This is a genomic window from Bordetella sp. 02P26C-1, assembly GCF_009763255.1.
Classification (GTDB): Bacteria; Pseudomonadota; Gammaproteobacteria; order Burkholderiales; family Burkholderiaceae_B; genus Bordetella_A.
Genome location: NZ_WSJB01000028.1, coordinates 57,672 through 112,848 on the forward strand (window position 1 = coordinate 57,672; position 55,177 = coordinate 112,848).

Annotated in this window: 58 protein-coding genes (2 of these 58 only partly in view); 21 read left to right on the plus strand and 37 right to left on the minus strand. The window is 61.4% G+C overall.

All coding sequences use genetic code 11. The features are described 5' to 3' along the window. The 6 genes from leuD to GOQ28_RS16105 form a co-directional block, all read right to left on the minus strand. On the minus strand, positions 1–23 hold the beginning of the coding sequence (gene leuD, locus GOQ28_RS16080; RefSeq protein ID WP_160349707.1) for a 3-isopropylmalate dehydratase small subunit. The gene continues 628 nt to the left of window position 1, outside the view; 23 of the gene's 651 nt are visible here — the first part of the coding sequence; the start codon lies at positions 21–23; the stop codon falls past the left edge of the window. 13 nt (positions 24–36) lie between these two features. Further along, complete coding sequence (leuC, locus tag GOQ28_RS16085) at positions 37–1,440, minus strand: 3-isopropylmalate dehydratase large subunit (RefSeq protein ID WP_160349708.1); 1,404 nt, start codon at positions 1,438–1,440, stop codon at positions 37–39. Between the two features lie 299 nt (positions 1,441–1,739). Next, positions 1,740–2,555 (minus strand): M48 family metallopeptidase, encoded by an 816-nt coding sequence (locus GOQ28_RS16090; protein ID WP_236844394.1) that lies wholly within the window; start codon positions 2,553–2,555, stop codon positions 1,740–1,742. Between the two features lie 84 nt (positions 2,556–2,639). Continuing rightward, on the minus strand, positions 2,640–3,701 hold the full coding sequence (gene aroC / locus GOQ28_RS16095; protein ID WP_160357176.1) for a chorismate synthase: 1,062 nt from the start codon (positions 3,699–3,701) through the stop codon (positions 2,640–2,642). A 128-nt stretch (positions 3,702–3,829) separates the two neighbouring features. Continuing rightward, entirely contained in the window at positions 3,830–5,362 is a 1,533-nt protein-coding gene (locus GOQ28_RS16100) for a protein adenylyltransferase SelO (protein ID WP_160357177.1), read from the minus strand. Between the two features lie 64 nt (positions 5,363–5,426). Beyond that, positions 5,427–5,804: a DUF2069 domain-containing protein gene (locus GOQ28_RS16105; RefSeq protein ID WP_160357178.1), complete on the minus strand. Its 378-nt coding sequence runs from the start codon at positions 5,802–5,804 to the stop codon at positions 5,427–5,429. 49 nt (positions 5,805–5,853) lie between these two features. Here GOQ28_RS16105 and GOQ28_RS16110 point away from each other — a divergent pair, with 49 nt between their 5' ends. Continuing rightward, positions 5,854–7,203 carry a YihY family inner membrane protein gene (locus tag GOQ28_RS16110; RefSeq protein WP_160357179.1) on the plus strand — a complete coding sequence of 450 codons (1,350 nt, stop codon included), beginning with the start codon at positions 5,854–5,856 and terminating at the stop codon, positions 7,201–7,203. Continuing rightward, the gene (locus GOQ28_RS16115; RefSeq protein ID WP_160349714.1) at positions 7,197–7,667 is read left to right on the plus strand and encodes a CBS domain-containing protein; all 471 of its coding nucleotides are present in this window, start codon (positions 7,197–7,199) and stop codon (positions 7,665–7,667) included. The genes GOQ28_RS16110 and GOQ28_RS16115 overlap by 7 nt, the downstream gene beginning before the upstream one ends. 12 nt (positions 7,668–7,679) lie before the next feature. Here GOQ28_RS16115 and dusA read toward each other — a convergent pair whose 3' ends face one another. After that, positions 7,680–8,669 (minus strand): tRNA dihydrouridine(20/20a) synthase DusA, encoded by a 990-nt coding sequence (gene dusA / locus GOQ28_RS16120; RefSeq protein ID WP_255448222.1) that lies wholly within the window; start codon positions 8,667–8,669, stop codon positions 7,680–7,682. Between the two features lie 159 nt (positions 8,670–8,828). Between dusA and GOQ28_RS16125 the strand changes: the two genes are divergently transcribed. Next, on the plus strand, positions 8,829–9,797 hold the full coding sequence (locus GOQ28_RS16125; RefSeq protein ID WP_160357180.1) for a homoserine kinase: 969 nt from the start codon (positions 8,829–8,831) through the stop codon (positions 9,795–9,797). 14 nt (positions 9,798–9,811) lie between these two features. Continuing rightward, positions 9,812–10,627 (plus strand): BPSS1780 family membrane protein, encoded by an 816-nt coding sequence (locus tag GOQ28_RS16130; protein ID WP_160349717.1) that lies wholly within the window; start codon positions 9,812–9,814, stop codon positions 10,625–10,627. A 60-nt stretch (positions 10,628–10,687) separates the two neighbouring features. On the opposite strand, the gene GOQ28_RS16135 is transcribed toward GOQ28_RS16130, so the two are convergent. The 10 genes from GOQ28_RS16135 to GOQ28_RS16180 form a co-directional block, all read right to left on the minus strand. Next, positions 10,688–12,061 (minus strand): replicative DNA helicase, encoded by a 1,374-nt coding sequence (locus GOQ28_RS16135; RefSeq protein ID WP_160349743.1) that lies wholly within the window; start codon positions 12,059–12,061, stop codon positions 10,688–10,690. A gap of 175 nt (positions 12,062–12,236) precedes the next feature. Next, complete coding sequence (locus tag GOQ28_RS16140) at positions 12,237–13,073, minus strand: hypothetical protein (protein ID WP_160357181.1); 837 nt, start codon at positions 13,071–13,073, stop codon at positions 12,237–12,239. A 72-nt stretch (positions 13,074–13,145) separates the two neighbouring features. Continuing rightward, positions 13,146–13,601: a 50S ribosomal protein L9 gene (gene rplI / locus GOQ28_RS16145; RefSeq protein WP_160357182.1), complete on the minus strand. Its 456-nt coding sequence runs from the start codon at positions 13,599–13,601 to the stop codon at positions 13,146–13,148. A gap of 15 nt (positions 13,602–13,616) precedes the next feature. After that, the gene (gene rpsR, locus GOQ28_RS16150) at positions 13,617–13,889 is read right to left on the minus strand and encodes a 30S ribosomal protein S18 (RefSeq protein ID WP_012249960.1); all 273 of its coding nucleotides are present in this window, start codon (positions 13,887–13,889) and stop codon (positions 13,617–13,619) included. Positions 13,890–13,964: 75 nt separating this feature from the next. Beyond that, on the minus strand, positions 13,965–14,288 hold the full coding sequence (priB, locus tag GOQ28_RS16155) for a primosomal replication protein N (RefSeq protein ID WP_160349720.1): 324 nt from the start codon (positions 14,286–14,288) through the stop codon (positions 13,965–13,967). Between the two features lie 36 nt (positions 14,289–14,324). Next, positions 14,325–14,702 (minus strand): 30S ribosomal protein S6, encoded by a 378-nt coding sequence (gene rpsF, locus GOQ28_RS16160; RefSeq protein ID WP_160349721.1) that lies wholly within the window; start codon positions 14,700–14,702, stop codon positions 14,325–14,327. 232 nt (positions 14,703–14,934) lie between these two features. Then, positions 14,935–15,729: a GTP cyclohydrolase FolE2 gene (gene folE2, locus GOQ28_RS16165; RefSeq protein WP_160357183.1), complete on the minus strand. Its 795-nt coding sequence runs from the start codon at positions 15,727–15,729 to the stop codon at positions 14,935–14,937. Positions 15,730–15,859: 130 nt separating this feature from the next. Then, positions 15,860–17,749 carry a 1-deoxy-D-xylulose-5-phosphate synthase gene (gene dxs, locus GOQ28_RS16170; RefSeq protein ID WP_160349723.1) on the minus strand — a complete coding sequence of 630 codons (1,890 nt, stop codon included), beginning with the start codon at positions 17,747–17,749 and terminating at the stop codon, positions 15,860–15,862. Positions 17,750–17,757: 8 nt separating this feature from the next. Next, complete coding sequence (locus tag GOQ28_RS16175; RefSeq protein ID WP_160349724.1) at positions 17,758–18,669, minus strand: polyprenyl synthetase family protein; 912 nt, start codon at positions 18,667–18,669, stop codon at positions 17,758–17,760. A gap of 6 nt (positions 18,670–18,675) precedes the next feature. Further along, the gene (locus GOQ28_RS16180; protein WP_160349725.1) at positions 18,676–18,942 is read right to left on the minus strand and encodes an exodeoxyribonuclease VII small subunit; all 267 of its coding nucleotides are present in this window, start codon (positions 18,940–18,942) and stop codon (positions 18,676–18,678) included. 274 nt (positions 18,943–19,216) lie between these two features. On the opposite strand from GOQ28_RS16180, the gene GOQ28_RS16185 reads away from it, so the two are divergent. Continuing rightward, positions 19,217–20,275, plus strand: a complete 1,059-nt coding sequence (locus tag GOQ28_RS16185; protein WP_160357184.1) for an acyltransferase — start codon at positions 19,217–19,219, stop codon at positions 20,273–20,275. Between the two features lie 188 nt (positions 20,276–20,463). Next, complete coding sequence (locus tag GOQ28_RS16190) at positions 20,464–21,615, plus strand: aromatic ring-hydroxylating oxygenase subunit alpha (RefSeq protein WP_160349727.1); 1,152 nt, start codon at positions 20,464–20,466, stop codon at positions 21,613–21,615. 64 nt (positions 21,616–21,679) lie between these two features. Here the strand turns inward: GOQ28_RS16190 and GOQ28_RS16195 are convergent, their stop codons facing one another. The 10 genes from GOQ28_RS16195 to GOQ28_RS16240 form a co-directional block, all read right to left on the minus strand. Beyond that, positions 21,680–22,540 (minus strand): MOSC domain-containing protein, encoded by an 861-nt coding sequence (locus GOQ28_RS16195; protein WP_160349271.1) that lies wholly within the window; start codon positions 22,538–22,540, stop codon positions 21,680–21,682. 52 nt (positions 22,541–22,592) lie between these two features. Beyond that, entirely contained in the window at positions 22,593–23,513 is a 921-nt protein-coding gene (locus GOQ28_RS16200; RefSeq protein WP_160349270.1) for a GntR family transcriptional regulator, read from the minus strand. 4 nt (positions 23,514–23,517) lie between these two features. After that, on the minus strand, positions 23,518–24,573 hold the full coding sequence (gene pdxA / locus GOQ28_RS16205) for a 4-hydroxythreonine-4-phosphate dehydrogenase PdxA (RefSeq protein ID WP_160349269.1): 1,056 nt from the start codon (positions 24,571–24,573) through the stop codon (positions 23,518–23,520). A 2-nt stretch (positions 24,574–24,575) separates the two neighbouring features. After that, positions 24,576–25,868, minus strand: a complete 1,293-nt coding sequence (gene dtnK, locus GOQ28_RS16210; RefSeq protein WP_160349268.1) for a D-threonate kinase — start codon at positions 25,866–25,868, stop codon at positions 24,576–24,578. A 2-nt stretch (positions 25,869–25,870) separates the two neighbouring features. Then, a complete protein-coding gene (locus GOQ28_RS16215) occupies positions 25,871–26,899 on the minus strand; it encodes a 2-keto-3-deoxygluconate permease (protein WP_160349267.1) in 1,029 nt (342 codons plus the stop codon). Positions 26,900–27,163: 264 nt separating this feature from the next. After that, complete coding sequence (thpD, locus tag GOQ28_RS16220) at positions 27,164–28,087, minus strand: ectoine hydroxylase (RefSeq protein ID WP_160349266.1); 924 nt, start codon at positions 28,085–28,087, stop codon at positions 27,164–27,166. 27 nt (positions 28,088–28,114) lie between these two features. Continuing rightward, the gene (locus GOQ28_RS16225; RefSeq protein ID WP_160357185.1) at positions 28,115–28,519 is read right to left on the minus strand and encodes an ectoine synthase; all 405 of its coding nucleotides are present in this window, start codon (positions 28,517–28,519) and stop codon (positions 28,115–28,117) included. Then, positions 28,516–29,823 (minus strand): diaminobutyrate--2-oxoglutarate transaminase, encoded by a 1,308-nt coding sequence (gene ectB / locus GOQ28_RS16230; RefSeq protein ID WP_160357186.1) that lies wholly within the window; start codon positions 29,821–29,823, stop codon positions 28,516–28,518. Before ectB ends, GOQ28_RS16225 begins: the two co-directional genes overlap by 4 nt. A gap of 96 nt (positions 29,824–29,919) precedes the next feature. Beyond that, positions 29,920–30,483 carry a diaminobutyrate acetyltransferase gene (gene ectA / locus GOQ28_RS16235; protein WP_160357187.1) on the minus strand — a complete coding sequence of 188 codons (564 nt, stop codon included), beginning with the start codon at positions 30,481–30,483 and terminating at the stop codon, positions 29,920–29,922. Beyond that, complete coding sequence (locus GOQ28_RS16240) at positions 30,480–31,025, minus strand: MarR family winged helix-turn-helix transcriptional regulator (RefSeq protein ID WP_160349274.1); 546 nt, start codon at positions 31,023–31,025, stop codon at positions 30,480–30,482. Before GOQ28_RS16240 ends, ectA begins: the two co-directional genes overlap by 4 nt. A 350-nt stretch (positions 31,026–31,375) precedes the next feature. Between GOQ28_RS16240 and GOQ28_RS16245 the strand changes: the two genes are divergently transcribed. Further along, positions 31,376–31,699: a hypothetical protein gene (locus tag GOQ28_RS16245; protein ID WP_160349262.1), complete on the plus strand. Its 324-nt coding sequence runs from the start codon at positions 31,376–31,378 to the stop codon at positions 31,697–31,699. Positions 31,700–31,901: 202 nt separating this feature from the next. Here the strand turns inward: GOQ28_RS16245 and GOQ28_RS16250 are convergent, their stop codons facing one another. Together GOQ28_RS16250 and GOQ28_RS16255 are read right to left on the minus strand one after the other, a co-directional pair. Beyond that, positions 31,902–32,786 (minus strand): sulfurtransferase, encoded by an 885-nt coding sequence (locus GOQ28_RS16250; RefSeq protein ID WP_160357188.1) that lies wholly within the window; start codon positions 32,784–32,786, stop codon positions 31,902–31,904. Positions 32,787–32,869: 83 nt separating this feature from the next. Beyond that, positions 32,870–33,724: a DMT family transporter gene (locus GOQ28_RS16255; protein ID WP_160349260.1), complete on the minus strand. Its 855-nt coding sequence runs from the start codon at positions 33,722–33,724 to the stop codon at positions 32,870–32,872. Between the two features lie 144 nt (positions 33,725–33,868). Here GOQ28_RS16255 and htpX point away from each other — a divergent pair, with 144 nt between their 5' ends. Beyond that, positions 33,869–34,750: a protease HtpX gene (htpX, locus tag GOQ28_RS16260; protein WP_160357189.1), complete on the plus strand. Its 882-nt coding sequence runs from the start codon at positions 33,869–33,871 to the stop codon at positions 34,748–34,750. Positions 34,751–34,807: 57 nt separating this feature from the next. Here htpX and GOQ28_RS16265 read toward each other — a convergent pair whose 3' ends face one another. Then, positions 34,808–35,797: a quinone oxidoreductase family protein gene (locus GOQ28_RS16265; RefSeq protein WP_160357190.1), complete on the minus strand. Its 990-nt coding sequence runs from the start codon at positions 35,795–35,797 to the stop codon at positions 34,808–34,810. Positions 35,798–35,851: 54 nt separating this feature from the next. After that, positions 35,852–36,802, minus strand: a complete 951-nt coding sequence (locus tag GOQ28_RS16270; RefSeq protein WP_160357191.1) for a DMT family transporter — start codon at positions 36,800–36,802, stop codon at positions 35,852–35,854. A gap of 110 nt (positions 36,803–36,912) precedes the next feature. On the opposite strand from GOQ28_RS16270, the gene GOQ28_RS16275 reads away from it, so the two are divergent. The 6 genes from GOQ28_RS16275 to GOQ28_RS16300 all read left to right on the plus strand — a co-directional run bounded on the left by GOQ28_RS16275 (position 36,913) and on the right by GOQ28_RS16300 (position 43,852). Further along, on the plus strand, positions 36,913–37,785 hold the full coding sequence (locus GOQ28_RS16275) for a DMT family transporter (protein ID WP_160357192.1): 873 nt from the start codon (positions 36,913–36,915) through the stop codon (positions 37,783–37,785). A gap of 62 nt (positions 37,786–37,847) precedes the next feature. Beyond that, positions 37,848–38,351: a MarR family winged helix-turn-helix transcriptional regulator gene (locus tag GOQ28_RS16280; protein WP_160349255.1), complete on the plus strand. Its 504-nt coding sequence runs from the start codon at positions 37,848–37,850 to the stop codon at positions 38,349–38,351. Positions 38,352–38,468: 117 nt separating this feature from the next. Then, on the plus strand, positions 38,469–39,884 hold the full coding sequence (locus GOQ28_RS16285; RefSeq protein ID WP_160357193.1) for an efflux transporter outer membrane subunit: 1,416 nt from the start codon (positions 38,469–38,471) through the stop codon (positions 39,882–39,884). A gap of 20 nt (positions 39,885–39,904) precedes the next feature. After that, complete coding sequence (locus tag GOQ28_RS16290) at positions 39,905–41,089, plus strand: EmrA/EmrK family multidrug efflux transporter periplasmic adaptor subunit (protein ID WP_160357194.1); 1,185 nt, start codon at positions 39,905–39,907, stop codon at positions 41,087–41,089. A 2-nt stretch (positions 41,090–41,091) separates the two neighbouring features. Further along, complete coding sequence (locus tag GOQ28_RS16295; RefSeq protein WP_202109757.1) at positions 41,092–42,678, plus strand: DHA2 family efflux MFS transporter permease subunit; 1,587 nt, start codon at positions 41,092–41,094, stop codon at positions 42,676–42,678. Positions 42,679–42,778: 100 nt separating this feature from the next. After that, a complete protein-coding gene (locus tag GOQ28_RS16300; RefSeq protein WP_160349252.1) occupies positions 42,779–43,852 on the plus strand; it encodes a tartrate dehydrogenase in 1,074 nt (357 codons plus the stop codon). 85 nt (positions 43,853–43,937) lie between these two features. On the opposite strand, the gene GOQ28_RS16305 is transcribed toward GOQ28_RS16300, so the two are convergent. Beyond that, the gene (locus tag GOQ28_RS16305) at positions 43,938–44,870 is read right to left on the minus strand and encodes a 2-hydroxyacid dehydrogenase (RefSeq protein WP_160357195.1); all 933 of its coding nucleotides are present in this window, start codon (positions 44,868–44,870) and stop codon (positions 43,938–43,940) included. Positions 44,871–44,999: 129 nt separating this feature from the next. Beyond that, positions 45,000–46,511 (minus strand): helicase HerA-like C-terminal domain-containing protein, encoded by a 1,512-nt coding sequence (locus GOQ28_RS16310; RefSeq protein ID WP_160357196.1) that lies wholly within the window; start codon positions 46,509–46,511, stop codon positions 45,000–45,002. A gap of 203 nt (positions 46,512–46,714) precedes the next feature. Between GOQ28_RS16310 and GOQ28_RS16315 the strand changes: the two genes are divergently transcribed. The 7 genes from GOQ28_RS16315 to GOQ28_RS16345 all read left to right on the plus strand — a co-directional run bounded on the left by GOQ28_RS16315 (position 46,715) and on the right by GOQ28_RS16345 (position 52,290). Next, positions 46,715–47,446, plus strand: a complete 732-nt coding sequence (locus GOQ28_RS16315) for a YebC/PmpR family DNA-binding transcriptional regulator (RefSeq protein WP_160357197.1) — start codon at positions 46,715–46,717, stop codon at positions 47,444–47,446. Positions 47,447–47,621: 175 nt separating this feature from the next. Further along, positions 47,622–48,923, plus strand: a complete 1,302-nt coding sequence (gene purD / locus GOQ28_RS16320) for a phosphoribosylamine--glycine ligase (protein ID WP_160349248.1) — start codon at positions 47,622–47,624, stop codon at positions 48,921–48,923. Between the two features lie 126 nt (positions 48,924–49,049). Then, positions 49,050–49,961, plus strand: coding sequence for an oxygen-dependent coproporphyrinogen oxidase (hemF, locus tag GOQ28_RS16325; RefSeq protein WP_160357198.1), 912 nt, complete (start codon positions 49,050–49,052; stop codon positions 49,959–49,961). A gap of 41 nt (positions 49,962–50,002) precedes the next feature. Continuing rightward, on the plus strand, positions 50,003–50,593 hold the full coding sequence (gene nadD, locus GOQ28_RS16330; RefSeq protein ID WP_160357218.1) for a nicotinate (nicotinamide) nucleotide adenylyltransferase: 591 nt from the start codon (positions 50,003–50,005) through the stop codon (positions 50,591–50,593). Positions 50,594–50,676: 83 nt separating this feature from the next. Then, positions 50,677–51,066: a ribosome silencing factor gene (rsfS, locus tag GOQ28_RS16335; protein WP_160349246.1), complete on the plus strand. Its 390-nt coding sequence runs from the start codon at positions 50,677–50,679 to the stop codon at positions 51,064–51,066. A 63-nt stretch (positions 51,067–51,129) separates the two neighbouring features. Further along, positions 51,130–51,600 (plus strand): 23S rRNA (pseudouridine(1915)-N(3))-methyltransferase RlmH, encoded by a 471-nt coding sequence (gene rlmH, locus GOQ28_RS16340; protein WP_160349245.1) that lies wholly within the window; start codon positions 51,130–51,132, stop codon positions 51,598–51,600. Between the two features lie 63 nt (positions 51,601–51,663). After that, positions 51,664–52,290 (plus strand): Maf family protein, encoded by a 627-nt coding sequence (locus tag GOQ28_RS16345; RefSeq protein ID WP_160357199.1) that lies wholly within the window; start codon positions 51,664–51,666, stop codon positions 52,288–52,290. Positions 52,291–52,364: 74 nt separating this feature from the next. On the opposite strand, the gene GOQ28_RS16350 is transcribed toward GOQ28_RS16345, so the two are convergent. The 4 genes from GOQ28_RS16350 to GOQ28_RS16365 all read right to left on the minus strand — a co-directional run. Further along, positions 52,365–53,090, minus strand: coding sequence for a hypothetical protein (locus GOQ28_RS16350; protein ID WP_160349243.1), 726 nt, complete (start codon positions 53,088–53,090; stop codon positions 52,365–52,367). 5 nt (positions 53,091–53,095) lie between these two features. Then, positions 53,096–53,587, minus strand: a complete 492-nt coding sequence (locus GOQ28_RS16355; RefSeq protein ID WP_160349242.1) for a type III secretion system chaperone — start codon at positions 53,585–53,587, stop codon at positions 53,096–53,098. Between the two features lie 203 nt (positions 53,588–53,790). Then, entirely contained in the window at positions 53,791–54,777 is a 987-nt protein-coding gene (locus GOQ28_RS16360; RefSeq protein WP_160357200.1) for a Bug family tripartite tricarboxylate transporter substrate binding protein, read from the minus strand. A 132-nt stretch (positions 54,778–54,909) separates the two neighbouring features. Next, a protein-coding gene (locus tag GOQ28_RS16365; RefSeq protein WP_160357201.1) for a hypothetical protein crosses the window boundary here: on the minus strand, positions 54,910–55,177 show its final stretch. The gene runs 473 nt beyond the window's last position; 268 of the gene's 741 nt are visible here — the last part of the coding sequence; the start codon falls outside the window, past its right edge; its stop codon occupies positions 54,910–54,912.

Sequence of the window (55,177 nt, forward strand, 5' to 3'; positions counted from 1 at the left end):
TCGTGAGTAGTAAATGCTTGCATGATGTCTGGACTCTTAACGGAAGTTGCGCACGTCGACGAAATGACCCGCCACGGCGGCGGCGGCGGCCATGGCCGGGCTCACCAGATGGGTACGCCCGCCCTGCCCCTGACGGCCTTCGAAGTTGCGGTTCGAGGTCGAGGCGCAACGTTCGCCCGGTTCGAGGCGGTCGGCGTTCATCGCCAGGCACATCGAGCAACCCGGCTCGCGCCATTCAAAACCGGCTTCGATAAAGATCTTGTCCAGGCCTTCGCGTTCGGCTTGCAGCTTGACCAGACCGGAGCCCGGCACGACCATGGCTTGCTTGACGTTGGACGCCACGCGCTTGCCGCGCGCCACGGCGGCAGCCGCACGCAGGTCTTCGATACGCGAGTTGGTGCACGAGCCGATGAACACGCGATCCACCCGGATATCGGTCAACGGGGTGTTGGGCTTTAAGCCCATGTATTGCAATGCGCGCTCCATGCCGCTGCGACGCACGTCGTCTTTTTCGCGATCGGGATCCGGCACGCGCGAGTCAACGGGCAACACCATCTCGGGCGAGGTGCCCCAGGTGACTTGCGGCTTGATGTCCTTCGCGTTGACTTCCACCACACGGTCGAATTCCGCGCCGGGATCGCTATGCAGCGTGCGCCAGTAGGTCACAGCCTGATCCCACAGCACGCCCGTGGGCGAGAACGGACGACCACGGAAGTATTCGATCGTCTTGTCGTCGACCGCGACCATACCCGAACGAGCACCGGCCTCGATCGCCATATTGCACACCGTCATGCGGCCTTCCATGGACAGGTCGCGAATCGTGCTGCCGGCGAATTCGATGGCATAGCCCGTGCCGCCAGCCGTGCCGATGATGCCGATGATATGCAGCACCACGTCCTTGGCCGTACAGCCGAAGGGCAGCTCGCCTTCGACCTTGATCAACATGCTCTTGTTCTTTTTCATCAAGAGCGTTTGCGTGGCCAGCACGTGTTCGACTTCGGACGTGCCGATACCGAATGCCAGTGCGCCCATCGCGCCGTGGGTGCTGGTGTGCGAGTCGCCACAGACGACCGTCATGCCCGGCAAGGTCGCGCCCTGCTCCGGCCCGATGACGTGCACGATGCCCTGGCGCAGGTCATTCATGCGGAATTCGGTAATGCCGTACTTGTCGCAGTTGGCGTCCAGCGTATCGACTTGCAGTTTCGAGATCGGGTCATCGATGCCTTGCTCGCGATTGAGCGTGGGCACGTTGTGGTCGGCCACGGCCAGGTTGGCGCTGATGCGCCAGGGTTTGCGGCCGGCAATGGACAGCCCTTCGAAGGCTTGCGGACTGGTCACCTCGTGAAGCAGGTGCCGGTCAATGTAGAGCAAACAGGTGCCGTCGGATTCCTGGTTCACGACGTGCGCGTTCCAGAGTTTGTCGTAGAGGGTTTGGGCCATGAATAGACTCACACAGTAGCCGGCTGGGCCGGTGGACATCGAAAGCAAAGATGCATTATGCCCATGCCCTCAAGCTAGTACAACGGCATCATTTATCCTAGTATAAATAGCACCACCTTGCGGGCCTGCAGCATGCCGACGCGGCGGCGCAGGCGGGACGAGGACCGAGAGTCGGGGCCAATAAAAAACGCCTCACGGCTTGAACCATGAGGCGCTATGACGTGCGCTTCCGAGGGGCGCCGGCAGTCAGGGTTTTGCTGAAGTCCGTGTGATGGCTTCACTACCCGCAGGGCACCGGGCTATTTAGCCCCCTTGGACTGCTCATACAACGGCAACACACGCTGGGAAGCCGACTGCAATTCGCTGATCCGTGTTGCCGCCGAGGGGTGCGTCGAGAGGAACTCAGGCGGGGCGCCGTCGCTGGCCGCGCCCATTTTCTGCCATAGCGTCACCGCGGCCCGGGGGTCATAGCCGGCCCGAGCGGCGAGTTCCACACCCATCAGATCGGCTTCACTTTCGTGTGTACGGCTGTTGGGCAAGGTGAACATCACGTCGGTCAGCTTGCTGCCCAGATCCGTCGATACGCCCGTCGCAGCGGCCAACACGGAAAGCCCTACGTTCGTGACCATCTGCTGAGACACGCGCTCGCGAGCATGTTCACGCAGGGCATGAGAAATTTCATGGCCCATCACGGCGGCCAGTTCGTCGTCGGTGGGCTTGATCTGATTCAACAAACCGGTATAGACGGCCATCTTGCCGCCCGGCATGCACCAGGCGTTCACATCGTCAGAGGTGATCACGTGCACTTCCCAGTCCCAGTTAGCCGCATCGGGACGGAATGCGCCGACTTGCTGCACCAGCCGCTGAGAAATGGCTTGCACGCGCTTGACCTGCGCGGGGTCCCGATCCAGTGCATTCTGGGATTTAGCCTGCTGGATCATTTCGGCATACTGTTGCCCCGCCTCTTGCACGAGCGCCTGCTCGGGCACCAGGCTGGACATATATTGCGTACGCTGCACGCCCACGGTACCCGATTGGGTGGTCTGCACGCCAGCGCAGCCCGCCAGGGCGAGCGTGGCTACCAAGCCAGCGCTGGCCAGCATGCGGCGCATCATGTTTTTATGCTTCGCGGTCATTTGAGTTCTCCAAGGCGACTCGTTGAATCCGACAGTTCAGGACCGGGGCGGCGAATGATCCGATCAAGCCCCGCACTGCGCGCGATGGCGCAGCGCGTGATCCATCAACACCAGCGCCAACATGGCTTCGACGATGGGCGTGGCCCGGATGCCGACGCAGGGATCGTGCCGGCCCAGCGTCTGCACCATGATGGGCTGCCCATTGCTATCGATGGAACGCCGCTCGACGCGGATGCTGGAAGTGGGCTTGATCGCCAGCGACACCGTGATCGGCTGCCCGGTGGAAATGCCGCCCAGCACGCCACCCGCGTGGTTACCGATAAACCCATCGGGCGTGATCTCGTCACCATGCTCCGAACCACGCTGCGTGACGCAATCGAAGCCCGCGCCGATGGACACGCCTTTCACAGCGTTCAAGCCCATCATCACGTGGGCGATATCGGCATCCAGGCGGTCATAAATGGGTTCGCCCCAGCCCACGGGCACGTTTTCGGCGATCACCTCGACGCGCGCACCGATCGAATCGCCGTCGCGGCGCAACTGGTCCATAAAGGCCTCCAGCTCAGGCACGATGGCCGCGTTTGGCGCATAAAAAGGATTGCCGGGCACATCGTCCCAGGAGACAAAGGGAATCTTGATCGGCCCGAGCTGGCTCATGTATCCACGGATCCGGATGCCATGCTGCTCGGCGAGCCATTTCTTCGCGATGGCGCCCGCGGCCACCGTGGGCGCGGTCAGCCGCGCGGAAGAACGGCCACCGCCGCGGGGGTCACGCAGGCCGTATTTGCGCGTGTAGGTAAAGTCGGCATGACCCGGGCGGAACGTGTCCGCGATGTTCGAATAGTCCTTGCTGCGCGCATCCGTGTTGCGAATCAAGAGCGCGATAGCGGTGCCGGTGGTGCGTCCCTGATAGACCCCGGACAGAATCTCGACCTGATCGGCCTCCTGGCGTTGCGTCACGTGGCGCGACGTACCGGGACGGCGACGATCGAGCTCGGCTTGGATATCGGCGGCATCCAGGGCGAGCCCCGGGGGGCAGCCATCCACCACGCAGCCAATGGCCGGACCATGGGATTCACCGAAATTGGTGACGCAAAAGAGAGTACCGAGTGTGTTGCCGGACATAAACGAAAGGAGTCAGGAAGCATTAAGGGGCAGGCCCGATTATGACATCACGCGGGCGTGGTATTGACGAGCAGCTGTGACAATCGGCAGCGGATGTGAATGCGCGCAGGCGATACGCACCCGGCCGTTCACGACGAGCAACTCACCTCGATTCCCCCCGCCCAATCGGGCGGCAATGCAGCGTAGGACTCATAGCCGGGCTTGGCGCGATAGGGATCGCGCAAGAGGGTCAGCAAGGTTTCGATTTCGCTGGCGTCACCCTCTTTGGCCGCGCGGATTGCTTGTTCGGCCAAGTGATTGCGCAGCACGTAAAGCGGATTGACGGCGTCCATAGCGTCCGCCCGAAGCTGGGCTGAGGCGTCGTCGGCTGCCGACTCCTCTGCGATCGGATCTTCGGCATGGCGCGCGGCCAGCTGTTCATACCAGGCTTGCGCGGCCGCTCTATCGATGAACAGATCCTGAAACCCTTGCGTCTGACCACGAACCGCATCCGCGAGCCGGCGAAATGTCAGCGTGAAATCAGCACGCTGGTCATGCATAAGCTTGAGCAGACTATCGAGCAACGCCTCATCCTCGGCCCGCCAGTGCTGAATGCCGAGTTTTTTGGCCATCCGCGCGTGAAACGCCTGAATGAACTGGGCCTCATAGCGATCCAAGACCGCGCGCAACGCGTCGCCGTCCGGCACCAGCGTGTGCAGGCTGCTAGCCAGCCGATGGAGGTTCCACAGCGCCACCGAGGGCTGACGGTTCCAGGCGTAGCGGCCTTGGGTATCCGAGTGATTGCAGATATGGTCAAGCTGGAATGTGTCCATGAAGCCATAAGGGCCGTAATCCAAGGTCAGCCCCATGATCGACATATTGTCCGTGTTCATCACACCATGGCAGAAGCCCACCGCTTGCCAATCAGCCATGAGCAACGCCGTGCGCCGGGTGACCTCGTCCAGAAAACGCAGAATGGCGCCCTTTTCGTCCGCGGTTTCCCCTTTGGGCGTTTGTCGGCATTCCGGGTAAAACCGGTCGATCACATAATTAACCAGCGTGCGCAGTTCGTCGGGCTGCTTGCGCGAGGCCCAATGCTCGAATGACCCGAAACGCACGAAGCTCGGCGCCATGCGCGTGACGATGGCTGCGGTCTCTACGGTTTCGCGCTGCACGGGATCGTCGGATACCACCAACGCTAGCGCACGCGTCGTAGGGATGCCTAGCCCGTACATGGCCTCACTGGCCAGATATTCGCGCACGGACGACCGCAACACGGCGCGTCCATCGCCCATGCGCGAGTACGGGGTCATGCCCGCGCCCTTTAGCTGCAATTCCCAGTTTCCCTCGGGTCCGATGACTTCACCGAGCAAATGTGCCCTGCCGTCGCCCAATTGGCCGGCCCACACACCGAACTGGTGGCCGCTATAGACGGCGGCCAGCGTATCGCCCCCAGGCAGCGGCTGCTGGCCGGAAAACACCTGCAAAAACGCCTCCGATTGCAGCGCACGCGGCGATAGCCCGATCAGGGCGGCCGCCTGCTCGTTGGCATGCAGCAGACGCGGCTGCGTCAAGCCCTGCGGTTGCAGCCGTGTATAAAACGTTGACGGTAGCGCCGCAAACGAGTTGTCCAGCCGTAGTTGGCTCAGGTCGTCATGCAGCCCCGAGGTGGATAAAGTCATAGTCGAGAAATCCGTCAACGAAAAGTATAGGGTCAGGCTCGCGGCAGCCGAACGGGGCCGCGTTTTAAGAAGCCGATCGCTGGCTGCGCGCCGCGCGCTTGGCGGGTCGTACGTAGCAAAGCGCCGAAATGAAGAATATGAGTGAAAGGGCAACTTCCATGCCCGCTAGCGCGGCGGAAACGGGCGCGGGGTCCGACATGACCCTCACTACGCCTTCCATCAGGTACAGCAGCACCAGCATCGATGCCCATTGATAGGTATAGACGTTGCCCTTCAACACGCCTCGCAGCGGGAACGCCAGCGGCAACGCCTTGAGCAATAACCAGGATCCCCCCGGCCGTATGGGCGCCAGCACGGTTTCCCAGGCGACGCACAGCACGATTAAAGCCAGCAACGAGGCCGAGGCCGCCCATCGGAAACGAGGGTTCAATTCAGCATTCATCCCGGGTTTTGCCCATAAAAAACGCCATTCGAACTGCTATTATCGCCCGATGAGCCGCATCGCTGAGCCACCCGCTGCCACGCAGCCCGCCGCCACCGCTACACCGCACACGCGGAGGTGGTCGCGTGCCGGGAAAATGCTGCAATTCGCTGCGCACCGAGCGGCGGAAGAACGCTTGCTCCAGGTGGCTTCGGCGCTGACGTTCACCACGGTGCTGGGTCTGGTGCCCATGCTGGCCGTTGTACTGTCGCTGTTCACCGCCTTTCCGGTTTTCCAGGAATTCCGCCTCGCGCTCGATCATTTTCTGGAAACCAGTCTGATGCCGCCCTCGGTGTCGGACAACATCATGAATTACCTGAATCAGTTCGCGCGCCAGGCGACGCGACTGACGACCATTGGCGGCGGTTTCCTGATCGTCACGTCAATCTTGTTGATCATGACAATCGACAAGAGTTTTAACGATATCTGGCACGTAACACGCCAGCGGCCGCTGCCGCAGCGCGCGCTGATTTACTGGGCGGTGATTACGCTGGGGCCCGTGGTCGCGGGCGCGAGCCTCTGGGCGACCTCTTATGTCGCCCGCGAATCGATGGGCTTGGTGCGCGACGTGCCGGAGATCATGAGTGCGATTCTCTACATCGTGCCCGTCGTGCTCACCGGCTTGGGCTTTGCCGCCTTGTTTGTCGTGGTGCCGAATCGCAAGGTGGTATGGCGCGACGCGCTGGCGGGCGGCTTCGCCACGGCTGTCGTGCTGGAACTGATGAAGGTCGCGTTCGCCTATTACGTGGCGCGCTTTCCGACTTACACCGTGCTCTACGGTGCCTTTGCCACATTGCCGATTTTCCTGCTGTGGATCTATCTATCGTGGCTGGCCGTGTTGTGCGGCGCGACGATGGCGGCGAATTTACCGCTGATCCGCATGGGCCGCTGGGAAATCCAACGTCAGCCTGGCGCCGTGTATATCGATGCGATAGCCGTGCTGCGCGCACTCAATCGCGCGCAAGGCCACCGCCCGGCGGGCAAACGCGCCAGCACCCTGGCGCGCCGCCTGCACCTGCACCAGGACGAGCTTAACCTGGTGCTGGAAAGGCTCGAAGATATGGGCCTGGTCGCACGCACAGCGGAAGACCGTTGGGTATTAGCCTGCGATCCTCGTAAAATTTCCCTAGCGCCCGTGGTAGACCACTTTCTGATTGACCGCGCGCAGCCCCGGTTGCGCGAACAGCCACAGATCATCGAAATCGCGGCGGCCACGCTGGCCGGAGCCCCTGCCCCCTCGCTGGACCAGCTCGAGCGAGCCGGGCCAACGAAGGAAATGGCCACCGACGCCCAGCCGACGCCGCTCGCCAATACACCAATAAAATCGGGGCCGCCGCCCCCTGGAGAAGCATCATGTTGAAAGTCAGCGAAATCCTGCGCGTGAAGGGGCACACCCTTTACACCGCGACCCCCGATACCCCTGTCGCGCAGGCGGTACAGACCATGAGCGAACAAGACATCGGCTCGCTGGTCATCATGGAATCCGGCATGCTGACTGGCATGCTGACCTTTCGCGAAATCATTCGTCATCTGCACGACCACACCGACCGCGACTGGGGCAAGACCACGATCCGCGCCATCATGGACGACGCGCCGGTCAGCGTTTCGCCCAACACCAGCGCCGAGGAAGTGCAGCGCCTGATGCTGGAAAAGCACGCGCGCTACATTCCGGTCATGGATGGCCCCACCCTCATGGGCGTGATTTCTTTCTACGATATGGCGCAGGCCATCGTGGCGGCTCAGCAGTTCGAAAACAATATGCTGAAGGCTTATATCCGCGACTGGCCCACGGACACCGATCCCGAGGCGCCAAAGTCGGAATAACGCCGGACACCCTCAAGCAACGGCTTCGCCAGCGGCTCGCTGTATGCCCAGCCAAGCCTCACGGATCAAGCCGGGGTCGTCGGAAGACAGCCGCGCCGCATCCGAGAGCATGCGCCGCCAGCGGCGTGCGCCGGATTGGGCGCTGAATAGCCCGAGCAACGGGCGCGTCATCACCCGCAGCGGCACGCCGCGCGCCACTTGCTGCGCGGTATATCCCACCATCGCTTCCACCACCTCAGCATCCGTGGCGATGGCATCTTCCGGCCACAGTCTGGCCGACACCTCGGTCAGCACCCGGGGCGTATGCCATGCGGCACGGCCCAACATGACGCCATGAAAATCCGCCAAGGCCGCCACCGATTGGTCGGCATCGGCGATGCCCCCGTTCAGCACAAAGATCGCATCCGGGAAATCGGCCATCAACTGGCGCGCCACGTCGTAGCGCAGTGGCGGAATCTCGCGATTATCCTTGGGCGACAGCCCCTTGAGCACGGCGTTGCGCGCATGGACAATGAATACGCGGCAGCCCACATCGTATTGCGCGCCCACAAAATCGCGCACGAAGGCATAGGACTCGTCATAGTCCAACCCCAGCCGATGTTTGACGGTGACCGGGACACTCACGGCGTCCTGCATCGCTTTGACGCAATCCGCGACCAAGGCCGGCTCGGCCATCAAGCAAGCGCCAAAGGCGCCCTGCTGAACACGCTCTGACGGGCAACCGCAATTCAGATTGATCTCGTCATAGCCCCATTGTTCGCCCAGCTTCGCCGCGCGCGCCAGCGCCGCCGGCTCGCTGCCGCCGAGCTGCAAGGCGACGGGATGCTCGGACGGGTCAAAATCCAGGTGCCGATCGAGCTTGCCGTGCGTCAGTGCGCCGGTCGTGATCATCTCGGTGTACAGACGCGCCCGGGGCGCCAAGAGCCGGTGAAAAAAACGGCAATGGCGATCGGTGACATCAATCATCGGGGCGACGCATAGCCGCCAGTCGGAGGGCTTCAACATACCTAAACACGCAAGGGAATCACGTATTTTACGGTGTATCCCTGTTTTGCTCGGGCGGTTCGCTCTTGGCATCCGATTACGTAGACTAAAATTGCTGCGCCCCTTTCGGCCGGCATCACCGTTATCCTGCCGCCGTCTAACCTGACTCGCTGACCCATGGCCGTTTTCACCCCTGTTTCCGATACCGACGCCCGCACGCTATTGACGCAATTCGATCTGGGCGACCTGGTGTCGCTGCGCGGCATCACCGCCGGCATCGAAAATACCAATTATTTTCTGATGACCACGCGCGGCGAGTATGTGTTGACGATTTTCGAAGTCCTCACACAGGCGCAACTGCCTTTCTACATCGAGCTAATGCACCATCTGGCATCGCGCGGCGTGCCGGTGCCGCAGCCGCAGACATTGCGCGATGGCAGCCGGTTAACGACGCTGCATGGCAAACCGTGCGCCATCGTGACCCGTTTGCCCGGTGGATACGAGCCCGCGCCAAGTGCTGCGCACTGTGGGCTGACGGGTGCGACGCTGGCCCGCGCGCACTTGGCTGCGCAGGATTTTCCGCTGCAGCAGCCTAACCTGCGCGGTCTGGCCTGGTGGGTCGAGACCGCGCCCAAGGTGCTGCCTTTCCTTGATCCCACGCAAACGCAGCTGCTCAATGCTGAGCTGGCGGCGCAGCAGCGCGCCGCGCAAGACCCGGCATGGCAGACGTTGCCGTCGGGGCCTGCCCATTGCGACCTGTTTCGCGACAACGTGCTGTTCGCGGGCACGTTCGACGATCCGCTCATGGGTGGGTTCATCGACTTTTATTTTGCCGGCTGCGATACCTGGCTCTTTGATGTGGCGGTCAGCGTTAACGACTGGTGCATTGAACGCGAGACCGGCCTGTTCATTCCTGAACTCGTCCAAGCATGGCTGGCGGCCTATGCCGAAGTGCGCCCGTTCACGGACGCCGAACGGCAAGCGTGGCCCACCATGTTGCGCGCCGCCGCACTGCGGTTCTGGCTGTCGCGGCTGTACGACTACTACCTGCCGCGCCCGGCTCAGACGCTAAAACCCCATGACCCGCGACACTTCGAAAGAGTGTTGCTGGCACGCCACCGCGCAGCCTTGCCCGAATTGCCCTGAGCGAGACAAGACTAATGCAAGCAGCATCCTTACCCGCATCCTATGGCTGGCAATGGGTTCGCGACGGCTTCGGTCTGTTCAAGAAGCAGCCCCTGGCCGTGTTCACCTGGGCGCTCTTCATCAGCCTGCTGGTGATGTTTGCGACGTTCACCCCGCCCGTCGGCCCGCTTTTGTTCGTGGCGCTGATGCCGATCATCACCGTCATGACGCTGGCGGCATGCAGACACATCGAAGCCGGCCGTACGATGCTGCCATCGATGTGGCCGCAACCCTTGACGCGCCCGGGCCTTCTGAAAAAACTGCTGGTGATGGGTGCGCTCTATGCCGGCCTGAGCATCACGGCCGGGCTGGTAACCTTCCTGCCCTTTTCGAGCGAATTGACCGAAGGCCTGCGCGTTGCCTCCATGGAAAAGGATTTGACGCCCTTCCTGGAGGCCATGCGCGTGCCGGTGATTCTATTCGCCGTCGCCTACCTCGTGATTGCCGCGCTGTTCTGGCATACCCCGATTCTGGTCGCCTGGCATGGACTGCGCTTGCCGCAGGCGTTGTTCTATTCGGGCGTGGCCTGCTGGCGCAACAAACTGCCATTTCTGGTCTACGGCGCGACGTGGGTGCTGGTGTTTCTGTTCATCGATCTGTGCGCCGGGGTGCTGGTCAGCATCGGCCTGTCGCCCGAGCTGGCGGGGACCTTGCAGATCCCGTTCAACATCGCGGCCGGTGGCGTCCTGTACTGCAGTTTCTATCCCGCCTATACAACGGTGTTCGATATTCAGGACCCGCTCGCGCAGTCGGACCAGCGGCCGGATCAGCCCGCTCAACCGGGAAGCTGAACTCCCCGGTCATTTACAGACGCGGGCACGGTGTGCCCGCGCAGGCAATGCAGTCACGCGTTAGTAGGTGGGTGCGCCCGTGAAGTTCAGGAAGCGCGTGCTCGAACCCTGGAAGGTCAAGCGCACCGTACCAATCGGGCCGTTACGCTGTTTGCCGATAATGATTTCGGCCGTGCCCTTGTCTGGCGAATCGGGGTTGTACACCTCGTCGCGATAGATAAACAGGATCAAGTCGGCATCCTGTTCGATTGCGCCCGATTCGCGCAGATCGCTCATCACCGGCCGCTTGTTCGGCCGCTGTTCCAGACTGCGGTTGAGCTGCGACAACGCAATCAACGGGCAATTCAGTTCTTTGGCCAGGCCTTTAAGCGACCGGCTGATTTCCGAAATCTCGGTTGCACGGTTTTCGCCGCCGCCATTACCCGCCATCAGCTGCATATAGTCGATGATGATGAGGCCGAGCTGGCCGCATTGCCGGGCCAGGCGTCGGGCGCGGGCGCGTACTTCCATGGCGCTCAATGCCGGCGTCTCGTCGATATACACCTGCGCATCCTGCATCAGCTGTACCGCGTGGGTGACGCGCGGCCAATCATCGGCGACGAGCTTACCCGTACGCATGCGATGCTGATCCAGCATCCCGACCGAGCCCAGCATACGCATGGCCAGCTGCACCGCGCCCATTTCCATCGAGAACACCGCTACGGGCAGACCCTGCTCGATGGCCACGTGTTCGCCGATGTTCATCGAGAACGAGGTTTTACCCATCGAGGGACGACCGGCCACGATGACCAGATCGCCCGGCTGCAGGCCCGAGGTCATCTTGTCCAAGTCCACAAAACCCGTCGGCACGCCCGTCACGTCCGAATCGGAATCGCGGTGATATAGCTCGTCGATACGCTCGACCACCTGGGTCAGCAGCGGCTGGATCTCTTGGAAACCGGCCGAGCCCTTCTCGCCCTCCTGGGCGATCTTGAACACCTTGGATTCCGCCTCGTCCAGCAACTGACGGGCCTCCTTGCCTTGCGGGTTAAACGCCGCGGCCGAGATCTCGTCGGCAATCGAGACCAGTTTGCGCAGCATCGAGCGCTCGCGCACGATCTCGGCGTAGCGACGAATATTCGCAGCGGAAGGGGTGTTGTGCGCCAGCGCATTCAGATATGCCAGACCACCGGTATCCTCGGCCTTACCGGCGCTGACGAGCGACTCGTTTACCGTGATGACGTCGGCCGGACGCGCCAGCCCGATCAGACGCGCAATATGATGCCAGATCAGCCGGTGATCGTGCCGATAGAAGTCCTGTTCGTCCAGCACATCGGCGATACGGTCCCAGGTCGTATTGTCCAGCAGCAAACCGCCCAGGACCGACTGCTCGGCCTCGACTGAGTGGGGCGGAACGCGGAGATATTCCAGTTGGGGATCAGCGGGTGTATTCAAGGACATGGAGAAAGCCAAATATCAGCAAGCAGTGAGCGGTCGTGCCGCGCGCAGACGCATTCGGGATAAGAACGAGGGAACAGAACAGGACAGCAGCACTGCGACAAACAGTGTCAATGATAAGTCAGTTAGAACCGGATGCGCTTGGCAAAAGGCCCTAGGGACGACCGGAAGATTACAACAGCGCGCGCAGCGTATCGGCGACGCGAAAGAAACCTTGAATATCACGTCCGCGCATTCGCCCGCCTATCGGACGTAGCACAGACGCCGAGCCGCATACGATCCGCGCCAAGCGCCGCAGACGTGCACGCACCTGCGGTGCCGGCCGGGCCTCGAAATAGGCATTCAGCATCAGCCCGCCCAGCCCTACCGGGTCCGGATCGTCGAGCTTGCGCAGACCCATCAGCGAAGAAATCATCTGGTAGAGGTCATACGCCTGCGCCATCGGCAAGGACAGTGCTTCGCCGATGTTTTCCTCGAAATCGATGCGCCAGAATTGCCCGTCGCGCAGCGTCACATTCCGGATCTGTGCGCCGCCGTGACAGTGCCCTTGGTCATGAAACTGCGCCAGATCGATGGCAATCCCGCGTGCCCATTCGCGCCGCTTTTCGACGAAAGCGGCACGCATCAGGTCGGCCATATCGTCGCCAACGTGTTCCAGCACGAGCAAGCCGGGCCCTTCTGCCCAGACGTTCGGCACCCGGCAACCGGCTTCGGATAAGCGACGCAGACGTTGGCCTTCGTACGTCAACCCATTGCGCAACAGCACCGACGGGCGCGGGAACTCGCCCAGGAACATCAGACTGCCCAGAGCGAGCCCAAAAGCACGCAGATACCGCAGCCCATAGCTCAATCCACGTAGCAAACCGGGTCGTCTACGCTTGACGACACAGCGCACGCCATCGATGGTCACCTCGCGTACGGAGGGTTCCTTGGAGGCGTCCACGGTGTCGAGCCAGGCCTGCAAGCCCGGTGGCGCGTCATGGTGGGTTGGCAACGACGTAGAGGGCATTTGTCGAAATCCGCGCGCTCAAGAAAAAAGCCGGCACCTGCGCCGGCTTTTTCTTGGGCTAACCGCGAGGTCTTAGGCCATTTCGCCTTCGACGACCACGTTCACGTCCACAACCACGTCCGGGTGCAGCGCGACTTGGATCGGGAACTCGCCGACGGCCTTCAACGGACCGTTCGGCAGACGGATCTGCGATTTTTCAACAGCGTCGAAATTGGCTTTGCGCAGGGCTTCAGCGATGTCGGCGTTGGTCACGGAACCGAACAGACGGCCGTCAACACCCGCTTTTTGCGAGATCTTGAGCTGGTAGCCGTTCAGACGGGCGCCCAGCGCTTCAGCAGCGGCGAGCTTCTCGGCCTGGACTTTTTCCAGTTCAGCACGGCGGGCTTCGAATTCCTTCAGAGCGGCGTCGGTAGCACGACGGGCCTTTTTCTGAGGGATCAGGAAGTTACGAGCGTAACCATCGCGCACACGGACGATTTCGCCCAGGTTGCCGAGGTTCAGGACTTTTTCGAGCAGGATGACTTGCATTTCAGTAACCCCGGATTAGTTGTGGTTGTCGGTGTAAGGCAACAGAGCCAGGAAACGGGCACGCTTGATAGCGGTGTCCAGTTGACGCTGGTAGTGAGCCTTGGTGCCGGTCAAACGGGCCGGGATGATCTTGCCGTTTTCTTGCACGAAGTCGCGCAGGGTGTCCAGATCCTTGTAATCGATCTCTTCGACGCCGGCGGCGGTGAAGCGGCAGAACTTACGACGCTTGAACAGCGGGTTCTGCTGCGTGAATTTACGTTTTTCTTTGCGTTTTCCGAAGAAAGCCATGATGTGCCTCTTAGTCTATCTGGGCCGGGGTGTTCTACACCGGTCCGTAATCTGGTGTCTGTTCCGACGTCTCTGCTATGCCACCAACGGGTCCTGCCCTGCACTGCCGGAAACTCGACGGGCCCGCTGCAAATGCAGCTTGACCTTTACCGAGTCCTTGCGCGCCGCAGCCAAAAAGCCTTGGACTTGCAATTCGGTCCCCAAGGGGGTCCCGGCCAACAGTTGCGCCAAATCGCCTAGGGCCACCGCCGTAATCGTCAGCTCGACGCGGCGCGGATGGCCGGCTTCGATGACTTCCGATTCGTGGGCCAGCAGCATTTCCAGCGCTGGCACGCCGGCGGGAGTGTGGCGCAAAGGCTCGCATTCGAGAACGCGGGCACTGAGTTCCAGGGTATTCATCCGCCAGGTCGTGGTGATAACAGCAGTGTTATCGGGTTATTGAGCTTGAGCAGGCGCCGCAGCTTCGGCGCTGGCCTTGCGGGCCTCTTCGCGCTCGACCGACTTCATCATGATCGAGGGAGCGGTCTGGGCTTTCTTGGTCTTGATGACCAGGTGGCGCAGAACGGCGTCGTTGTAGCGGAACGAGTGCTCGAGCTCATCCAGCGTGGCTTGGCCGCACTCGATGTTCATGCAAACGTAATGAGCCTTGACGAGCTTCTGAATGGGGTAAGCCAGTTGGCGACGGCCCCAATCTTCCAGGCGGTGCACGGTGCCGCTCTGACCGGTCACGAGCGAGGTGTAACGCTCGACCATGGCGGGCACTTGCTCGCTTTGGTCCGGATGGACGATGAACACTACTTCGTAGTGACGCATAGGTAAAACTCCTTGAGGATGTCTTGGTGGCCGCCCGCGCCAACATCCGCGCAAAGCACCCCACCAAGGGACAGCCCGCTACCCGAAATATCCGGGCAATCGAGCAAGAAAGCCTTCGATTATCGCCGATTTACGCGCATCACGCAATAGGTAGCGCGCCGTTACGCCGCGAGCGTCAAGCTACGCCCGGCATCAACCGCGATAATCTGGCGGGCAAGTGCCCGCCGGAACATCAGCCTTCTACGACAGCGTAGGCCGAATGGTTGTGAATCGATTCGAAATTCTCGGCTTCGACGCGGTAACGCGACACACCCGGGAACGCCGCCACACGGGCAGCCACGTCGCGCACCAAGTCCTCGACGAATTTGGGATTGTCGTAGGCGCGCTCGGTCACGAATTTCTCGTCCGGGCGCTTCAACAGGCCCCACAGTTCGCAGGAACCTTCGTCCTCGACCAGACGAATGATGCGGTCCATCTCGACATCGGCGTTGAGCACGGCCGACACGGTGACGTGCGAGCGTTGGTTATGCGCGCCGTACTCGGAAATCGCCTTGGAACACGGGCACAGGCTCGTCACCGGCACTTGGACGACGAGCTCGAATTCCACCTGATCGCCCGCCGCGCGGGCCACCCATTGGACTTCGTAGTCCAGCAAGCTCTGCACGCCGGAAACCGGGGCAGATTTGTTGACGAAATACGGGAACGCAGCCGTGATGTCGCCACGCTCTGCGTGCAACAGCGGCAGCATGTCGCGCGCCATGGTGGCGAACAACGCCGGCGTCATGGGCACAGTGCGGTATTTTTCCAACAATGCCACGAAACGCGACATGTGCGTGCCCTTTTCCTCGGCCGGCAAGGCCACGGTGAGGGTCCAGTTTGCCACGGTGGGCTGCGGGCCAGCGGCCGTCGCAACCAGCATGGGATGACGCACCCCACGAATGCCTACACGCTGAATCGGGATGTGCCGCGTATCCGCCGAACTCTGGACATCAGGCATCACCAGGGCGGAATCAATCGGAGAGTTCATAAGTTCCTGTCAGGGCGAGGGAAGTCGGTTCCGCCCCGAAATATGTCAATTGCGCAATTATCGCCCAAAAGGCCGGGCAGACCCAGCATAACCCTCTTATCAGTAGGTCAGCGAAGCCGCCCGATCGCCATTATTCGACCTGGGCCTGTCCCAAGGAGTTCCCCGAATCGTCGCCAAACCGGGCGCGTATGGATTGCTCGATGCCTGCCGCGTCCAGCCCCACACCCGCCAGCAAGACGGCCTGATCGCCATGATCGATGAATCGATCGGGCAAACCCAGTTGCAGAACAGGAATGGTGACACCCGCTTCGTTGAGCAGCTCCGTCACAGCACTGCCGGCGCCGCCCATGATAGAGCCCTCTTCGATCGTCACGAGCGCATCGTGACGCGCAGCCAGATCCAGCACGAGTTCGCGGTCGATGGGTTTGACAAAACGCATGTCAGCGACAGTCGCATCCAGCGCTTCGGCCGCTGCCAAGGCCGCTTGTACCAGCGTGCCAAACCCTAGAATCGCAATGCGCTTGCCCTCGCGGCGCAAAACGCCTTTACCGAGCGGCACAGTCGGCAGATCGGTAGCGATCGTCGCGCCACAGCCCGAGCCGCGCGGATAACGCACTGACGCCGGACCCGGATATTCATAGCAGGTAGACAGCAACAACCGCGCTTCGTTTTCGTCGGATGGCGCGGCGACGACCATGTTGGGAATACAACGCAGATAGGCGATGTCGTAATTGCCGGCATGCGTTGCCCCGTCGGCGCCGACCAGACCCGCGCGATCGAGCGCGAAGGTTACATCCAGGTTTTGCAGCGCGACATCGTGGACCAGCTGGTCGTAGCCACGTTGCAGGAAAGTCGAATAGATGGCCACGACGGGTTTTTGCCCCTCGCAGGCCAGACCCGCGGCGAACGTCACCGCGTGTTGCTCGGCGATGCCCACATCGAAATAACGCTTGGGGAAGCGTTGTTCGAATTCCACCAGGCCACTGCCTTCGCGCATGGCGGGGGTAATGCCCACCAGGCGTTCGTCTTTCTCGGCCATGTCGCAAAGCCAGTCGCCAAAGACCTGGGTGAATGTCTTGCGGGTCGCGGCCTTGCCCTTCACGATCCCGACCGACGGATCGAATTTGCCGGGGCCGTGATACAGCACCGGGTCGGCTTCGGCGAGCTTGTAGCCCTGGCCCTTGCGGGTGACCACATGCACAAACTGCAGGCCGCCCAGCGCTTTCAGGTTTTGCAAAGTCGGAATCAACGCATCGAGGTCATGACCGTCGATGGGACCGACATAGTTAAAGCCCAACTCCTCGAACATCGTCGCGGGTGTAACCATCCCCTTGGCATGGCCCTCGAAGCGACGCGCCAATTCGAGCACGGGGGGCACGTGTTGCAAGACGGCCCGGCCGACGTTCTTGGCGGCGGCATAAAAGCGCCCGGACATCAGCCGCGCGAGATAACGATTCAATGCGCCCACGGGAGGTGAGATCGACATATCGTTGTCGTTCAACACCACGAGCAAGTTGACGTCAGGCGTCACGCCCGCGTTGTTCATGGCCTCGAACGCCATCCCGGCGGACATCGCGCCGTCACCGATCACGGCGATATGCTGGCGATCGATACCAGCGTTGCGCGAGGCGACCGCCATGCCCAAAGCGGCGGAAATCGAGGTCGACGAGTGCGCCGTACCGAACGCGTCGTATTCGGATTCGCTACGCTTCGGAAAACCCGAGAGACCGCCGGCTTGACGCAAGCTCGCCATGGCGGCGCGCCGGCCCGTCAGGATCTTGTGCGGATACGATTGATGACCCACGTCCCATACGATGCGGTCGTGCGGCGTATCGAATACACGGTGCAAGGCCAGCGTGAGCTCGATGGTACCCAGATTCGACGACAAATGGCCGCCCGTCTTGGATACTGATTCCAGCACGAAGCCGCGCAGCTCCTGCGCCAGGACTTTCAAGTCACGGCGGTCAAGCTGGCGCAAATCGGCCGGGCTGTGGATACGGTCCAGAATGTCTGTCGTCATGCTCGGTATTAGCGATCTCTGAGTACGATGTAATCGGCCAGTCGGGCCAACATCGAGGCGCTGTCTCCCAGCGGGAGCAATGCCGCGTGCGCGGCGGTGCGCAATTCTTCGGCCAGGGCACGGGCGTCATCCAGCCCCAATAAAGACACGTACGTGGGCTTGTTGCCCGCGGCGTCCTTGCCCGCGGTCTTACCGAGATCGGCAGTGTCGGCGGTCACATCGAGAATATCATCAACAACTTGGAACGCCAGGCCAATCGCCGCGGCGTAGTCGTCCAGCGCAGCGCGCGTGGCCGAGCTGGCGCCCGAGACGATACCGCCCAGCGCCACGCTGCAGGCCAGCATCGCGCCGGTTTTCATGGTGTGCATGGTTTGCAGCTCGTCGCGCGAGAGCGTGTGTCCAACGCTATGCAGGTCGATCGCCTGCCCGCCCGCCATGCCCAAACTGCCGGCAGCTTGCGCCAGGGCGCGCGAGGCCTGGACGACCAAAGCGGGCGCGATCGGCATTTCGGCCAGCAGTTCGAAGGCGAGCGGCTGTAAGGCGTCGCCGGCCAGCATGGCGGTAGCTTCGTCAAACTGCACATGGGCCGTGGGCCGGCCGCGCCGCAGCACATCATCGTCCATGCAAGGTAAGTCGTCATGGACGAGCGAATACGCATGAATCAGCTCAACGGCCGCGGCCGCGCGGTCCAGCGAGGCGGTGACCGCGACCGTATTGCCGCTGATCTGACACGCCTGCCCCGCCGCATATACCAGTGCCGCGCGCACGCGCTTGCCGCCGCCTAGCACCGCGTAGCGCATCGCTTCGTGCAAACGGGCCGGCGGCGTGTCTACGCTGGGCAGGTACTCGTCAAGTACCGATTCGACGTGCTGCGCCCTACCCTGCAGCCAGTCGGTAAACGCGAGATGTTGTTGGGTCATTGCGGTTTATTCTTCATCCAGCGCGTGGGGGTCTAAAGGACGCAGCAGACCGCCTTCGAGGACTTTCACCTGTTGCTCTGCTTGCGTCAGACGCTCCTGACAAATGCGCGTGAGTTCCACGCCCCGGCGATAAGCCGCCAGCGACTGCTCAAGCGGCAAGGAACCGCCTTCCATGGCAGCCACCAGCGTTTCAAGCTCAGCCAGCGCCGTCTCGAAATCTTGCGGCAAAGGGCGATCGTCTTGAGGGGAATCGGTGTGCGGGGAAATGGCCAAGCGGAACTCCGAACGCGGAAAAAAGTCGTCTAAGGGTGAATTGTACGAGATCACGAAGCTCGACCGCCTGGGCACGCGGGTTTCGAAATCATGGTGGGCGCGGCGGGGCCTATATCACCAGGGCATCCAGATTCCTGTCGAGCCGTCCCATAACGCGCCGCCGTATCGCAACTAGCGTGCCCAGGCCTCGCCAGATGAGGATTTTGTTTGCGTTTGCATTCGCCGGTTAACGCCTGGAAACATCGTCGGGCACGAGCACTGCTATGGTAATCGCATGCATAGAACCGGAAATGACGCCCTCTTGCCAGCGGCACCGACCTCAACCACATTGTCGGTGAACGATAAGCTGGCGCGCCTGGACGCCGCGCGGTGGATCGCCGCCTTGGCGGTTGTGCTGTTGCATTGCGCCGCGCAAGCGGTCTCGGACCCCGACGCCTATGCCAGTGGCGATTGGGTGGCCGCCAACCTCTATGACTCGGCGGCGCGTTGGTGCGTGCCGGTGTTTGTCATGGTGAGCGGCGCGCTGATGCTGGACAACCGCAAGCCGCTGGATCCGCAGACCTTTTATCTACGCCGCGCTGCGCGTATCTGCGCGCCGCTGGTCTTTTGGACGCTGTTTTATCTGGCGTGGCGCTCCCTGCTGGGATGGCTCGATGACGGCCAAATCGACATTTCGTTCTGGCCGACCAAGATCGCTCAAGGCGAGCCGTACTATCACCTGTGGTATCTGTACATGATCATGGGGCTGTATCTAATCACCCCGCTCGTACGCACGCTCTATCATCGTGGGACGAAGAACGCCCGGGCGTGGTATCTCGCGGGGCTCTTCGGAATCGCCGTCCTGGACGCCCTGTATCGGCAGATGATGGACACAGGACATGGTTTTTTCTTGACCTGGTTCGTGCCTTACCTGGGTTATTTCATCGCGGGGCGCATGATGTTCGACGGCGAGCTGCGCGTTCCGAGCCCCGGATGGGTGCTGGCGGGCGCCGTCACCGCCACGGCAGCCGGTGTGTACTGGTTGTCGGATCATGTCGGGCTTAATTTCTATTTCTATGACTATTTCAGCCTGACCGTGTTGGCGATGTCGCTGGCGGCCTTCCAATGCATCATGACGATGACGAGGCTGCCCGCGCTCTCGATGCTGGCGCCGCTGACGTTCGGGATCTATCTGATTCATCCCGTGTTTTTGGATATCGCTCAGCGTACGAGCGCCCAGACAAGCATGCATGCCGCCTGGAGCTTGCCGGTGCAGGCGTTCAGCGTGTTCACTTTATCTGCCGCGGCATGCTGGCTGCTGCGACAACACCCAACTACGCGTAAGCTGGTGTAGATGGCCCCACATATTGGCATAGGCTGGTATCCCCGCTCTTTATCGTTTAAACGAGATTCCTGCCGATGTTTTCCCCTGCAGAGGCCGAATAGGGTAAACTCCAGGGTTTGATCGGCCGGACCGATTTTTCTTCGCGCCAGCACGGTAACCCTACCCGTCCTGGCTTTTTTATCCGAGCGGAGGGAATCATGACCGACATTGGTCGGATGGCGCATGTAATGCCGGCTCGCACCCAGCTGCCCGTCAGCGCGTATTTTGACGAAGCCCGCTTCCAGCGCGAGCAAGAACTCATTTTCAGTCAATCCTCGTTATACGTCGGCCACCAGAAATTGGTGCCCGAGGTCGGCGATTGGCGCACGTTGCCCCAAGAGAACGGAGGGCGCGTTCTGGTTCGCAACCAGAATGGCGTCGAACTCATCTCAAATGTTTGCCGTCACCGCCAGGCTTTGATGCTGGGCGGCGAGGCAGGTAATGTCACGGGCCACTGCAATACGCACGGCAATCTGAAGAGCACGGGAGGCAATATTGTCTGCCCCCTGCACCGTTGGACGTACAACAACCAAGGCGAGTTGTTGGGCGCGCCTCAGTTCGAGCAAACGCCCTGCATGAATTTGCAGAAATACCGTTTGCGCGATTGCCACGGTCTGCTGTTTGAAGGCCCGCGCGACGCTGCAGCGGATATGGCGCCTTTGTTTGCGCGTCCCGAGTTCGATTTCGGTGACTATGTGCTGGATCACGTTGAAATCCACCAGTGCAATTACAACTGGAAGACCTTTATCGAGGTCTATCTCGAGGATTATCACGTCGGGCCCTTCCATCCTGGACTGGGTCGGTTTGTCACCTGCGACGATCTAAGCTGGGAATTCGGCGACTGGTACAGCCTGCAACGCGTAGGCGTACACAAGGCGCTGGCTCAACCGGGCTCGGATGTGTACAAGCAATGGCACGATCGCCTGCTGGATTTCCGGGGCGGCGATGCACCGGATTTTGGCGCGGTGTGGGTGACGTATTTCCCGACGCACATGATCGAGCTTTATCCGCACGTGCTGGTCTTGTCTACGCTCTATCCCAAGAGCCCACAAGAAACCGTGAACGTGGTCGAGTTCTACTATCCCGAGGAAATCGCCGCGTTCGAGCGTGAGTTCGTTGAAGCGCAACGCGCCGCGTACATGGAAACCGCAGTCGAAGACGACGAGATCGCGGAACGCATGGATGCCGGTCGCAAGGCCCTGATGCTGCGCGGCGTGAATGAAGCCGGGCCGTATCAGTCGCCCATGGAAGATGGCATGCAGCATTTCCATGAGTGGTATCGGCGGGTCATGCAGGAAACGCAGCCTTGATACGTGTGTACCAGTGAGGGTTTGTGCAAAAGGGCGTCTCGGAAGAGACGCCTTTTTTTATACGTCACACCTGGACCTCGTCGCCCACTTGGAGATAACTGCCCGGCCGCGCATCCACAATCGCGTTTTGTCCGAACACAACACCGATATCTGTCATCCGGTAGGAGGCGAGCGTGCGCCCAGGCTCCAAAAACCGCTCTCCCGATCGCTGATCCACATTCGGCATAGGACACCGCGTGCACGGTTTCACCAGCGCAAGTCGCACGTCGCCAATCACGATCAACTCGGTGACGTCTTCATCGAATGCTTCCCAGTCACCCGCTATGACGATGTTGGGCCGGAAACGGTCCATCGGCACAGGAGATTCGCCTCGCGATTGCAGGCGGGCATTGAGGTCATCCAGCGACGCTTGGTTCGTGACGAGCAGCGGAAATCCATCCGCGAACCCAAAGCAGTGATCGCCCTCGAATCCCTGCGCCGCATCCGGGTTCGCCGCCCGCCAGCGGTCTACCCACTCCGAGCTGGCGGCACGTTCCGCTTGGGTATCGATTTTGTAGAGCTTGCACGGCACGCCCAGCAACTCGCTTAACCATGCCGCGGCTTCGGCGCTTTCTTCGCGAGCCGGGACCTTGTCTTTCCACACCGCGATGGATTGTGTGGCTCCGTGTAGTTCGGAGCCATCCAGGGCAATGTTCATCACCGGCATGCCAGGGGCGTGCAGTTCAAGATGCGTCTCGCTGATCGACGGTCGCACGCGTGCCATGGCGGGCCACTGTCGTTGCGTCATGAATTGCCCGTGCTCGGTCACGACCATCCAGCGGCGGTCGTGCCGCAGTCCTGCGCGGTCAATGGGCGATCGTTGCAGGTCGATCGCCGCGCAGGATTTAACGGGATAAATATGCAAACTGACGATGCGTGCAGTCATGATGCTGAGTCGGGCTCATCGTTAAAAGACGAGCCCGAGCTTAACATTGAGACTATTGCTTGGCACGCAGCTGTTGCAGGGCTTGCAGCGCCTGTTGCAGGGTTCTCTCGATGTCGGCCAACGACGGGGGTGATGGCGAATCCGCAGCATTGCTCTGCGGCATGCTCGACGCGGTCAGGGCCACGGCGTCATTGACGGCCGGCAAGGAAGCTTGCACGCGTTCCCCCGCTGGCGTCACGTCTACGTCGAAGACGAGCTTTTCGCCCCGATGCCAGGTGGTGAACCATTCGAGCGGGCGCCCGTATTGATCGAAGCCCTGCCCTTCCAACATCAGCAGCGGGCTACGTGTAGAGACTTCCAGCGCCCGCGACAATGCCGCGTCCGCACCCACCGCGCGGATGCGATTGCGACCGCGTCCCGGGTGCAGCCCATAGTGCTGGACCAAGGTGCGATGCAGCGACGCGTCTTCCAACTGGTTAGCCGTCAATTCGGGCAAACGTTCGCGCGGCAACCACGTGCGCACAAACGCCAGCGGCTCGGCATCCACGCGGCGTAGGCGTTCCAATAGCCACGTGTCATCGGAATTAAAAAACGCCGCGACTTCGGCCGGTGGCGGCGTCGCCACCAAGCGCAGCACTTGGGTGCGCAGGGTCGTGCCGGTACTGGCGAACTGCTCGTATAGACCGGTAGAGCGTTGCACCATGCGCCGATGTTCGACGGGTGGCGCGATGGTCGCGGGTCGCCCCGGTTCACGACGAATCAGCCCTTCCGCGACCAGCGCGGCCAGCGCTTGCCGCACCACGCTGCGGGCCACGCCGAATTGCCGACACAGCGTCGATTCGCTCGGCAAAGCCGTGCCGGTGGCGAGCTGACGCAGCCCGATATCGCGCCGCAGCGCCTCAGCAAGCTGAGCGTGCAGCGGAAGCTCGCTAGTGCGATCTAGTAGCGCGTCGGGCTTAGGCCTGGCTGCCATGCACTCAACCCCCGGTGGTCGAGCGCGCGGTCTCCCACACTTGATGCCATCCCGGTGCCAGATGCGCGGCGCGTTCAGCGGCCAGCACCAAGCTGTCTTCACGTGCAATGCCCTTGCCCGCGATATCGAATGCCGTGCCGTGGTCAACCGACACGCGTACCACCGGCAGGCCGACGGTGATGTTCACGCCATCATCGCCGTAGACCGACTTAAACGGCGCATGCCCTTGATCGTGGTAGCAGGCGATCACGAACTTCCACTTGCCGCGCACGGCTTGCGGGAACAGGGCATCGGCCGGGATCGGGCCGGCGGCGAGGATGCCGGCGGCATTGGCTTCGGCCACGGCGGGGGCCAGAATCTCGGCGTCTTCGGTGCCGAAGATGCCGTTTTCACCGGCATGCGGATTCAGACCGGCCACGGCCACCGGCTCGTCGCTACGGCCAAGGGCACGAGCAAAGGAACCGGCCAGACGCAGCACCGCGCGCATGCGCTGCGGATTGACGTCTTCGATCGCCTGGCGCAACGAGACGTGCGTGGTCGCATGGAAAATGTACAGATCGCCGGCCGACAACACCAGCGAGAAAGTCTTCACGCCAAATTCATGAGCGAGCAGTTCGGTATGGCCGGGCCATTTATGGCCGCCCATGTGCATGGCGGCCTTATTCAGAGGCGCGGTCACGATGCCGTCGATACGGCCTTGGCGTGCCAGCTCACAAGCGGTCGTGACGAAACGCACGGAACCCGCGCCTGCGTCGGCGCTGAGTTGGCCGTACGGCACATGTTCGAGCGACGGGCCAGCCTGGATCACTTCGATCACGCCGGGTTCGTTTTGGACCTGTTCCGGGCCTTCGACCACACGCACGCGCGACGCGTCCGCGCCCAGCGCTTGCGCGGCCTTGCGCAATGCGGCTGCATCGCCTACGACCACCAGACGGGCGCGCTGGCGCAGGTCGTCATGGCCGAGCAGCATCTTGGCGGTGATCTCGGGACCGATACCCGCCACGTCGCCCAGCGTCACCGCCAGGAGGGGAGTACGAGTAGGATTTGCGTCTTGCGTCATGATTAGAACCTCCGTTCACGGACTGCTCGCGCAGCCCGGATCAATACATCGTCAGTGCCAAAGCCACCGGCCTTGGTCACAATGGGCAGGCCTGCGGCCGGCCCACCGGTCAACGTGCCCAAAGGCACGCCACCAGTCACTTCGTCTACCAACGCGATGCCGCCCGCTTGCAGGTCGTTCAGGACCGCGCTGGCGCCATCGCCGCCGGTGGCCACCACACCGGCCACCGTCCGCGTACCCAATAGCTTGGATACCGCGACCTGAACCGGCTCGACGGTGGTATCCCGTCCGGCTTCTTGGGACAAGGCAGGCAAATGGCCACGTATCAGTCGGCCAGCCAATTCGCCCAGGCGCCCAGCGACCTTGTCGGAATCCAGGCCGTCCATCCGGCCTTCCGGAGCTAGCAACAGCCAGATGCGCTCCGCGGGCTGTTGTTCCGCCTCGGCAAATACGGCGTCCGACCATTCAGCCCAGGCGGCGTCATCGGCCAGTTGCGCGAGCGTGGGCGACCAGATTTTGGCGCCATCGGCCTGCAAGGCGGCGGCTTGACGACGCGACGCGCTGTGCTGCGAGGTCACCACCACGAGCACCGCGCCCTGCGTCTCGGCGCCGGCCCACAGGCGAGCCAGCGGCGCAGCCAGGCCGCCCGAGCCCACCGGCAGCGCACGTTCGCCGATCAAGGCGATCGCATGCGCCAGACGGTCCATGTCTTGCGGCGTGGTGGCGTCCACCACGACCACGTCACCGGCGGCGACGATACGATCCGCGAGTGATCGCGGCGATTCATTCGCCTGCACTTCGATTTGGGCACCGCCCAAGAGCGTCGGAATATGGCTTTCGGTGACGGGCGTCACCGGGTCCGTCGCGGCGGATGTCTCCGTCACGGGTTTGTCGTTCACATACAGCACACCACCGCGCACGGTACGCCCCGTGTCAGGAAACGCGGGACATACCACCGCGATGGCGTCTTCGCGCCACGCCTGACGCGCGGCATCGATTTCGGCTTTGAACGCGCCGCGCAAGGTCGAGTCGACCTTTTTGTACAGCCGCTTGACGCCAGCCTGGCGCAAGGCGGCCACGTCTTCGCGCACGACCGCGGCTGCCTCTGCCGCAGGCAGCGCGCGGCTATGCGTTGTCACGGCAACGACCTCTGCCTCGCTAGCCGCAGGGTCGGCCAGCGCCTGTTTAGCGCGACCCACCGACAGCTGTGTGGGCCATCCAGAGCGGACGAACTGCACGGCGGTATCGCCGGAGCCCGTCAGATCATCTGCGACGATAGCGATGAACAAAGTCACATTTACACCTTCGCGTCGGGCACGAGCGCTTCTTTGTCGCCCATCATTGCCGCGACATCATCGGCGGGCTTGAGCTCGCCAGCACGCTTGAGGAAGTACGACGCCAGCACCGGCGCCAGGATCGAGCTGATCAACACGCAGGCGGCGACCTGGGCGGTGGCGGTGGCCACATATTGCTGCAGCGAAGGATCGGCAGCGGCAACAACGGCCGGAGTCGCAATCGCATTACCCGCAGTGGTACCGGCGGCGAAACCGATACCGCTCTTGCCGCCACGGCGGAGGATAAAGCGATAGCCGAGGTAAACCAGGAAACCCGTGATCGGGCTGATCAACAGGCCCAGGATAATCCCGGTCATGCCGCCAGACAGCACAGCGCCCAGGTTGATGCCCGTACCCAGTGCAAAAGCGAAGAAAGGAATCACGATATTGGGCACGGGCTTGAGCACGTTGCGCCATTGCACGTCCAGGTTACCCACCAAGACACCCAGCAGGAACGGGATGAGCGCCGCGACCAGCGCGATCAGCGGAATGTCCGCCAAACCCGAAGCGCCCAGGAACAACATGCTGAAGAACGGGCCATCGTTCACCGCACTGGCGACGTAGGCGCCACGATCACGGCTATCGCCGTATTGACCGGTGTACGCCAGCCACAGACCGCCGTTGCTGTTGTCGAACGCGGCCAGCATGGCCAGGATCGACACGCCCCAGATGCCATCCAGCCCGACAAAGCTGCCCAGGATGATGATCAGCGTCGCGGGCACGATGGTCTTCATCAACAGGATGGTACCGGCGGTCGCCAGGATCGGACCGCCTGTGCGCATGTTTACTTGCGTACCAGTGGCGAAAATCAACAGCGCGATCAAGGGCATGGCGCTGTTCTTAAACAGCGCAGTGGTGAAGCTACCGATCGCCAACGCCTCGGGCGCGAACGTCCCGATCAAGGAGCCCAGGATCAACGGCAGCAACATCAACCCGCCCGGGATCTTCAACATCGCCGAGAACATGGGGAAACGAGAAACTTCGGAGTTCATGAGAGTGCGTCTCCAACGCTTATGTTGTAGCTCGGCTCCGTCCGCCGGAAACCTTTGCCAGTTGTTAAAAACGCGTAGTGTACATCCGTTACGTACAAGCTGTACGTACAACCTAATTCTCAGCCATTTACGTAGGGTTAAAACGACACGGCGCCCGGAAAGCAAAACGGGCGGCAATCTTCTGATTGCCGCCCGTTACTCAGGCATGGCCTGAGGGGCACTCACTGCAGCCCATGGCGATCGGACTGCGGTGAACAAGCACCATCACTGCACCAGCTTTAACTTATCCAAAGGCGTGACCGCCTTGAATGCTTGGCGCGTAGCGATGTGCTCCGGGCGTGGGCTCAGCCCATATTTAGGCGCCCCCAGCGTGTTCTCCATGCTGTTATAGACCATGAACACATTTGAGCGCGGCCAGGGCGAGATATTGCTGTTCGAGCCGTGCATCGTATTGCAGTCGAAGAAAATCACCGAACCCGCTTTCGCGGTCATGGTGCGAATACCGCCCTGCTCGACTAGCAACTGCAGGCTGACGGGGTCAGGAACGCCGTATTCTTGTTTCTTCAACGATTGCTTGTAATGCTCACGCGGCGTCTCACCGACACACGAAATGAACTGACGATGTGAACCCGGCACCAGCATCAGCGGCCCGTTGCACTCGTTGTTGTCCGTCAGCAGCACCGAGCAGCTCAGCGCGCGCATCGACGGCATCCCGTCTTCCACGTGCCACGTCTCGAAATCCGAGTGCCAATAGAACTCTTTACCCTTGAAGCCGGGCTTCATATTGGCGCGCGACTGATGGATATACACTTCGGAACCCAGAATCTGCCGCGCGACGTTGCACAGCCGTGGGTCACGCGTCAGGCGACCGAGCATGGCATTGAGCACATGCACCCGGAAAATAGAACGCACGGCGTTGCTACCGGGTTCGGTAATCGCCTCTTCACGGCGCACAATCGCGGGATCACGCGTCATGCGACCGACTTCAGCGACCAGCGCTTGGACTTCCTCGTCGGAGAACACGTTCTCCAAGAGCAGAAATCCGTCACGATCGTAGCTCTCGACTTGATCAGTCGTCAGAGCGTTTGCATAATCACCGCCACCGTAGACCACGGGGTCCTGGCGCGCGATGATGGCGGAGCTTCGATCCGTACGTGAGGCGTACGGATCCTGAGCAGGTGAGATCATCAATAGCCTCCTGTTAGGTGTTGAGCCTTAAGCGGCTTCGGTGGTTTCGGCGGCCAGCGCGTAGACACCTTCGGCGTCGTGCACTTCTTGCCCGGTCAGCGGGGGATTGAACACGCAGATGACACGCAGCGGCTCCTTACCGCCACACAGCCAATGCTCGTCGTGCTCATTGAGCGCATACACCACACCCGGGCCGAGGTCATATTTCTTGCCGTCGGCAATGGTTTCGATCGAACCATCACCCTCAATGCACCAGACGGCTTCGAGGTGGTTCTTGTAGTGAATGTGGGTGCGGCCACCCGGGAAAATGGTGGTCTCGTGAAAGGAGAAGCCCATGCCGTCCTTCTTGAGCAAGACGCGGCGGCTGACCCAGGTATCGGTACGAACTTCGTCCGGGGTTCCAATCACATCTTTCACATTGCGTACGATCATCGACGTTTTCCTCCAAATTTGAGAACACGGGCACTTTGCCCAGATTCACCCAACGCTTCCGCCACGGACGCTTCGATCGTTTCCAAACCGCGTGTGAGCAGTTCGTCTTCGATCGTCAACGCGGGCAAGAGCTTCAGCACTTCGTCCTGCGCGCCGGACGTTTCGATCACGACACCGCGCTTGAACGCTTGGTGGGCGATACGGTTGGCCAGTGCTGGCTCTGCGGTTGCGACCAGGCCTTGAATCAAGCCGCGGCCACGCACCGCCAAGCCTGCGTCCGGGAAGCTGTGGGCCAGGTTTTCCAGCCAATCGCGCACGATGCGCTCCTTGCGCTGGACTTCGCTCGCGAACGCATCGCTGGCCCAGTAGGTGTCCAGCGCCTGCGTCGCGGTAACGAACGCGAGGTTGTTGCCGCGGAACGTCCCGCTATGGGCGCCGGGTTTCCAGATATCGAGCTCCGGACGCATCATCACCAGCGACATCGGCAAACCGAAACCAGAGAGCGACTTCGATAGCGTAATGATGTCGGGACGGATGCCTGCCGACTCGAAACTGAAGAAGTTGCCCGTACGGCCACAACCCACTTGAATGTCATCGACGATCAACAGCATGTCGTGACGACGGCACAGCTTCTCGAGTTCCTTTAGCCAACGCAGCGTCGCGACGTTGACACCACCCTCGCCTTGCACCGTCTCGACGATGACGCCGGCGGGTTTATCCAGGCCACTGCTCGGGTCTTCGAGCATGCGCTCGAGATAAGTGATGGTGTCGACGTCAGGACCGAAATAACCGTCATAGGGCATGAAGGTCGTGTTGCCCAATGCGTAGCCGGCCGCGTCACGGAACTTCATATTGGCCGTCGCGGCCAGCGATCCGCCACTGACGCCATGGAATCCATGCGTGAACGAAATGATGTTGGATCGTCCCTTCACCTGACGCGCGATTTTCAGCGCGGCCTCGACGGCATTGGTGCCAGTCGGGCCAGTGAACTGCAGGGTGTATTGCCAATTGCGCGGCTTAAGCAGCACACGGTCGACCGTTTCCAGGAACTGCTTCTTGGCGGTCGTAGCCATGTCCAGGCCGTGAACAACGCCATCGGCCTCGAGGTACTCCAGCAACTTCTCTTTGAAGACAGGGTTGTTATGCCCGTAGTTCAAGGTCCCGGCACCGCTGAAAAAGTCGATGTATTCACCGCCCTCTTCGTCGATCAGGACTGACCCTCGTGCCTGCTTGAATATCACCGGAAATGACCGGATGTAGCCACGCACCTCCGACTCCATCCGGTCAAAGATTTTCAAGTCCATAGAATCCTCCCTTCGTCTCGTTAAATGAAAAACGTCGCCCACCCACCTTGGAAAGCCAGGTGGTTCAACGTCCTCGGTCCAACAACCGCAGACGCGCTACTCGGGACGCAACGCGAAAGGGCCGATCTTCAGCAGCATCTCGTCGTCATGGTCGGCGCCACCGAATAACTGCCGATCAAAGAACGGCTGTTCGGAGATATGCGCACCCAATTCGGCGGCGAGGCCGGTAAACGTGCGGCGCGAAGCCTGGTTATCAGGCCCGACCGTGGTTTCGAGATGGCGAATGTGCTTGAGCTCGTCGCGGCGCAACAGCTCTTGCAGCATGGCGCGGCCTAAACGTTGGCCGCGTGCTCGGGCGTGCACAGCGACCTGCCAGACGAAAATGACGTCAGGCTTGGCCGGCGGCACATAAGCGGAGATAAACCCATCGATGCTGCCGCCGGCGCTCTCGGCAACCACGCAAGTGGCGGCAAAATGCTCGCAAAGCAGCAGATAGGCATATAAAGAGTTCACATCGAGCGGGGGGCACTCGGTGATCAATCGGTGCAGCGCGGCGCCATCAGCGCGCCGCGGCTGGCGAAATTGCAGCGAAGGCGCGCTAGCGCTGGCCGGCTGCACGGCCGAAGCATCGTTAGAGGTGGCTAGGTCAGGCCCCCTCATACGACCAACCCCGATTCCGGCGGCGTATCGCCCGCCGGCAAGTCCAGGATCGGCGACGTGGTGTCGCCATGCGGTTCAGCCACCCGGCTGTCTCGTTCAATCAAAGTCACTATGCGCTCCAATGCCAACGTAATCGTGGCTTGTTCTAACTCCGGCAAGGCATTCAGGCCTTCGGCCAGGTGTTTCTGCAGCGGCGAAGGCGATGTCGCCTCCAATTCGCGACCGGCGTCGGTAGCCGATACAAACACAATCCGGCGATCCTCGCGGCCACGTTCGCGGCGCACCAGGCCTTTGTCCTCCAAGCGATCCAAGATACCCACGACCGTACTCGGACTGACGTGGATCTCCCGGCTTATCGCGGTCGCCGTCATCGGACCATTAGCAATTACCGTGCGCAGACACATCAGCTGCGGCGCGGTGATATGGCTGACCGCCGCCAGCTGGCGCGAATGCAGCGCGATCGCCCGCGTAATGCGGCGTAGCGCCCGCAAAATGCGCAGGTCGTACTGCTGGGTCGAATCGGACGGAGTTACGTTGTTCATGACAGGAATATGTTCAGTAGGATTCATTTCTACTCAAATGATTCTACCCAAATAGTAAGCGCCGTAATGGGTAGGGTCAAACAAATATGTTGTGACAATTGAGTGAGATAGTGCCAACTTCACGGGAGAAGACGGCGATTTCCCTCGAGAATTTGCTCAGAATTGGCACTATCTTTTAGTTACAAACGCAGGATTTGACGTTCGTTAAGTCCGATATTGTGACCAACTGTGAGGGAAGAAGGAAACAGGCGATGGACTTGAAGGCACAGTAGGCCCGCGTCCCACACGGACGCGCTAATCGCCGGATTCGCCGGCATTTCCATTGTCCTAGTACTCCAAAGGAGTTTTGCATGAGCCAGACAGCTAAACCCACGATGAGCAAGACAAACACCTTAGGAATGGTAGCCGCGGGCGCTATTGTCGCCTTGGCAGCCGCTCTGCCCCTGACCGCCGCGGCCCAACAGGCCGATTACGGTAGCCGCAGCGACACTAGCGCCGAGGGTCGTAAGAGCTGCGCCCGCAAGGGCTGCGCTGTGGACTTCTCCGGTGGTGCTGCTGGCCAGGCCTATAAGCCTGTCCAGGAACGCAAAACCTCCGGTTCGGCTGCGTTCGATACGAGCACGCAGGAGTCGGGACTGGTTGGCAAGATCCGTCGCGTCATCCGTAAATTTTGATTTGCCTTGTCTGTCGCGTCTGGGCGCAGCGCGCCGTTTTGAACAAACGGCGCTCCAGGCCTCGCGGCTGACGTTCGGCATTGGGCCCCTAAAGGGGCTTAGACCTTGCTCGTTCATCGTGAGACTGTGACTGTCGTCACGCTGTGGCGCGCTCCCCCTGGGGCGTCGCCACAGTCCGGCAAGGCTTCGCGTCCGTGCGAGTCTAGGCTTCGCCGCGCGCGACCGGTCGCGAGGGGTCGCTGCACCATTCGCTCCACGACCCCGGATACAAACGCGCGCCATTCAGGCCCGCGATTTCCATGGCCAGCAAATTATGGCAAGCCGTGATGCCCGAGCCGCACTGATGCACGATCGTCGCCGGCTCCCGTCCGCCCAATAAAGCCGTGAATTCGGCACGCAATTGTTCGGGACGCTTGAAATGCCCGTCCGCTTGCAAGTTCTCGCCATTGGGGCGATTCAGAGCGCCCGGAATATGGCCGGCCACCGGGTCCATGGGCTCGACTTCGCCACGGAAACGATTAGCCGCACGTGCGTCGATAACAGTAAACCGCGGGTCCGAGATATTGGCCAGCACCGCATCGGCATCGACGGTTTCGACCAGGGGCGGAGCGAGCAACGAGGGACTTTCCGTCTGTTCGGCATAAGCCTCAGTGGCGGGAAGCGAGGCATTCGGCGCTGTGTCATGGCTGACCGGCAGGCCAGCACCCTGCCACGCCTGCCAGCCGCCGTCCAGCACGGCGACGCGCTCATGACCCAGCCAGCGCAGCATCCACCATAGATGCGCGGCGTACATGCCACCACTGGCATCGTAGGCAACCACGAAGGTCTCGGGCCTCACACCATGGGCTTCAAAAAGCGCGGCCAGTTGCTCGCGCGTGGGCAAGGGATGGCGCCCATTTTTGCCCGTACGAGGCGCCGCCAGTTCTGTCTCGTGATCCAGATACCGCGCGCCGGGAATATGCCCCTGCTCGTAGGCGCGGCGCCCGGCCGCATGGTCCATCAGGTCGTGTCTGACATCGAACACACGCACGTTGGGATCATCAAACATGCCAGCCAACGCGGCCGTTGTAATCAAGGTCGTTGTCATAATCGTTATGGGTTGGAAAACAAGCAGACAGCGTACATCGCTGGCCGCCGTCTCACCAAGCGAAATGTAACGGCGAGGCCGCTTTAGCTTTCCGCCGGCAGGCGCATGGTGCGCCATACCGAGAGCAACCCGGCCGCGATAATCAACCCCATCCCCGCCCAGGCCAGCCAATCCAGCTGGTCGCCCCATAGGCCCATGCCCAACAGCGCGGCAAATATGATGGTGGTGTACTGCAACGCCGCGGTCAGCAATGCCGACCCCACGCCGAACGCGCGCGTCATCGTTAACTGACCCAAGAGCCCCGCCAGCCCGATGCCGACCAACGCGGCATAACCCTGCCACGAGTCCAAGCCCCAGCCATCGAGAGCCAGCCCGATCGCGCTACTCAAACAGACACCCACCGAGAAAAACAAGACAGTGCGCCATTCGGCCTCGCCCACCCGACCGAGTTGCCGGATTTGCAACATCGCCACGGCGGAGGCGGCGCCAGCGACTAGCCCCAGCGCCGCCGCCAGCCACTGATCTGGATTGATGCTGGGCCGCAAAATGGCGATCACGCCCGCGAAGCCCAATGCCACGGCCAGAATACGGATCGGGTCGCGCTGCGCCCCACCCCAACCCAGCATCCAGGCCGCGATAAATAGCGGAGCGGTGTAATTCAGGCTGGTAGCCGTGGCCAAGGGCAAGTGCGCGATGGCGAAAAAGCCCAGCCACATCGATGAAATCCCGGCCACGTTGCGCCATAAATGCAGCTTCCAGCTAACCGGGACGATGGATTGCCGCGCGGCTCTCGCCCAAATCAGCAGGACCACGACCGAGGGGAAACCGCGGAATAAGACGATCTGCGGCAAGGACGCACCGTACTCGGTGGCCATTTTTACAAATGACCCCATCAGGGCAAACATGGCCGAAGCGACCAACATCCAAAGAGCCTGCATGGGGAGGCGCGAGCAGAAGAATGGAAGACGGGAAAACGCTACTATACTCCCCGTCCGAAAAAACAACATTGGCCCGCTGGGAACTGGCTCGCCTCGTTACCAGTCAAAAGAGGCCCTCATCGCTCGCAGAGGAAACTAAACCGCATGAAACGCATTTTTCTGTTCGTCCTCACCAACTTGGCGGTCATCGTGGTGCTGTCGGCCACGCTGCGCATCTTGGGCGTGGACCGCATCATTACGGCCCAGGGCATGGATGTCCAGAAGCTGTTGGTCTTTTCCGTCGTCGTCGGCTTTACCGGGGCGATCATTTCGCTCTTGATCAGCAAGCCCATGGCCAAGTGGAGCACGGGTGCGCAGGTGATCGACCCGAACAATCCGCGCGGCGGCCGTGAAGCGTGGTTGGTCGACACGGTGTATCAGCTCGCTGATCGCGCCGGCATCGGGCACCCGGAAGTCGCCATTTATGAAGGCCCTCCCAACGCGTTTGCGACCGGTGCTTTCAAGAACGACGCCCTGGTGGCCGTGTCCACGGGCTTGCTAGACAGCATGACGGAGGAAGAAGTCGCCGCTGTCCTGGGTCACGAGGTCGCCCACATCGCCAATGGCGACATGGTGACGCTGACGCTGATCCAAGGCGTGGTGAACACCTTCGTCGTCTTCCTGGCGCGCATCGTCGGTTACTTCATCGACCGCACCATATTCAAGAACGAGCGCGGTGTCGGGGTGGGGTATTACGTGACGGTCATCGTCTGTGAAATTGCCTTCGGCATCCTGGCTTCTATTATCGTGGCCTGGTTTTCGCGCCAGCGCGAGTATCGCGCCGATGCAGGTGCGGCGCAGTTGATGGGCTCGCGTGAGCCGATGATGCGCGCATTAGCCCGCTTGGGCGGCCTGGAGCCCGGCGATCTGCCGAAGAACTTCGAGGCTTCGGGCATTGCGGGCAAAGGTGGTGTGGCCGCGCTGTTCGCCTCGCACCCGCCGATTCAGAACCGTATCGCCGCGCTGCAGCGCATGCGCGTCGCCTGATGGCAACCGGCCCGTCCCGCAACGCGCGGAACGGGCCTGGCCTGATGTTCAGGCGTTTCAGTCGAGCGTCAGAACCGTCGCGCCGGTCGTCTTACGCGACGCCAGCGCGGCATGCGCCTCGCCAACTTCGGCCAACGTATAACGTTGATCAATGCGGACCTTGATCTTTTTCTTAGTCACCAGATCGAACAATTCTTTGGCCGCCGCCGCCAGCTTTTCCGGCGTATTCACGTGCACGCCCAACGAGGGGCGCGTGACATAGAGGCTGCCTTTCTGGTTCAGGATAGCCAGGTCGACGCCCTTCACCGGCCCCGACGCGTTGCCAAAGCTGACCATCAATCCGCGCGGCTCGATGCAGTCAAGGGAAGCTTCCCAGGTGTCTTTGCCGACGCCGTCGTAGACCACGGGGACTTTCTTGCCGCCCGTCAACTCAAGCACGCGTTCCACCACATTCTCGCGCGAGTAGTCGATGGTTTCCCACGCGCCGTGAGCCTTGGCCAGCTCCGCTTTCTCTGGGCTGGAAACCGTGCCGATCAGTTTCACGCCCAGCGCCTTGGCCCATTGGCAGGCGATCAGGCCCACGCCACCGGCGGCCGCGTGAAACAGAATGGTTTCGTGCCCTTGCAAGCGATAGGTCTGGCGGAACAGGTATTGGACGGTCAAGCCCTTGAGCATGATCGCCGCCGCCTCTTCGAAGCTGATTCCCTTGGGGATCTTGACGACTTGCGCGGCGGGTACGTTGCGCGCCTCGGCATACGCGCCCAGCGGGCTTTGACCGTAGGCGACACGATCACCAACTTTCAGATGACGCACGTCGGCGCCGACCGCCTCGACCACGCCGGCGGCCTCGAAACCCAGGCCATGCGGTAGCGGATGCGGATACAAGCCGGTACGGAAATAGATATCAATGAAGTTCAACCCGATCGCATGCTGGCGAATCGTGACCTCGTTGGGCGCGGGTGCCGACACCTCGACGTCGACGAGCTTCAGGACTTCGGGTCCACCGTGCTGTTCAATACGAATTGCCTTGACGACATTGCTGGACATACCAGCCTCCTCTGTTGAAATGAATCGCTAACCGATACGCGGCGGGACACCGCATTATTGCTTTGCTTCTTTACGCTTTCCGCCTGCCAGCGCAAAGATGCCGCATAGCACAAGCGCTGTCCCCGCAAGCTGCCACAGGGTAATGGGTTCGTCCAGCAGCCAGGCGGCCAGAAACAGCACCGATACGGGTCCGGCCATGCCGAGCAGAGACGCAGTCGGCGCGCCAATCAACGCCACGGCCCACATCAGCATGAACACCGGCGCGACAGTATTCAAAGTCGCATGCACGAATGAGTACCCATACACGCCCAAGGGCTGGCTTAGCATAGACGGCGGATGTACCACGAAAAACTGCACAATACAGGCAATACAGGACACACTCATGGCGTAAGCCACCAGTCTGGTTGCCCCGACGCGCTTGACGAGCTCGCCCGAGCAAATCAAATAAATCGAATACGTCAGCGCGGAGCCAAAGACGAACATCGCGCCTAATGCGACATTCGAACCGGCGCCCTGCGACAAATCCTGGAAAAACACTAGCACCACGCCCAGATACGAAACGATCATGGCAAACCACTGTCGCGGCGAGATAGCGCGCTTTAACCACCAAGCCGATATCAGAACGACCAGGGTCGGGGATAAAAACAGAATCAAGCGCTCCAGATTCGCCGAGACATACTGCAGCCCCAGGAAATCCAGGAAACTCGAGATGTAATAACCCAGCAGCCCCAACAAGCAAAGCTCCACCCTTTCTCGCGCAGTCAGCACCGGTAGCTCGCCACGCGCGGCGCGACGTGACTCCTTCCAGGCCATGAAGGCGAAGAACGGCAGCGAAAACAGCATGCGGAATGCGATGAGCGTCACCGCATCGATGTCATAGCGATAGGTGAGCTTGACTACAATCGCTTTGCCGGCAAATAGCACGGCCCCCAGCGTCGCTAGCAGAAAACCAAGAGTACGAGGCGAGACAAACGCAGGCAAACGAGACTGGGCGAGAGGTTTCATGCGATGATTTTATCTTTGCAGCGGCCAGAATTACCGGCTCTATTCGCATTTTTCTGCCGGCCGGATAGTGTGCCGCACGGTGTTGCCCATTCTTTTTTCCTGCCCCACGCATGACTCGCCAACGCGCTCTTGTTTATATCCATGTTGCCGCTGTGCTGTTTGGCTTGACCGGCGTATTCGGCGAAGTCATTCAAGCCAGTGCCGCACTGATCACATTAGGCCGCGCGGTTTTTGCTGTGTTGTCGCTCATGGCGTTCTCCCGCCTGCAACGCAAACGGCTCTTCAGTGCGCTGACGCCCGCTCAGCTATTTACCCTCATCATTTCCGGTGGCTTGCTGGCGGTGCACTGGGTAACTTTTTTCATTTCCGTGAAAACCGGAGGCATTGCTATTGCCACGCTGGGCTTCGCCAGTTTCCCGGCGTTTATTACGCTATTCGAAGGGCTGCTTTTCCGGGAAAAAGTGCGTGCCGCGGAGTGGGCGATTATTGGTTTGGTGACCGCTGGGCTTATTTTGGTCACGCCCTCGTTTGATCTGGCTAATGCGGGCACAGTGGGACTGGCTTGGGGCCTGCTGTCAGGGCTGGCATTTGCATTATTGGCGGTCAGCAATCGGCATTCGGCCGTCGGTCTGGACGCCATGCAGATCGCCTGCGGACAGAATATCGTCGTCGTGTTGGCAATGCTGCCTTTTGCCGCTGGCCAACTGCCTCAACTGGCGGCCATTGATCTATTCTGGATCGCGCTGTTGGGTGTTTTCTGCACCGGGTTGTCGCATTATCTGTTCGTCTCGAGTCTGGCGAAGCTCAATGCGCGCAGTGCGGGGGTGGTCATCGCGCTCGAACCCGTATACGCCATCGCGTTCGCGTGGCTGCTATTCGCGCAAGAGCCCGGGCTGCGCATGCTGGCGGGCGCGGCACTGATTATTTTGGCAATCGTCTGGTCGGGTTTACGAAAGCCTCACCCCGAGACTATGCTGGTGTAATCTGCCGGCGGCGTTTAAAACACCTGTATTGACAATATCTGCTCAGGCAATAAAATCGCGCCATGACTGCGACCCGCCCCCCTGCCGACCCGGACACTCAGACGCTCTACCGAGCGACTCCGCGCAACATTTCCGATGACAATGTCGGTTTCCTCATCAAGCAGGTCTATAACTCGATCAACCGTCAGTTGGACGCGGAAACTGCGCCATTGGGCCTGACCGCGATTCAGTGGCGGCCGATCGCCCAGTTGGCTCGCGGCCTCGCCGCGACCCCGGCCGAGCTGGCTCGTATCAACGGTGTGGACACCGGCGCGATGACGCGCACGCTGGACCGGCTGGAAACCAAAGGCCTGCTACGTCGCGTACGCAGTCACGAAGATCGCCGCGTCGTGAAAATCGAATTGACCGAGGCTGGCCTGGAGACGGCCAAAGGCATTCCCCCCTGCATTGCCCGCGTGCTGAATCGCCATCTGCGCGGATTCTCCACCGATGAAGTCGCGCAAATGCGCCATCTGCTGGGCCGCATGCTGGCAAACGGCTCAGAGGGCGGTCCGCAAGACACCTGAGATACCTGACGAAACCCTGCTGAGTTCGCGGGTACTGTGCCCAGCCTGCAGGTTTTACGACATAATCACTGCCTAGGCAGATACAGCCACGACAAACACATTCAGCAAAACGTAAGGATGAAACCTCTATTCCCCCTGGCACTTGTGCTCGCTTTGGCGGGCTGCGCGCAGATGGACGAGGCGGCAGCCCCGTTGTCGCGCCTCGATGGCGCGCAGCTCGGTTTGCAAGCCAGCGCTGTCGAATGGCCGCAGCAGCAGTGGTGGCACCGCTACGCCGATCCACAGCTCGACGCGCTGGTCGACGAGGCGCTCGCACGCAACCCGTCGATGACATCCGCGCAAGCCCGACTGGCCCAGGCCAACGCGGCCGTACGCGGCGCTCGCGCCCCGCTGATGCCGGCGGTGGATGCCAACTACGCATTGACGCGCGAACATCTCTCGAAGCATTACATTTATCAGCCCCCCATGGCGGGGTCGGTTAGCTCGGATACTCGACTCGCCTTGGATTTCAGCTATGAGCTGGATTTCTGGGGAAAAAATCGCGCCCGACTGGATGCAGCGATTTCGCAGAGCGCCGCGGCAGAGGCGGACACGCATGCTGCCCGCAATCTGCTTTCTCGCGCGGTCGTGCGCAGCTACTTGAATCTGCAAAACGCCTTCGCGCAACGCAAGGTTCTGCAGCGCATCGTGAAGCAGCGCGAGGAGGTCTTGCAATTGACCCGCGACCGGCAACGTGCGGGACTGGATACGCTAGTCGAAGTCAAACAAGCAGAATCGTCGCTGGCCGCCGCCCGTGTCGATTTAACTCAGATCGAGACGACCCTGGCGCAATTGCGCAATCAAGTCGCGGCCTTGGCCGGCACGGGTCCGGCGCGCGGACAGGCGATTCAAGAATCGGCGTTAGCCGCCCCCGCAGGCGTGGTGCCCAACGAAGTTTCGCTGGACCTTCTAGGCCACCGCCCCGATGTCGTGGCGGCACGCTGGCGAGCCGAGGCCGCACAGCGCAATATCGACGCGGCCCGCGCGGAGTTTTATCCCAATATCAATCTCGTGGCATTCGCCGGATTCCAGGCCATCGGGACGGGCAATCTGCTCGATGCGGGCAGCCGCATGGCAGGCATAGGCCCTGCGATTTCGCTACCGATCTTTCACGGCGGCGCTTTAAATGCCAACCTCGCCAGCCGGCGCGCGCAGGCCGATCTGGCGGTCTCTGACTATAACCAGGTCGTGCTTGACGCGGTGAACCAAGCCGCTGACGCCATTGTGGCCCTGCGTCTGATTGGCGAAGAACGCACGCAACAGCATCAGGCGCGCACCGCCATTGATGCGGCCTATGACTTGGCGGTGCAGCGCTATCGCGCCGGCATGGGCGACTACCTCACGGTGTTGATCGCGCAAACCAGTGTGCTGACCCAGGCACGGCTAGACACCGACCTGCAATTCCGCGCCTATCAATTAGACGCCGATCTCGCGTATGCGCTGGGCGGTGGCTATGAGCCCGCCACGGACGCACCGAATGCTTCTACTCATTGACCGTACACATCCCCGACGTCATGACTGCGACTTCTGAACATCACCCCGCCCGCAAACGCCTGCTGCTGATCGCAGCGGGTGTATTTATCGTGCTCGCCGTTCTGTATGGAATATGGTGGGCGCTTTTCGGCTCTCATGTTGAGAGCACCGACGACGCTTATGTGCATGGCAACCTCGTGCAGATCACGCCGCAAGTTCCCGGCACGGTGATCGCTATCGAGGCCGGCGATACCGAGCATGTTCAAGCCGGGCAGGCGATCATTCGTCTTGACCCCGCCGACGCCGAGGTAACGCTACGACAGGCCGAAGCACAGCTGGCACAAACAGTGCGCCAAGTGCGCACGCTGTATGTACAAAATGAATCGCTGGAGGCCGACATTCATGTGCAGCAAGCCAATATCGATCGCGCGCAGGCCGACCTGAAGCGTGCGCAAAGCGATCTGCAACGTCGGCAAACGCTCGCCAAGACCGGCGGCGTGAGTGGAGAAGAGCTGCTGCACGCGCAAACGGCGGTTAAGACCGCACAATCCGGGCTGGCACAAGCCCGGGCGTCATTGGCCGCCGCGCAAGCGCGCCTGACCACGAATCAGGCATTGACCAACGGCACCACGGTCGCCACCCATCCCGATGTGCTGCTCGCGGCTTCCAAACTGCGCGAAGCATGGCTCGCCCACGCGCGCACGGTCATCCCTGCCCCGGTAGATGGCGTCATCGCGCGCCGCAGCGTACAAGTCGGTCAGCGTGTCGCGCCTGGCGCCACGTTGATGAGCGTCGTGCCGCTGGACCAGGTCTGGGTTGAAGCGAATTTCAAGGAAGGCCAACTACGCCACATGCGGCCCGGTCAGCGTGTCACGCTGGTATCTGATCTGTATGGCAGTGACGTTACCTACCACGGCAAAATTGTGGGCCTGGATGCCGGCACGGGCAGCGCGTTTTCGCTCTTGCCCGCGCAAAATGCCACCGGCAACTGGATTAAAGTCGTGCAGCGCGTGCCGGTGCGTATCGAGCTCGATCCCAAAGAGCTTCAGGCGCATCCGTTGCGCGTCGGTTTGTCGATGGAAGTCGAAGTCGATCTGAGCCAGGCGGTGGACGAAAACGCCCCCGCGACTCCCAGGCATGAACCCGCGTGGTCCACCAAGGTCTATGCGGACACCCACGACGGCGCGGACGCCTTGATTGACCGCATCATCCAGGCCAATCTCTGATCATGAGCGCCTCCCGTTCCCCTGCTTCGCGCGAAGCCTTGCCGCCGCTGGAGGGCGCGACGCGCATTATCGGTTCGATCGCCCTGTCGACCGCGGTGTTCATGAATGTGCTGGACACCTCGATCGCGAACGTATCGATTCCCACGATCTCTGGCGATCTGGGCGTGAGTTCCAGCCAAGGCACTTGGGTCATCACCTCGTTCGCGGTGGCCAACGCCATCACGGTGCCGTTGACAGGGTGGCTGACCCAGCGTTTTGGCCAGGTGCGGCTTTTTATTATTTCTACCCTGCTCTTCGTGCTGGCCTCGTGGCTATGCGGTTTCGCGCCTTCGCTGGAAGCCCTGATCGCGTTTCGCGTGCTGCAAGGCGCGGTGGCGGGGCCGATGATCCCGCTGTCGCAAGCGCTGATGCTTTCGAGCTTTCCGAAGGCAAAATCCGGCATGGCGTTGGCCATCTGGTCGATGACCACGCTGGTCGCGCCAGTGGCCGGGCCATTACTCGGCGGATGGATTTCGGATAACTATTCCTGGCCGTGGATTTTTTATATCAACGTACCGGTAGGCTTGCTAGCCGCGTGGATCAGTTGGCGGGTCTACCGCGATCGCGAATCGGTCACGCGCAAGTTGCCCATCGACAAACTCGGATTGGTGCTGTTGGTGGTGTGGGTGGGCGCGCTGCAAATCATGTTGGACAAGGGCAAGGAGCTTGACTGGTTCGCCAGCCCAGTTATCCAGCTGCTGGCACTGACGGCTTTCGTCGCCTTCGTATTCTTTCTGATCTGGGAACTCACGGATGCGCATCCAATCGTCGATCTACGCTTATTCAAGGTCCGCAACTTTACTGTCGGCGCGCTGACGCTGGCCGTGGCCTACGGCGTGTTCTTTGGCAACGTGGTGCTGTTGCCGCTGTGGCTGCAAAGCACAATGGGCTATACCGCCACCTACGCGGGGCTGGTCACCGCGCCGGTTGGCTTGCTGGCCATCTTGCTGACGCCCATCGTCGGCAAACTGCTCGCCACACGCGACCCACGGCAGCTGGTGACCGTTGCGTTCCTGGTGTTCGCGCTGGTGTGCTTCATGCGCTCGGGCTTCAATACCGATGCGGATATGCGTACGTTGATTCTCCCAACGTTGGTGCAAGGGGCAGCCATGGCGGCTTTCTTTGTCCCGTTGACATCGATCACGCTGTCTGGGCTGGAGCCCTGGCGCATCCCCGCCGCCTCGGGATTATCGAATTTCTTGCGGCTGACGGCGGGGGCATTCGGAACGTCGATCGCCACCACGGTATGGGAAGACCGCGCCACCGAACATCATGCGCGGCTCACCGAAATCGCGCGGCCCGGTCATGCGCCGTTTGATCAGGCACTGGATACGTTGCAGAACACCCTGGCGATGCCGCGGGATGCCGCGCTCGCCCGGCTGGATGGGATCATCAATACGCAGGCCTACACCATGTCGGCAACAGACGTGTTTTATGCCTCGGGTGTCATCTTTATCTTGCTGACGGGCTTGGTTTGGTTCGCGCACGGGCGTCGCAAAACCGCCAATGCGGGCGGCGGCGCTGCCGAAGCTGCAGCCGGGGCTCACTAAAGCGGTCGGACTGCGATTAAACTGCGCATTCGATGGCCAACATGTCATACGTCGTGTCCGGCGCACTGGCCATCCATCGAAAAACATTGGGAGAACATTGGTGGCAGGTACTAAGCATAAAATCGCAGTCATTCCCGGCGACGGCATTGGTAAGGAAGTAGTCCCCGAGGGATTGCGCGTACTTGACGCTGTCGCGACACGCTTTGGCATCGATTTTCAGTGGGACCATTTTGACTGGAGCTGCGACTACTACGCCAAGCACGGCAAGATGATGCCCGACGACTGGGCAACACAGATCGGCAGCCATGAAGCGATTTTCTTCGGCGCTATCGGCTGGCCCGCCACGGTGCCGGATCATGAAGCCCTGTGGGGTTCGCTGTTTCAGTTCCGCCGCCACTTCGACCAGTACATCAACTTGCGTCCCGTGCGCTTGATGCCGGGTGTGCCCTCGCCGCTGGCCAATCGCAAGCCGGGCGATATCGATTTCTTCATCGTCCGCGAGAACACCGAAGGCGAATACTCCAATAGCGGCGGCCGCCTCTTTGCAGGGACCGAACGCGAAGTCGTCATTCAGGAAAGCGTGTTCACCCGCATCGGCGCCGACCGTGTGTTGAAGTTCGCCTTCGAATTGGCGCAGAAGCGTGGCAAGCATTTGACCGCTGCCACGAAGTCCAACGGCATCTCGATTTCCATGCCGTGGTGGGATGAGCGCGTCGCCGACATCGGTACGCAGTATCCGGACGTGCGCTGGGACAAGTATCACATCGACATCCTGTGTGCGCATTTCGTGCAGCACCCGGACTGGTTCGATGTTGTCGTGGCATCGAATCTGTTTGGCGACATTCTGTCGGATCTGGGCCCGGCCTGCACCGGCACGATCGGTATCGCGCCCTCGGCCAACCTGAATCCTGAACGCAAGTTCCCGTCGTTGTTCGAGCCGGTGCACGGCTCGGCGCCCGACATCTATGGCAAAAACATCGCCAACCCGATCGGTCAGATCTGGAGCGGCGCGTTGATGCTGGATTTCCTGGGTTATCCGGAAGCCTCGAAGGCCGTGGTCAGCGCCATCGAAACGGTGCTGGCCGAAGGCCCGCGCACGCGCGATATGCAGGGCACGGCATCCACGACCGACGTGGGCCGCGCGATCGCCGAGATCATCGCCTCTGGCAAGTAAAACGATGACAGGCCAGTCTTTCGGGGCTGGCCCAGACGGGCTGGCCTACCCGGGTCAGCCCATCAGTGCTGACGCAGACGCGAGCTCAATAGCCGCGATCGCGCTGCACCACCCCGGACAACGGCTCGCCACGCATCAGACGCTGGATCTTATTGATGATCTGCGCGACCGTTTCGTGCTGAAGGCTGATCGCCGCCACATGTGGGGTGATCGTGACCTTGGGATGTTTCCAGAACGGATGGTCTTTGGGTAACGGCTCTTGGCGAAACACGTCGAGCGTCGCACGCTCGATATGTCCTGCATCCAACAACGCCAGCAGGTCTTCTTCCACCAAATGCTCGCCGCGCCCCATATTGATGATGTGGGCCTGGGGCATGAGCTGTTCCAGCGTTTCACGACGCAGGATATCGCGCGTCTCGGCCGTCAAGGGCAGCGTGTTGATCAACACGCGCGAACGGGCGAGAAACGCGGGCAATTCGTCCAAGCCAGCAAAGCTTTCCACCCCCGCCGGCACCTTGCCGCTGCGCGACCAACCCGCCACGGGATAATCAAGCGCGGCCAAGGTTTGCGCAACCTTGCTCCCCATGACGCCCGCACCCAGCACGCCCACTGGCCATTGCGCACGGCGCAGTTCGGACAATGTTGCCCAAACGCCGGCTTGCTGTTGAGCGACGTAGTCGTCGAACTGGCGGCTCGCGCGGGTGATCGCCCACACCGCATATTCCGCCATTTGCACGGCCATGCCCGCGTCTTCCAGCCGAACGATGGGGGTATCCGCAGACAAGGTCGGCAGCTTTAGCAGGCCGTCGACGCCTGCGCCCAGATTGAAGACCGCGCGCAGGTTGCGCTCGCGCTCGAAGAGTTCAGCGGGCGGCGACCAGACCACCGCGATGTCCGCATTCTGCGGGGGCAGGTCGGGGTGCCACAGGGCAACCTCTGCTTCGGGGATAGCGTTGGAGATCGGTTCCACCCACCGCTCTTGCGTGGCGGGATGCGACGAAACGACGAGAATCTTCATGAATTACGCTCTCAGCTGCGGATCAAGTCCGCTATGCTGCCACAAACAGCGCGTTGCCACGGCGTCAATCTTGCTGGGTTCAGGGGATTTCCCCGCCCAGGGCTCGAAGATCCGCGCGCGACCTTGGGCTTAGCGGCGTTTAGAGCCGAGCAAGGAACCCAATACGCCGCGCACAAGCTGTCTGGCCATCGATCGTGCGGTGCTCTTGACGACTGACTGCACCACGCCATCGCGCTTGCCGCCGCGCGGCCCGGTGGAACCAAAGAGCAGCTCGTTCAAGCCCTGCATTAACCCACCAGAGGCTTGCTCCTCGGCGGCGCTGTTGGACTTCCCTTCGGTGCCGCCCGATGGCACGACTTCTGCGCTGGCTCGCGCGGTCAGGACCTCGTAGGCCGATTCGCGATCGATGGCCTTGGCATACTTGGCTGACATGGTCGGATCATCGCGCAGTGCCTGGCGTTCGGCATCCGTAGCCGGGCCGATGCGACTGCCCGGCGGCATGATCCAGGCACGTTGCGTGGGCTCGGGACGCCCTTTGGCATCGAGCAAGGACACCAGCGCCTCGCCCACCCCCAGCTCCGTGATCGCGGCTTCGATATCGAGCCCTGGATTCGGCCGCATGGTCTCTGCTGCGGTTTTTACGGCCTTCTGGTCACGGGGGGTAAACGCGCGCAATGCGTGCTGAACGCGATTGCCCAATTGTCCCAGCACGGAATCGGGGATATCCAACGGATTTTGCGTGACGAAGTACACGCCCACGCCTTTTGAACGCACCAGGCGCACGACCTGCTCGATCTTGTCTAACAGCGCCTTGGGCGCATCGTTAAACAACAGGTGTGCCTCGTCGAAAAAGAACACCAGCTTGGGCTGATCGCGATCACCGACTTCGGGCAGCTTTTCATACAGGTCGGCCAGCATCCACAACAAGAACACACTGTAGAGACGCGGCGACTGCATCAGCTTGTCAGCGGCGAGGATATTGATGATGCCCCTACCCTTGGCGTCGGTACGCATCAGATCCAACACATCCAACATGGGCTCGCCGAAAAATTTCTCGGCGCCTTGAGACTCCAGCCGCAACAGACTGCGCTGGATGGCGCCCACCGAGGCGGCGGACACATTGCCGTACTTGGTCTTGAGCTGCGCCGCGCGGTCTGCGACGTTTTGGAGCATCGCGCGCAGATCTTTTAGATCGAGCAGCAGATGCCCCTCGTCATCGGCCACGCGAAATACCAAGGTCAGCACGCCTTCCTGGGTATCGTTGAGTTCCAGCATCCGCGACAGCAGCAAGGGCCCCATGTCGGAAATCGTGGCGCGAACCGGCAAGCCCTGCTCGCCAAACACATCCCAGGCGACCGCGGGATTGGCGCCCCAGACAGGCTCGGGCAAGCCGTTTTGCTGCAGGCGGGCTTGCAGCTTCGAATTGGATTCCCCGGCTTGAGAAATTCCCGTCAAATCGCCTTTGATGTCGGCCAGAAATACCGGCGTGCCAATGCGCGAAAACGCTTCGGCAAGCACCTGCAGCGTCACCGTCTTGCCCGTGCCCGTCGCGCCAGTGATGCAGCCATGGCGGTTCGCCAGTGCCGGCAGCAAGTGCAATTCTGTATGTTCGTTTTTTGCGACGACGATGGGGTCGGACATCTATGCTCTCCGGCATGCAAGAATTGTGACAAGTGTAGAGCGAACGCGCGAAATTGTGCGGCATGCGTGCCCAGGCACAGCGTAAAACGGCCCGCGACATGTGTAGAAGCAATTCGGCGCGTCGCATCCTGGCCTCGCCGCGCGCCCGCGCGCGTCAACCACGGTAAAATGCCCGTTTTGCCGACAATTTTATTTGGGACACCATGGCCGGACACAGTAAATGGGCCAATATCCAGCACCGCAAAGGCCGCCAGGATGCCAAACGCGGGAAGCTTTGGACCAAGATCATTCGTGAGATCACCGTCGCCGCGCGAGCCGGCGGCCCTGACCCCGACAGCAATCCGCGCCTGCGGATGGCGTGGGACAAGGCTACCGACGCCAACATGCCCAAGGACAACATCCAGCGCGCGATTCAGCGCGGGGCCGGCGGCGCCGATGGCGCCAACTACGAGGAAGTCCGTTACGAGGGCTACGGCATCGGCGGCGCGGCCGTGATCGTGGACTGCATGACCGACAACCGCACCCGCACCGTCGCGGAGGTTCGCCACGCATTTGCCAAAAATGGCGGCAACCTCGGCCAAGAAGGCTCGGTTGCCTTCATGTTCAAGCATTGCGGCCAGTTCGTTTTTGCGCCCGGCACCGCGGAAGACACGGTCATGGAAGTCGCGCTCGAAGCCGGCGCCGAGGACGTTGTCACGGACGATGAAGGCGTGATCGAAGTCATTTGCGCCCCGGCCGACTACGCCGCCGTGCGCCAGGCATTCGAAGCCGCCGGCCTGAAGGCCGAAGTCGAAGGCATCATCATGAAGCCGCAAAACGAGACCGAACTGACGGGCGAAGATGCGGAAAAAATGCAAAAGCTCCTCGATGTCCTCGAGGGCTTGGACGATGTGCAGGAAGTCTATACGAACGTCGTTTTCGACGAATCGCAGTAATCAGTATGCCGCGTGGATTTCCCTTTAAGGAACTCCATCGCGGCGACCCGTGCGGCGCGCCGGTCGCGTCGCGCGGGGCAGCAGTCAAGACACACCAACACGGCGGATCAGCCCGCCAACCTTTTGTGCCTAGCCTGGGACGGCAACGCCCGGCTATTTTAAGAACTCACCGAACATGAAACTCCTGGTAATCGGCTCTGGTGGCCGCGAACACGCCCTGGCTTGGCGCCTGGCCCGCTCGCCCCGCGTCCACAAGGTCTTTGTCGCGCCCGGCAACGGCGGCACCGCGCAGGGCGACCTGCTGCAAAACGTGCCCATCACCGATCCGGAAGAGCTGGCGGATTTCGTCGAGCGCGAAGGCGTTTCCCTCACGGTCGTCGGCCCCGAGGCGCCCTTGGCAGCGGGCGTAGTCGACGTGTTCCGCGCACGCAAGCTAAAGATTTTTGGCCCCACCAAGGCCGCCGCGCAGCTGGAGAGCTCCAAGGACTACGCCAAGGCTTTCATGGTGCGCCACAACATCCCGACGGCGCGCTATCAGACTTTTACCGATCCCGCCGAGGCACACGCCTACGTCGACCAGGAAGGCGCCCCCATCGTCATCAAGGCTGACGGCTTGGCCGCTGGCAAGGGCGTGGTCGTCGCCGCCGATCTGGCCGAGGCCCATGCCGCCATCGACGCCATGCTCGGCGATGGCAGCCTCGGCCAGGCAGGTGCGCGGGTCGTGATCGAGGAATGCCTGGTCGGCGAAGAAGCCAGCTTCATCGTGATGTGCGATGGCCGTCATGTACTGGCGCTGGCGACCAGCCAGGATCACAAGCGTTTGAAAGACGGCGACGCCGGCCCCAACACGGGCGGCATGGGCGCCTATTCGCCCGCCCCGATTGTCACGCCGGGCCTGCACCACCGCATCATGCGCGAAATCATCTTGCCCACGGTGCAAGGCATGGCGCGCGACGGTATTCCGTACACCGGGTTCCTCTACGCGGGGCTGATGATCGGCCCGGGCGACGATCAAGACCGTTCGATCAAGACGCTGGAATTCAACTGCCGCATGGGCGACCCCGAAACACAGCCCATCATGATGCGGATCAAGAGCGATCTGCTCGATACGCTTGAACACGCCGTCGAAGGCACGCTGGACCAAGCCGACATCACCTGGGATCGCCGTACCGCCCTGGGCGTGGTGCTGGCCGCGCACAACTATCCTGGTACGCCGCGTCAGGGCGATGTCATCGCCGCGTTGCCCGCCGAGACCGAAGACTGCATGGTTTTCCATGCGGGCACGCGTCTCGAGGATGGCGAGCTCAAGACCGCCGGTGGACGTGTACTGTGCGTGACGGCGCTCGGCGACTCTGTTCGGATGGCACGCGAACGCGCCTACGCGGCAGTCGATGGGGTGCATTTCGACGGCCGCCAGTATCGCTCCGACATCGGCTGGCGTGCATTGAAGCCTTCGCAGCAAAAGGCCAAACCTTAATTAATCTCAAAGCACGGATGGGTTGTCAGGGCTAAGCTTACCCAAGCACGCGCGGTGTCAACCCTGGCAGCCGCGTCAGCTCGCCGCCTGATCGGCGGCGACAGCCCTCACCCATCTGGACATAGCATGAGCAAACTCCCCGTTTCCGACGTACGAAATTATCTGACCGGTCTGCAGACGCGTATCGTGCAGGCGTTGGAAGAAGCTGGCGGCGAAGCGTTCCGCACCGACGAATGGCAGCGTGCCGAAGGCGGCGGCGGCGTTTCGCGGTTGATTGAAGGCGGCCAGTTTCTGGAGCGCGGCGGCGTATTGTTCAGCCATGTCAAAGGCAGCCAGCTGCCCCCATCAGCCAGCGCGCATCGGCCAGAGCTGGCCGGCCGCCCTTGGGAAGCCATGGGCGTGTCGATGGTGCTGCATCCGCGCAACCCGTATGTGCCCACCACGCACATGAACGTGCGCATGTTCATGGCTGCGGCTCGACCGGGGCAGGACGAAGAAGATATCTTCTGGTTTGGCGGCGGCCTGGATCTGACGCCCTACTATCCGTACGAGGAAGACGCGCGTCATTTTCATCAGGTCTGTCGGGACGCCCTGGCGCCGCACGGCGCGGACTACTACCCCAAGTACAAGCGCTGGTGCGATGAGTACTTCTTTTTGAAGCATCGCCAGGAAACGCGTGGTATTGGCGGCGTGTTCTTCGACGATTTGAACGAGCCGGGCTTCGACGCCTCGTTCGCATTGCTGCGGTCGGTAGGCGATGCATTTTTGCCGGCCTACATGCCCATCGTCGAACGCCGCAATGCCCTGCCCTACGGTGAAGCGCAGCGCGAGTTCCAGGCGTACCGGCGCGGCCGTTATGTTGAGTTCAACCTGGTCTTTGACCGCGGCACGCTGTTTGGCTTGCAATCGGGCGGGCGCACGGAATCCATCCTGCTCTCCATGCCGCCCGTCGCACACTGGCGTTATGACTGGCAGCCACAACCGGGTACGCCCGAGGCTGAATTGACCGCGTTTTTAACTCCACGGGATTGGGTGTGACGCGAAACGAGCTACCGTCCTCCGCTAACACCGCGGCACAGCTGCCGCGGGTAGGCCTGCTGGGCGGAAGTTTCGATCCGATTCATGTGGCCCATCTCGCGCTGGCACGCGCCGCCCTCGGCGGGCTGGACCTGAACCAAGTTCAATTCATCCCAGCCGCGAATCCCTGGCAGCGCGCGCCCCTGGCCGCGTCGCCGGAGCACCGCCTGCGCATGATCGAAATCGCCATCGACGGCGACCCGGACCTGGACGTCGACGCCATCGAGATCGAGCGAGGTGGCGCCACCTATACGGTGGACACCATCCTGGCCCTGCCGCCCATCGCGCATTATGTCTGGATACTGGGCGCGGACCAGCTCGCCAATTTCTGCACCTGGCATCGGTGGCAGGACATCGTCCAGTGCGTGGATCTGGCGGTCGCCGTGCGCCCAGGCTCACCGCTTGCGCCCCCGGCGGAACTGCAGGACTGGCTCGCCGCTCACCCCGAGCGGCAGCTAGCCACCTTGCCTTTCACCCCGATGGACGTCTCAGCCTCGGACATCCGCGCGCGCTTGGCTCGCGGTGCGCCAACCGAGGGCTTGTTGCCGCCCAAAGTCGCCAACTACATCGCGACCCACGATCTCTACCGCTGATAGCTCGCGTTTGGCGTAAAGGGTGACGTATCGGCGCCTCATCTCGCCCCCGTGCGCTGCCCTCGCGGGTTATATTTACAAACATGGATATTCAAAAACTGCAACGCGCCGTCATCGACGCCCTTGAAGACGTCAAGGCGCAAGACATCAAGGTGTTCAACACCACGCATCTGACCAGCCTGTTCGATCGCGTCGTCATCGCCAGCGGCACCTCCAATCGCCAGACGCGTGCGCTGGCCTCCAGCGTGGCCGACTGCGGTCGCGCGCTCAAGCTCACCGGCATTACCGTGGAAGGCGAAGACACGGGCGAATGGGTCGTCGTGGATCTGGGCGATATCGTGGTGCACGTGATGCAACCGGCGATCCGCCAGTATTACAACCTGGAAGAAATCTGGGGCGATAAACCGGTGCGCGTCAAATTGTTGCCCGCCTCCGGTGGCCAGCCGGGTCAGCTTGACGACGCCGAAGACTGATCGGGACGACGCGATGCCTGTTTTTTGCGCGGCGCCAACGCCGTTGCGAGGCACAGCCAGCTTATGAAACTCATCGTTATTGCCGTGGGCCATCGTATGCCCGACTGGGTCGAAACGGCTTGGGATGACTACGCCAAGCGGCTGCCCGCGGATTGCGCGCTCGAACTGCGCGAGGTAAAGCCCGAGCCGCGCACCACGGGTAAAACGCCTGCGCAGATGATGGCGGCCGAAGCGCGTCGCATCGAGGCGGCGCTGCCGGCCGGCGCGCTGCGGCTGGCGCTGGATGAGCGTGGTCGTGACCTGACCACGATGGCACTGTCTCAGCGCCTGGAACAATGGCGCGGCGACGGACGTGACGTCGCGTTTATCGTGGGCGGCCCCGATGGATTGGACGCATCGCTGAAAGCCGCCTGTGATGGGCAGATCCGCCTGTCATCGCTGACCCTGCCGCACCCCATGGTGCGAGTCGTGCTCGCCGAGCAGCTTTATCGCGCCTGGGCGATCATGACGAGTCACCCCTACCACAGAGCCTGATGCACATCGCACGGCATCCAGCTCTTATCGGCCGTCCTGCGTTCTGATTTCTCAATACACACCATGACGTCATCGCCTTCTTCCTCCGCCGTCTCGCCCCGTCTCTACCTCGCATCCGCGAGTCCGCGCCGGCGTGAACTGCTGACACAGATAGGCTTGGCGCATACCGTGCTGCAAGTGCCCGCGCCGCCGGGCGAAGACGAACCGCAATTGGCGGGTGAAAGCGCCGCCAATTATGTCTGCCGTACCGCGCGCGAAAAAGCCGAACGCGGCGTGCAATGGTTGCTATCGCAACAATTGCCCGAGCTGCCGATCCTCGCCGCCGACACCACGGTGATCCTGCGTGGCGATGTTCTGGGCAAACCCGTGGACCGCGCTCATGCGGTCGCGATGTTGAGCCGCCTCAGTGGCACGACTCACCACGTGCACACCGCCGTCGTCGTGGCTCATCGTGGTGAACTCCTTACCGAAGTCTCCATTTCCGAGGTTCGTTTCCGTGTACTGAGCGAGGAGGACGTCGCCCGCTATTGCGACAGCGACGAACCTTACGGCAAAGCCGGTGCTTATGGCATACAAGGGCTGGCCGCCACGTTCATCGAGCACCTCTCGGGCAGCTATACCGGCGTCATGGGGTTACCATTGTTCGAAACGGCCACGCTGCTGCGCCGGGTGGGCATCGCACTACCCTGACTGCGAAAATCCGGCGATTCCAAGATGATGCACGCCGTGGCCCCAGCGGCGAACACCCGATTGCAGACCCCCTATCAGACCGCGGCCGGCGGAATCGGTATCTCAGGGGCCGGCAAGGATTCCAGGCTGCCCGGCCGCTCGCGGTCCGGCGTCCTCGCAGGCTCATCCGCTGGCTTGTTAGCGAGTTCGTGCGTGCCCTCCGCTGCCGCGTGACGATGCTTGGCTGATTCCTCGGCGACCTTCATATAAGTACTGATCAAGGCATAAGCCGCATTAGCGCCCAGCACAATTGCCAGCGCTACGGGGTGGCCCGTCAGCGCGACCGTGGCTGCGAGCTTGGCACCGGTGAGTATGGCGCCGGGAACATCGCCTGCCCGCACTTGCTTGGCAAACGTCACCAAGGAAACTGCAACACCCACCACTCCGCTGAACTCGGCAAGGCCTAAGCCCACGCCCGCCGCAACGTTGAGTACCTGGTCAAGCGACACCAACGCTTTGAGACCACTCGTGAGCATGGCCGCGCCGTCAAGACTGAAAAAGCCTTCCTTCATGCACGTATGCAAAGCAGAAACCGCTGAAAGGAAACTCAGTGTCCCTACGGTTGTGGTAGAGGCGAAGTCGGCGATGCTGAGAAACGCGTCCTCGGCGGTGTGGAGGACCGACGCTATCTCGACCGCGGTAACGGCCGCATGTATCCAAACCTCGACGCATTCAAACGCTTCCTTTACGCTACTGACCGGGGGTGCAATCGATGCCAGCGCTTCGGCGGAAAAGGGCAGAGAAAAAGGGGTGATCTGCATGGTTATCAGGCCTTGGGCGTTAGGTCATAACCGGAATCGGGCTGCGCACCTTCATCTGGAGCCGGCAACAGTAACTTTTCGATCTCATCCGCAGCGAACGCCTTCGCCAGCACATCGACGTGCTGACAAAAAGCGACGAACATCGCGCCAAAAGCCTCGCCCGTCCAGCCTTCATCACGCGGCATCCACATGAGACGAAAACGGATCTCACGAGTGCTTGGATCCATGCCCACAAACCCCATTCCAGTGAGGTTCGCGCTGATATTGAGCGCCAGTAACTCGCATAGCGTGCGCGCACTGGTCTTCTCATCGGCAACGCCAATGACGGCGGTGAACACCAGTGCCGGCAAACCAGGCATTGGCGTGACGCCAAATAAGGTTCCTCCCTTGGTCTTCAACATCAAGCCGCGATCATTCGCGAGCATGATGGGAACACCCATGGCTTCTTCCAGGCCATGGCCCCATTCGCGTAGCTTTATCACTGAATCTATGCTCATCTTCGCTTCCCAAAAATGGATCGAAGACTTGGTAACCCTAGATTTCTCTCAGTTCCCAGAGTGACAAACAAAAACGCCCGACGAGGGGATCGTCGGGCGTTTTTTTGATGAATCGGTGACTGCGTGCGAGTCGATTCGTTGCGATAGCAGTGGCCTGCCGCCCGGCTAAGCACAGCGCCGGGTCACGAGGTCAGGTGGGCGGGTTATTCCTTCTTCGCGCCGGAAATGCGCACCAATTCCGCGGCTTCGCCCATGCCTTTTTGCACCATATCCCAGTAGGCATCGATCGAGATCGGCTCGGCCGGCACGGAGCCCGCAGCGATGAATTTTTCACGCAGTTCCGGGCTTTGCAGTGCCTTCGCCAGCGCTTCGTTCAGCTTGATCAGGATAGGCCGGGGCGTGCCGGCCGGGGCTACCAAGCCATACGCGGAATCCATGTAAAAGCCTGGTACACCGGCCTCATCAAAGGTCGGCACTTCGGGCAAGGCGTCGATACGCGCCTTTGACGTGATCGCCAGCGGGCGTACCTTGCCGGAAGCGATCGGAGCCATGGCGCCCGTCGTAATGATCATATCGACACGGCCCGCCATCACGTCCGTCAGCGCGGGCGCGGTGCTTTTGAACGGCACGTGCAAGATGTCGATGCCCGTACGGGTCTTGAAGCTTGCACCCGCCAGATGCTGTGACGAACCAACGCCACCAGAGGCATACGTCAACTTACCCGGGTTCGCCTTGGCGTGGTCGACGTAATCCTTCACTGATTTAAACGGGGAGTCCGCCGGCACCAGCATCGTCGAAGGCGAGGTATTGATCAACCCCACCGGCGCGAAGTCCTTGATCGGGTCATAGCCGATGTTGTCGTAAAGCGCCGAATTCAGCCCGTGCGAGGCCACGGTGGACAACATGATCGTGTAGCCATCCGGGTTGGCGCGCGCAGCCGCGACCGAGCCGATATTGCCACCGGCACCGGCCTTGTTGTCGACCACGATCGATTGCCCGAGATGCTTACTCATCTCTGCCGCGACCATGCGCGCCACGCCATCGGCTGGACCACCCGCTGCCCAGCCCACAATCATGTTGATCGGTGCGGCCGGATAGTTGTCGACCGGTGCTGCGTGCGCTCCTGCAGCAGATAAACCAAGAGAAAGAGCCAGTACGAGTTCTTTATAACGGCGCAACTTCGAGAACATGGGAACGATTCCACTCTGAAAAAATGATGGGAACGTTAACATAGCTCATGAATCAGCGACGCAGACCAATTCGCTTTGGTTGCGCCGCGACTTCGCCTTGCTTCGTTGTAAAAGACTCACGTTGACCGAGGATCAAATCCCTGCCGCGGGTAACGCGGTAAAGAAGTTCGGCAAATCCCAGCCCTCGTCGAATGCCTTGGACACGGACGACACGTCAGCGTCAGCTTGGTTATCCGAGGCGGTATTGTCGACTTGCGTCGCCTCTGTGGCGCCCGTGCCCTGTTTCTCCGCCTGGCCCGCGGCATAGGCCTTATAACTGCAGTACATCGAGTAAACGGCATTGGCCCCGACCACAATGCCTAACGCCACGGGGTGCCCCGTTAGAGCGACCAGCGCGACA

What these genes read in the sequence shown, in the direction of transcription:
- htpX (WP_160357189.1), top strand. Translation starts at nt 33,869, where the DNA reads ATGAAACGCATTTTTCTGTTCGTCCTCACCAACTTGGCGGTCATCGTG.
- ectA (WP_160357187.1), bottom strand. Translation starts at nt 30,483, where the DNA reads ATGAGGGGGCCTGACCTAGCCACCTCTAACGATGCTTCGGCCGTGCAG.
- rlmH (WP_160349245.1), top strand. Translation starts at nt 51,130, where the DNA reads ATGAAACTCATCGTTATTGCCGTGGGCCATCGTATGCCCGACTGGGTC.
- rplI (WP_160357182.1), bottom strand. Translation starts at nt 13,601, where the DNA reads ATGCAAGTCATCCTGCTCGAAAAAGTCCTGAACCTCGGCAACCTGGGC.
- GOQ28_RS16130 (WP_160349717.1), top strand. Translation starts at nt 9,812, where the DNA reads ATGCAAGCAGCATCCTTACCCGCATCCTATGGCTGGCAATGGGTTCGC.
- GOQ28_RS16265 (WP_160357190.1), bottom strand. Translation starts at nt 35,797, where the DNA reads ATGTCCAGCAATGTCGTCAAGGCAATTCGTATTGAACAGCACGGTGGA.
- rpsF (WP_160349721.1), bottom strand. Translation starts at nt 14,702, where the DNA reads ATGCGTCACTACGAAGTAGTGTTCATCGTCCATCCGGACCAAAGCGAG.
- GOQ28_RS16190 (WP_160349727.1), top strand. Translation starts at nt 20,464, where the DNA reads ATGACCGACATTGGTCGGATGGCGCATGTAATGCCGGCTCGCACCCAG.
- GOQ28_RS16240 (WP_160349274.1), bottom strand. Translation starts at nt 31,025, where the DNA reads ATGAACAACGTAACTCCGTCCGATTCGACCCAGCAGTACGACCTGCGC.
- rpsR (WP_012249960.1), bottom strand. Translation starts at nt 13,889, where the DNA reads ATGGCTTTCTTCGGAAAACGCAAAGAAAAACGTAAATTCACGCAGCAG.
- GOQ28_RS16305 (WP_160357195.1), bottom strand. Translation starts at nt 44,870, where the DNA reads ATGAAGATTCTCGTCGTTTCGTCGCATCCCGCCACGCAAGAGCGGTGG.
- GOQ28_RS16270 (WP_160357191.1), bottom strand. Translation starts at nt 36,802, where the DNA reads ATGAAACCTCTCGCCCAGTCTCGTTTGCCTGCGTTTGTCTCGCCTCGT.
- pdxA (WP_160349269.1), bottom strand. Translation starts at nt 24,573, where the DNA reads ATGACGCAAGACGCAAATCCTACTCGTACTCCCCTCCTGGCGGTGACG.
- GOQ28_RS16345 (WP_160357199.1), top strand. Translation starts at nt 51,664, where the DNA reads ATGACGTCATCGCCTTCTTCCTCCGCCGTCTCGCCCCGTCTCTACCTC.
- GOQ28_RS16250 (WP_160357188.1), bottom strand. Translation starts at nt 32,786, where the DNA reads ATGACAACGACCTTGATTACAACGGCCGCGTTGGCTGGCATGTTTGAT.
- GOQ28_RS16225 (WP_160357185.1), bottom strand. Translation starts at nt 28,519, where the DNA reads ATGATCGTACGCAATGTGAAAGATGTGATTGGAACCCCGGACGAAGTT.
- GOQ28_RS16215 (WP_160349267.1), bottom strand. Translation starts at nt 26,899, where the DNA reads ATGAACTCCGAAGTTTCTCGTTTCCCCATGTTCTCGGCGATGTTGAAG.
- rsfS (WP_160349246.1), top strand. Translation starts at nt 50,677, where the DNA reads ATGGATATTCAAAAACTGCAACGCGCCGTCATCGACGCCCTTGAAGAC.
- GOQ28_RS16310 (WP_160357196.1), bottom strand. Translation starts at nt 46,511, where the DNA reads ATGTCCGACCCCATCGTCGTCGCAAAAAACGAACATACAGAATTGCAC.
- GOQ28_RS16185 (WP_160357184.1), top strand. Translation starts at nt 19,217, where the DNA reads ATGCATAGAACCGGAAATGACGCCCTCTTGCCAGCGGCACCGACCTCA.
- dxs (WP_160349723.1), bottom strand. Translation starts at nt 17,749, where the DNA reads ATGACGACAGACATTCTGGACCGTATCCACAGCCCGGCCGATTTGCGC.
- GOQ28_RS16245 (WP_160349262.1), top strand. Translation starts at nt 31,376, where the DNA reads ATGAGCCAGACAGCTAAACCCACGATGAGCAAGACAAACACCTTAGGA.
- hemF (WP_160357198.1), top strand. Translation starts at nt 49,050, where the DNA reads ATGAGCAAACTCCCCGTTTCCGACGTACGAAATTATCTGACCGGTCTG.
- GOQ28_RS16360 (WP_160357200.1), bottom strand. Translation starts at nt 54,777, where the DNA reads ATGTTCTCGAAGTTGCGCCGTTATAAAGAACTCGTACTGGCTCTTTCT.
- purD (WP_160349248.1), top strand. Translation starts at nt 47,622, where the DNA reads ATGAAACTCCTGGTAATCGGCTCTGGTGGCCGCGAACACGCCCTGGCT.
- GOQ28_RS16110 (WP_160357179.1), top strand. Translation starts at nt 5,854, where the DNA reads ATGAGCCGCATCGCTGAGCCACCCGCTGCCACGCAGCCCGCCGCCACC.
- GOQ28_RS16290 (WP_160357194.1), top strand. Translation starts at nt 39,905, where the DNA reads ATGACTGCGACTTCTGAACATCACCCCGCCCGCAAACGCCTGCTGCTG.
- ectB (WP_160357186.1), bottom strand. Translation starts at nt 29,823, where the DNA reads ATGGACTTGAAAATCTTTGACCGGATGGAGTCGGAGGTGCGTGGCTAC.
- GOQ28_RS16295 (WP_202109757.1), top strand. Translation starts at nt 41,092, where the DNA reads ATGAGCGCCTCCCGTTCCCCTGCTTCGCGCGAAGCCTTGCCGCCGCTG.
- GOQ28_RS16090 (WP_236844394.1), bottom strand. Translation starts at nt 2,555, where the DNA reads ATGATGCGCCGCATGCTGGCCAGCGCTGGCTTGGTAGCCACGCTCGCC.
- GOQ28_RS16315 (WP_160357197.1), top strand. Translation starts at nt 46,715, where the DNA reads ATGGCCGGACACAGTAAATGGGCCAATATCCAGCACCGCAAAGGCCGC.
- GOQ28_RS16255 (WP_160349260.1), bottom strand. Translation starts at nt 33,724, where the DNA reads ATGCAGGCTCTTTGGATGTTGGTCGCTTCGGCCATGTTTGCCCTGATG.
- GOQ28_RS16195 (WP_160349271.1), bottom strand. Translation starts at nt 22,540, where the DNA reads ATGACTGCACGCATCGTCAGTTTGCATATTTATCCCGTTAAATCCTGC.
- GOQ28_RS16200 (WP_160349270.1), bottom strand. Translation starts at nt 23,513, where the DNA reads ATGGCAGCCAGGCCTAAGCCCGACGCGCTACTAGATCGCACTAGCGAG.
- folE2 (WP_160357183.1), bottom strand. Translation starts at nt 15,729, where the DNA reads ATGAACTCTCCGATTGATTCCGCCCTGGTGATGCCTGATGTCCAGAGT.
- GOQ28_RS16140 (WP_160357181.1), bottom strand. Translation starts at nt 13,073, where the DNA reads ATGCCCTCTACGTCGTTGCCAACCCACCATGACGCGCCACCGGGCTTG.
- GOQ28_RS16355 (WP_160349242.1), bottom strand. Translation starts at nt 53,587, where the DNA reads ATGAGCATAGATTCAGTGATAAAGCTACGCGAATGGGGCCATGGCCTG.
- thpD (WP_160349266.1), bottom strand. Translation starts at nt 28,087, where the DNA reads ATGATCTCACCTGCTCAGGATCCGTACGCCTCACGTACGGATCGAAGC.
- GOQ28_RS16350 (WP_160349243.1), bottom strand. Translation starts at nt 53,090, where the DNA reads ATGCAGATCACCCCTTTTTCTCTGCCCTTTTCCGCCGAAGCGCTGGCA.
- GOQ28_RS16275 (WP_160357192.1), top strand. Translation starts at nt 36,913, where the DNA reads ATGACTCGCCAACGCGCTCTTGTTTATATCCATGTTGCCGCTGTGCTG.
- GOQ28_RS16115 (WP_160349714.1), top strand. Translation starts at nt 7,197, where the DNA reads ATGTTGAAAGTCAGCGAAATCCTGCGCGTGAAGGGGCACACCCTTTAC.
- priB (WP_160349720.1), bottom strand. Translation starts at nt 14,288, where the DNA reads ATGAATACCCTGGAACTCAGTGCCCGCGTTCTCGAATGCGAGCCTTTG.
- GOQ28_RS16280 (WP_160349255.1), top strand. Translation starts at nt 37,848, where the DNA reads ATGACTGCGACCCGCCCCCCTGCCGACCCGGACACTCAGACGCTCTAC.
- GOQ28_RS16175 (WP_160349724.1), bottom strand. Translation starts at nt 18,669, where the DNA reads ATGACCCAACAACATCTCGCGTTTACCGACTGGCTGCAGGGTAGGGCG.
- GOQ28_RS16100 (WP_160357177.1), bottom strand. Translation starts at nt 5,362, where the DNA reads ATGACTTTATCCACCTCGGGGCTGCATGACGACCTGAGCCAACTACGG.
- aroC (WP_160357176.1), bottom strand. Translation starts at nt 3,701, where the DNA reads ATGTCCGGCAACACACTCGGTACTCTCTTTTGCGTCACCAATTTCGGT.
- GOQ28_RS16125 (WP_160357180.1), top strand. Translation starts at nt 8,829, where the DNA reads ATGGCCGTTTTCACCCCTGTTTCCGATACCGACGCCCGCACGCTATTG.
- leuC (WP_160349708.1), bottom strand. Translation starts at nt 1,440, where the DNA reads ATGGCCCAAACCCTCTACGACAAACTCTGGAACGCGCACGTCGTGAAC.
- GOQ28_RS16105 (WP_160357178.1), bottom strand. Translation starts at nt 5,804, where the DNA reads ATGAATGCTGAATTGAACCCTCGTTTCCGATGGGCGGCCTCGGCCTCG.
- GOQ28_RS16285 (WP_160357193.1), top strand. Translation starts at nt 38,469, where the DNA reads ATGAAACCTCTATTCCCCCTGGCACTTGTGCTCGCTTTGGCGGGCTGC.